The sequence below is a fragment of the Streptococcus mitis genome (genome assembly GCF_946188695.1).
Classification (GTDB): domain Bacteria; phylum Bacillota; class Bacilli; order Lactobacillales; family Streptococcaceae; genus Streptococcus; species Streptococcus mitis_DF.
Window position 1 is genome coordinate 1 of record NZ_CAMHWI010000015.1, and the last position, 57671, is coordinate 57671.

Genomic DNA, 57671 nt, shown 5'->3' on the forward strand with positions numbered 1-57671 from the left:
TTTCTACTGATTTCACGCGTTTTTCTCATACTGAAGGCTAGGTTGGGGGAAACTGGAAGTTAGTTTTAGAAGTTACCCGAATATGCTAACATCCCAATCCAAGAATTAGAATGATGTCTTTTTTCAGTCCTTATCTGATTTCAAGCAAATAAAAACAGCAAATCCTTTTGATTTACCGTTTAAAACATGATACAAATTCAATTTACCATAAATTTATGAAAAAACCCTCTGAACTTTTCTTCTATCCCTATAAATCAACTAGAATAAGCCTCTTCAATCCTATTGGCTATATCTGGACTTACTTGCCAAATCCCAACATAAGGTTGCTCAATATACTGTCTTTTCTTCTTAGTATATAGATAGACTACACTATCCTTTTCTTCATTCTGATGATAAAACTTGATAATGATATAATCTTTAACATTTGTCGGTTGATCATTTACACTCTCCAAAGAGGTAGATTTTGACTGTTTCTGTATCTCCTCAATCAATTTTGAAATTTCTTCTCTCTTGTTTATAGTTTTAACATCTTCAGAGAGTTTTTTCTGCAGAGAAATAACAGAGATCTTTTCAGATTCAGGAAGAATAAGTTTTTTCTTACTAACACAAGCAGATAAAACAAGAAAAGAGATTGAACAGACTATTATGGTGATCATCTTTTTCATACAGCTTCACATCCTTTCATTCTTCATACTTTTCTCTGAGATATAATTATAATATCAGACCTTAGAAATTTTTACAATATCTTAATCCCTTATAACATTCATTACTGAAAAAGTTCTAAATTCAACTATTTTTTCATTGTAAAATAAAGTGGCTGACAAATTTGCTTCTTACATTGTTTTTTAAAATATGGGTATCAAAACAAAAAAACAGGCTCTCCGAAATCTCGGAAAGCCTTATTTAATGCTACTTCTAGCTTCCTCGCCTTTACAGTTCAAGGCTCGGGATAAAAAGGTTCACTGGACCTTTTTATTTAGCGATTGGGTAAACAGAAACTTGTTTTTTATCGCGTCCTTTACGTTCAAAGCGTACTACGCCTTCAACTTTAGCGAACAAAGTATCGTCTCCACCACGTCCAACGTTTACACCTGGGTAGATGTGTGTACCACGTTGACGGTAAAGGATTGATCCACCTGTTACAGTTTGTCCGTCAGCTGCTTTAGCTCCAAGACGTTTCGCTTGTGAATCACGTCCGTTTGATGTAGAACCTCCACCTTTTTTGTGGGCGAAAAGTTGCAAGTTGTTAAGAGTCATTTTTAACATAATGTTTTCCTCCGTGTTAGTTTTCTGTGATAACTCTGGTTTGGACGAACTCGGAAGAGTTCTCCGATAAGTTTGCCATACCTAAGAAAAATGATTCAAAGAATAACTGGGTCATTTCTCTCTGGTGTGAAGGAAGATCTTTTGGAATTTCAACCATCAGATAGCCACCTTCATCTTCGTTTAATTCTAGGATTGGTTCATAGCCTGCAAATTTTTCAATAGAATTGATAAAGTTAATGGCAAGCGTAGAAACCGATGCACACACGACATCTAAGCCGTATTCGCCACTCTCGGCGTGTCCAGTAATTTCCGCACTCCTCAGCTCGCCATCTTCGGCTCTCTCAAAGACTGCTTGTATCATGTGTTCTCCTTAAAATTAAGCGTTGATTGCGTTGATGACAACTTTTGTATATGGTTGACGGTGACCTTGTTTACGGTGGCTACCTTTTTTAGGTTTGTACTTGTAAGTAACAACTTTCTTTTGTTTTCCTTGTTTTTCAACAGTTCCAACTACAGTAGCTCCAGCAACAAGTGGAGTTCCGACAACAGTGTTTTCACCACCAACAAGAACAACTTCGTTAAAAGTAACTTCTTGACCAGCTTCAACGTTCAATTTTTCAACGTAAACTACTTGACCAACTTCAACTTTAACTTGTTTTCCGCCAGTTTTGATAATTGCGTATGTGCTCATTATGCACCTCCTATGATTTTTATGGGTTTCCCCGAATTTTTTGTGAAGACTCGCCTAGCATCGTGGGACGAACCACTTAAAAGAAGAGCTCTAAGTATAAGAAAGAATAAACTAGGAATTGAGCCGAAGGCATAACTTATGTTAGGCAAGGCGACAATGACGAAGTTTAAATTTGTTATACGACGAGCGACGATGTTCGTGCGGTTGCACAGGAATGTGCATAGTCAACTCTTCAAGTATAGCATATCTCCTATTTTCTTACAAGTAATAACACCTAAAATCAAGCATTTTCTTTTACTTTTTCTGCCATGAAGCAAAAATCATACTGAGGTAAAAAATGCTCATCATAATAGGAACACCAAGAATGGTCTTTTCCTGATAAAAAATCGTCAAATAGGCTGAAAAGACAACGCCAAGGACAAAACTGCTAAGTAGGCTAACAAATATGAAACCTTCACGCAAAAAAGGAGTGTGCTTAGTTCTGAAATAATCTCCAAAAGCCAGCATAGTACGTTTGATATTTCCTGTCATAAATGCATTGTTATAAGCAATACCCGATACTTCTCCAAAAGCGGTTGTCACCAACCCCATACAAAAGGCCAAGGGCGGTACTAAATAGATATTCTCTACAGTTTGCGGTACAAAACCAATAATGATTGATAGGATTGCCAAAGGAATCAAGGACAGAATAGGTTTTTTCACAATTCTCAATTTTTCCTTATAAATAGTTAGTAAAAAGACTCCCATCATAAAAGCTAGTAAGGTCATTACTTTGGCACTAGCATCTGATACATTGTGTTGAATGAGTCCCACTGATAGAAAGACGACATTCCCCGTTTGTCCAGCTACAAGAGTATTCCCTCGGACAATAAAAGTATAGGCATCTACATATCCTGCACAAAAAGTCAAAAAAAGCGCTAGCCTCTTAGACTGACGTGATATTTTTCTTATAGGTAGTAACCTCATTTTTCCTCCTATTTCATTTATTCATGTCATTATTGTACCACTTTCTTTGGGAAAGTCCTAGTAGCTTATTTGAAATTTTTTACCCTCTGTTGGATAGTCTCTACCATCTATGTTATAATGAAAGAAGGATTTAAAATCGGAAAAGGAGTATCTATGCTAAAATTAGGTGTCATCGGAACAGGCGCTATCAGCCATCACTTCATAGAAGCAGCCCATACCAGTGGAGAATACCAGTTGGTCGCAGTCTATTCTAGAAGACTTGAAACCGCAGCAACCTTTGCTTCTCGCTATCAGGATATCCAACTCTTCGATCAATTAGAGGACTTCTTCAGGTCTTCCTTTGATGTAGTCTATATTGCTAGTCCAAACTCCTTACATTTTGCTCAGGCAAAAGCTGCCTTGACTGCTGGTAAACACGTCATTCTTGAAAAGCCAGCTGTCACTCAACCACAAGAATGGATGAATTTGATTCAAACAGCTGAGAAAAATAATTGTTTTATCTTTGAAGCAGCTCGTAATTATCACGAGAAAGCTTTCACTACTATCAAAAACTTTTTGGCAGACAAGCAAATCTTAGGAGCTGATTTAAATTATACCAAATACTCTTCCAAGATGCCTGACTTGTTGGCTGGTCAGACACCAAATGTCTTTTCAGACCGTTTTGCTGGTGGAGCCCTTATGGATTTGGGGATTTATCCCCTCTATGCTGCCGTTCGTCTTTTTGGAAAAGCTCAGGAAGCTACCTATCAGGCTCAACAGCTTGACAATAGCATTGACCTAAATGGAGACGGTATCCTCTTCTACCCTGAATTTCAAGTTCACATCAAAGCTGGGAAAAACATCACTTCCAATCTTCCTTGTGAGATTTACACAGCAGATGGAACCTTGACTCTCAACACGATTGAACATGTTCGCTCAGCTATTTTTACCGACCACCAAGGACATCAAGTCCAACTCCCTATCCAACAGGCTCCTCATACGATGACTGAGGAAGTCGCTGCATTTGCACAGATGATCCAGCAACCAGACCAGATGCTCTACCAGACTTGGCTGGACGATGCAGGCTCTGTTCATGAGCTACTATATACCATGCGCCAGACCGCTGGCATTAGATTTGAGGCAGAAAAATGAAAACTAAACTACCGACTGAATGGCAAGAACTGAGCGACCAACTCGGTTTCCAAGAATTTACCCCCATTCAGACTCAACTATTTGAGCCCATTCTTGCAGGAGAAAATCTTCTAGGAGTAAGCCCAACAGGAACAGGTAAGACCCTAGCTTATCTCCTACCAAGTCTTCTCAGACTACAAAAGAAAAAAGCGCAGCAACTATTGATTCTAGCACCAAATACGGAGCTTGCTGGACAGATTTTTGATGTATGTAAAACGTGGGCAGAGACTATCGATTTGACAGCCCAACTCTTCCTATCAGGTTCAAGTCAGAAACGCCAAATTGAACGACTCAAAAAAGGACCAGAAATTCTAATTGGAACCCCTGGTCGTATCTTTGAGTTAATTAAATTGAAAAAAATCAAGATGATGAATGTAGAAACCATCATCTTGGATGAATTTGACCAATTGCTTGATGATTCTCAGATTCACTTTGTTGAGAAAATCACTCACTACGCACCTCGTGACCACCAACTCATCTACATGAGTGCTACGACCAAGTTTGACCAAAAGAATATTGAGCCTAACACACGTACCATTGATCTCTCTGACCAAAAACTGGACAATATCCAGCACTTCTACATGCAGGTAGATCAACGTCACCGAGTGGATATGCTACGAAAATTGGCTCATGTAGAGGATTTCCGCGGTCTGGTCTTCTTTAACAGCCTATCAGACCTTGGAAGTGCAGAAGAAAAATTACAGTATCGTGATATATTGGCTGTCTCCCTCGCTAGCGATGTCAATGTTAAATTTAGAAAAGTCATCTTAGAAAGGTTTAAAGATAAGCAACTAACCCTGCTTCTTGCAACTGACCTTTTGGCTCGTGGAATTGATATCGATAGCCTAGAATGTGTCGTAAACTTTGACATCCCAAGAGATATCGAAACCTACACTCACCGCGCTGGACGTACAGGTCGTATGGGCAAGGAAGGTTATGTTATCACTCTCGTTACTCATCCCGAAGAAATCAAAAAACTTAAAAAGTTTACAAGTGTACGAGAAATTATCTTAAAAAATCAAGAACTCTATATCAAATAATCCCCCATTGCTCTATGCACATCTAGTGTATGGAGCTTTTTTATAAGCAATTCAATTTTATTCTCTTCGAAAATCTCTTCAAACCGCGTCAGCTTCGCCTTGCTGTATGTATGGTTGCTGACTTCGTCAGTCTTATCTACAACCTCAAAAACATGTTTTGAGCTGACTTCGTCAATTCTATCTACAACCTCAAAGCAGTGCTTTGAGCAACCTGCGGCTAGCTTCCTAGTTTGCTCTTTGATTTTCATTGAGTATTAGTTCAATATCTGAAAAAAAGAACCTTGCAAAGCAAGATTCTTTTAGTGTCTGACTTAAATAATTGTTCTTCTGGGAACTAAATCGAATTAAGCTTCGATTTCTGTAACCATACCTGAACCAACAGTACGTCCACCCTCACGGATAGAGAATGTAGTACCTTGTTCTACGGCGATTGGGTGGATCAACTCAACGTCGATTGTCACGTTATCACCAGGCATTACCATTTCAGTACCTGCTGGAAGTTCGATTGAACCTGTAACGTCAGTAGTACGGAAGTAGAATTGTGGACGGTAGTTGTTGAAGAATGGAGTGTGACGTCCACCTTCTTCTTTAGTAAGGATGTAAACTTCACCTTTGAATTTAGTGTGTGGGTTGATTGAACCTGGTTTAGCGATAACTTGTCCACGTTCGATTTCATCACGTTGAACACCACGAAGAAGGACACCTACGTTATCTCCGGCAAGACCTTCGTCAAGTTGTTTACGGAACATTTCAACACCAGTAACAACTGCTTTTTGAGTTTCTTCTTTGATACCAACGATTTCGATTTCGTCGTTGACTTTAACGATACCACGGTCGATACGTCCTGAAGCAACTGTACCACGTCCAGTGATTGAGAATACGTCTTCGACTGGAAGAAGCAATGGTTTGTCAGTGTCACGTTCTGGTTCTGGGATGTACTCATCAACTGTGTTCATCAATTCCATAACGATGTCTTCGTATTTAGTGTCACCTTCAAGAGCTTTAAGAGCTGAACCTTGGATAACTGGAAGATCGTCACCTGGGAAGTCGTATTCTGACAATAGGTCACGGATTTCCATTTCAACCAATTCAAGCAATTCTTCGTCGTCAACCAAGTCAACTTTGTTCATGAAGACGATAAGGTGTTTAACACCAACCTGACGTGAAAGAAGGATGTGCTCACGAGTTTGTGGCATTGGTCCGTCAGTTGAAGCTACTACAAGGATAGCTCCGTCCATTTGAGCGGCACCAGTGATCATGTTTTTAACGTAGTCCGCGTGTCCTGGAGCGTCGATGTGAGCGTAGTGACGTTTTTCAGTTTCGTACTCAACGTGCGCAGTGTTGATTGTGATACCGCGTTCGCGTTCTTCTGGAGCAGCATCGATAGACGCATAGTCTTTAGGTTGGTTAACTGATGAAGGCAAGCGACGTGCCAAAACAGTTGTGATAGCTGCAGTTAGGGTAGTTTTACCGTGGTCAACGTGTCCGATAGTACCAATGTTAACGTGTGGTTTACTACGATCGTATTTTTCTTTTGCCATTTGAGTAAAAGCCTCCAATAAAATATATTTTATAGATAGACAGTAGGCAATACAGTCTAACTTTCCTTACTATTTTATCAAATTTCAGCTAAATTGCAAGTGTTTTACAAAGTTTTTGTGAATTATTCTTAATCGGCTAATCTAAATGGCACTTCTACTCCTATAATTTACCTAAAGAAAAAGAAAAATCAGGAATTTCCTGACTTTTACTTAGCTAATTCTCTTTCTCGTTCTTTCATTGTTTTATGATTTTCATACAAACGTGATAAGAACTTAGAAATTTCTTTTAAGATAGAATAAGTTGGTACAGCGACAATCATACCAATAACCCCATAGATATTGCTTGATAACAAAAGTAATACTAAAATTGTTATTGGATGGACTTTCATTACCCCACCTACGATTCGAGGGTAAAGGATATTTCCATCCACTTGTTGAATGATTAGCATGTAAACAACTGCAATTAGCATTCTATGAGGATCCGTAAAGACATTGGCAATAATCATCGGAATCAAGCCAATGCTTGGTCCCACATAAGGAATGAGATTGGCCAATCCTGAAAAGATGGCAAAAACCAAAGCGTATTTCAAACCAATCACGCTATATCCGATAAAGGCCAAACAACCAATAATAATCGCATCAATTGCGACTCCACTAATATAGCGAGCAATTGTCGCATTCAAATTCTTTAAGAGACCTGCAATATGCAACTTATCTCTCTTTAAAACAGTGCGCTCAAGCATCGGTAAAAATTTGTTACCATCTAACAAAAAATAAACCAAAAATACAGGGGTCATGATAATAATCAAAACGGTACTAAAGAGAGCTGATATAACACTTCCAACACTATTGGTAACACTGTTTAGAATATTTTGTAGAATATCTACATAGGATAGGTTTAACTGTTGAATAGTCGCTTGAATATCCAAATTTTGAAAGGCTGGATAAGTAGATAAATCTACAATCAAATTTTGCAAACGACTATAGATAGTCTGGCTAGTCGCAATCAAGCTGGTCAACTGATTGACCAAAATCGGTAAGAGATAGACTACCCCAATGACAAGCCCCCAAAGCAAAGCACATAAGGTTAGTAGAATACCAATGATACGATTAATTTTGAAATACTTTTGTAAAAAATTTACAATAGGATTGGTCAAATAATATAAAAAGCCACCCAATAAAAACGGAATCATGATGGTGTTCGCGACGCTTACAAAAGGCGTGATAATCGCCCCCATCTCTCTCCATAAATAAAAAATGATTGTTACTAATAAAATCTCACTGGTCCAAAAAAATAATTTATTCTTACGAAACATGAGCTACCTCCATCTATCTATTTTACCATACTTTCAAAAAAGCTTCTTTCTTCTATCATGAAACTGGGAATATTTTTTTCTTTATGTTAGAATAAACTTACTATGAAAAAAATCATTTTAACTCTCTTAAGTCTATCCGTAATTGGGTCAGCTTCTACTGTTGCTGCACAAGATTTTACTATTGCTGCTAAACATGCGATTGCTGTTGAAGCAAATACTGGAAAAATACTTTATGAAAAAGATGCAACTCAACCTGTCGAAATTGCTTCTATTACAAAACTACTTACAGTTTATCTTGTCTATGAGGCTCTAGAAAATGGAAGTATCACACTATCCACCCCAGTGGATATTTCTGATTATCCTTATCAATTAACGACAAATTCCGAAGCCAGTAATGTTCCTATGGAAGCCCGTAATTATACCGTCGAAGAGTTGCTTGAAGCAACCCTGGTATCTAGTGCCAACAGTGCCGCTATCGCCCTAGCTGAGAAAATTGCTGGCTCAGAAAAAAACTTTGTTGATATGATGCGAGCCAAACTCCTGGAATGGGGAATCAAAGATGCCACGGTTGTCAATACAACTGGTCTGAACAACGAGACTCTAGGAGATAACATTTACCCAGGGTCTAATAAAGATGATGAAAATAAGCTCAGTGCTTATGATGTTGCTATCGTTGCTCGTAACCTCATCAAAAAATACCCACAAGTCTTGGAAATAACGAAAAAACCTTCTTCTACTTTTGCTGGGATGACAATCACTTCGACCAACTACATGTTAGAAGGTATGCCTGCTCATCGCGGTGGTTTTGATGGTCTTAAGACAGGAACAACAGACAAAGCTGGTGAATCTTTTGTTGGTACTACTGTCGAAAAAGGCATGAGGGTTATCACAGTTGTTTTGAATGCAGACCATCAAGACAATAATCCTTACGCTCGCTTCACAGCTACATCATCACTAATGGATTATATTTCTTCTACATTTACACTTCGTAAAATCGTGCAAAAAGGCGATGCCTATCAAGATAGCAAAGCCCCTGTACAAGATGGAAAAGAAGATACGGTCACTGCAGTGGCCCCAGAGGATATCTATCTAATTGAACGTGTTGGGAATGAATCTTCCCAATCTGTTCAATTCACTCCTGATTCCAAAGAAATCCCAGCACCACTTGTAGCTGGAACAGTGGTTGGCCATTTGACTTATGAAGACAAGGATTTGATTGGTCAAGGTTACATTACCACAGAACGTCCTAATTTCGAAATGGTAGCGGAAAAGAAAGTTGAAAAAGCCTTCTTCTTAAAAGTTTGGTGGAATCAGTTTATCCGATTTATCAACGAGAAATTATAAAACATACTGAGCAAAAGATTGCTCCAAAATAGAAACAGACCAAAAGGGCTTTTAAGTCAAAAACGCATAGTATCAGGTATTAAAAAACTTGATATTATGCGTTTTATTGTGGTAATATTTACTTCGTTTTCTCCTAAAATTGAATTTTATCCCAGTCTTTTTTGAGATATTTTATTCATTACTTTAGGAAGACAATTACTAATTTCCGTCGGCAAGACAACATAATGTTCTTGAGCTAGTTCTTGGGCTATGGCTGAATGAAGATGAGTCGCTACTGCCACACGTTCATAGAGATTAGCTTGTTTAAACTGGCCTGCAAATCCTGCAATCATTCCAGCCAGAGTGTCTCCCATTCCCCCAGTCGCCTGATATGGACCGCCAACCTGTAACTGGTAATAATCAGATTGGCCAGCTTGCCAAATACGAGTAGCTGGACCTTTCTCTACCAAAATTGTTCCTTGAGGGAAGGAAATCAAGGCACTAGCTGTTGTAGCTTCGTTTTGCTTTTCAATCGTAATTCCAGACAGTTTTTCCCACTCCTTTTGGTGGGGAGTTAGGATAAGCTGACTGGAAGGAAATGACAATCTTGTTCTGGCAAGAATAGTCAAAGCACCTCCGTCTACAATCAAAATATGATTCTGGCTTAAGCTAGCAAAGACCTGTTTGACTAGTTCTTCTCCAAAAGTATCGTCTCCTAAACCAGGCCCCACTAAGACTACTTCTGCCTTCTCCAACTGCTCTTTTAACAATTGCTGGTCTTGAAGAGAAAAGGCCATAGCCTCAGGTAAATGGCTGTGTAGAGCAGGGATATTTTCTCTATCTGTTCCAACAGTCACCAATCCTGCACCGCTTTTTACAGCTGCCAAAGCAGACATGATAATAGCACCACCATAAGGATAGGTACCACCTAACAGAAGTAAGCGACCGTAGTCTCCTTTATGACTTGTACGAGAACGTTCAATAATGACTTTTTCTAGTAAACCTTGATCAATCACTTTCATCGTTTTTTCCTCAACTATCATTTATCTGATTGTTTTAAAACAACTTGATATACTTTCTTAGTCCACTCTTCTAAGTCTTCTCCAGCATAGTCAAGATAATGCACCCTATCTTGTATTTTAGTTGGAATAATATTTTCAAATTGGCTCTTATTATGAGTTGGAATAATGCAAATATACAACTCACTAAATAAATTCAACATGTCCTTAATTTTTGCAACATGGTAGCCATCAAAAATATAACCAGTAAGTTTAATCAAATCTGTATAGATAAAATGAAAACTCACTCCAGGAATAAACTTGTCTTGTAATTCTTTCTCTGAAGGAGATCGACCTAATAAACGTTCCATCGCTAATCGATAACCAGAACTTGTATTTGACCACCCTAACATGACATAGTCAAAATAATCTATCGGATCCGATGCAGCATTTCGATTATCCAAAACTAATTCCTCAGCATCTCGCCCAAAGGCTTTCACAGCAGATAAGAGCTGACCTGTTTTAAAGATAGAAATCGCTGCATCTATAGTAGTAGTATGACTACAGTAGTCTGAAGTCACTAACCTCTTATGTAGATCATAAGTCGAGGCTACTATTTTATTTGTAGGGGTAAATGGTGGCAGAAAGAGATGCTGAAAGATGTAATCTAAAATCTCTTTTTTTAAACAAGAATCAGCACACTCAATACTTGTTTGACGTTTATGAAGTTTTTCGTAAGCTATAAATTTAGCAATTTTTTCTAATTCCCATTCTTGAATATTTGGATAATCAATTAGTGATAAGTAGTATATTCCATCCCATTGTAAACTATATTCCCCATTATAAATTTTTAAAATCATCTAATCACCTCACTCCATTATACAACAAAAAGGAGGCGCAGACCTCCTTTTGTAATCTTATATCTAAAATTTAATATTCATTTCTGCCGTTTTAGATATAGCTATTGAAAATACACTCTCTTCAGCGAATGTTTCTCTTATTTTCTATCCAATGTCCGAAGTGCTGCTTGATAAGTTTGCTCCATCAGCATAGTAATTGTCATAGGACCAACACCTCCAGGAACTGGCGTGATGTGGCTAGCAAGTGGGGCAACCGCCTCATAATCAACATCCCCACAGAGCTTACCATTTTCATCGCGGTTCATCCCAACGTCAATGACTACCGCACCTGGTTTCACAAAATCAGGAGTCACAAACTTAGCACGACCGATTGCGACCACAAGAATATCCGCTTTTGCAGCAATCTTAGCGAGATTATGGGTGCGTGAGTGAGTCAAGGTAACTGTAGCATTCTTTGCCAAAAGAAGCTGGGCCATGGGTTTTCCAACAATATTTGAACGACCGATGACAACCGCATTTTTACCTTCTAATTCAATCCCATATTCATGAAACATTTCCATAATTCCTGCAGGTGTAGATGGAATCATGACTGGATGACCAGACCAAAGGCGTCCCATATTTAGAGGATGGAAACCATCCACATCCTTTTCTGGGTCAATGGCTAATAAAACCGCCTCTTCATCGATATGTTTTGGTAATGGCAACTGGACCAAAATCCCATGCCAAGCTGGATCTTGATTGTATTTGGCAATCAAGTCTAATAATTCCGCTTGGGTAATGGTATCTGGAACTCGCACTACTTCACTACGGAATCCTGCCGCAAGGGCAGAACGTTCCTTGTTACGAACGTAGACTTGGCTGGCTGGATTGTCTCCAACCAAAATCACTACCAAACCAGGCACTAGACCTGTTTCTTCCTTTAATCTTGCAGTCTTTTCAGCCAGCTGTCCCTGTAATTTGGCCGCTAAAGCTTTCCCATCAATAATCTGTGTCATATCACTTCTCTTTTCTTACAAATATCTTTAATTATACCAAAAAATACAATGTAGCTCTAACACTTCTTGACTAGGTCATCCTATAGTTTCAAACTATAAGAAAAAGCTCGGGTCGAGCTTTCCATTAATCTTGTCTTGAAATTTTAAAATAGATTATAAAACCTTACTCAAGAAGTCTTTAGTCCGTTGTTCTTGAGTTTGTTCAAAAATCTGTTCTGGTGTTCCGTCTTCAACAACCACACCGTCTGCCATAAAGATGACACGATCTGCCACCTCACGGGCAAATCCCATCTCATGTGTTACGATAACCATGGTCATTCCTGACTTGGCAAGGGCTTGCATAACAGCTAGAACTTCTCCAACCATCTCAGGGTCCAGAGCTGAAGTCGGCTCGTCAAAGAGCAAAACATCAGGTTCCATGGCCAACCCACGCGCGATGGCAATCCGTTGTTGCTGGCCACCTGACAAACTCTGTGGATAAGCATCTGCCTTATCTGGCAAACCAACTTTTTCCAAAAGCTCTTGGGCTCTCTTCTCAGCAACAGCCTTGCTCTCACCTTTGGTCTTGATAGGTGACAAGGTGATATTTTCCATCACAGTCATATTAGGAAAGAGATTAAATTGTTGGAAAACCATGCCCATCTTCTCACGCATGGCAAACAGGTCATTCTTCTTGTCCGTAATATCGACTCCCTCAAAGATAACCTTCCCTTTAGTCGCTTCTTCCAACAAATTCATAGAGCGAAGCAAGGTAGATTTCCCGCTCCCCGAAGGACCGATGATAACGACAACTTCTCCTCTTTTAATCTCGAGGTTGATGCCCTTCAATACTTCATTTTTTCCAAATGATTTATGTAAATTTTCAATTTTTATCAAAGTTTCTGTCATTATTTCTTATCTCCTTGTCCCATACGTTTTTCAAAAGCTTTCAAGGCTACTGTCAAAATAGAAGTCATAATCAAGTAATAAAAGGCTGCAAATAAAAGTGGTGTTAAAGGTAGATAGGTTGTTGTAGAAACTGTTGTAGCCCCGTTCCATAACTCCATAACACCGATAGCTGATAAGAGGGAACTATCCTTGATAATAGTGATAAATTCGTTCCCCAATGCTGGCAAGATATTTTTTATAGCTTGTGGCAAAATCACATAGCGCATCGCATTTTTAGGACGAATCCCTAAAGAATAGGCAGCCTCTAGCTGACCTTTTGGAACCGCATTAATCCCAGCACGAACAGTCTCAGAAACATAAGCACCACTGTTCATAGAGATAATCAAAATCCCTGGAATTAGACGAGAAAGGTCAACACCTAAAATTCCAACCTGAATAGTCGGAGCATTGATGTGCATAAGGGCAAAGGCAATCATAATCTGAACCATCATCGGTGTCCCACGGAAAATCCAAACGTACAAGTTGGCGAACCAAACAAGCGGTTTAAACTTTGAACGTTGCCCAAAAGCCAAGACAACACCCAAAATAGTTCCCAAAAAGACAACACAGATAGAAATGAGAACCGTCACAACAGCCCCATAGTTAAAATAAGGTAAATACTTAGGTAAAAAAGAAAAATTCATAGTTACACTGCTTTCTAAAATAGAATACTGTATGATTATAACATGTATTGAATTAAAATTCAAACTTTTTATCCGATTTATTCAAAAAAACTTTAAGCTAGTAGAATTAGCGAGAAATCTTAGTTTTTTCTAGTCAAGTTGGCCTCCTTTATGGTAAAATAGTAACGATAAGAAATGAAGGAGAATCAAAATGGAATCACATTTGGTTAGAATCATCAACCGCCTTGAAGCAATGGCAAAAGACGGCGGAAATTTAAAACGTAATTTTGAACGCGAAGGAGTTGTTGTTGCAGAAGTTGCATACAGCCACGACGAAGAAAATGGATCAATCTTTACCCTTCGTGATGTAGAAGCTCGCGAAACTTATACTTTTGATAGCATTGACTTGATTGCAATGGAGATTTACGAACTCCTTTACTAATACAAAACAAGCTGGGATTACACCCTGCATGTCTAACCAAAATCCTTTTTGTCTCACAAATAGGATTTTTTTATTCCCTAAAATCTCAAAAATTTTCATTGTAACAACTTCTCAAAGCTTCAATCTTTTTACTTGCTTTACACCCCAATCCTGTTATAATGAGAGTATAGAAATTTGACTATTTTTGACCTTTGAACAGATCAGGATAAAGAAAGAAATGAGGTAGATGTATGCTTTGTCAAAACTGTAAAATTAACGACTCAACAATTCATCTTTACACCAATCTCAATGGAAAACAAAAACAAATTGACCTCTGTCAAAACTGCTATAAGATTATCAAGACAGATCCTAACAATAGCCTCTTTAAAGGTATGACGGATCTGAACAATCGTGACTTTGATCCCTTTGGTGATTTCTTCAATGACCTAAACAATTTCAGGCCTTCTAACAATACTCCTCCAATTCCCCCAACCCAATCAGGTGGAGGTTACGGTGGAAACGGCGGTTATGGTTCTCAAAATCGTGGACCTGCTCAAACTCCTCTACCAAGCCAAGAAAAAGGCCTACTGGAAGAATTTGGTATCAACGTAACTGAAATTGCCCGTCGTGGAGATATAGATCCCGTTATTGGGCGCGATGATGAGATTATCCGTGTCATTGAGATTCTCAATCGCAGAACCAAGAATAATCCTGTTCTTATTGGCGAACCAGGTGTCGGAAAAACGGCCGTTGTCGAAGGTCTAGCTCAGAAAATTGTTGATGGCGATGTTCCACATAAACTCCAAGGTAAACAAGTCATCCGTCTGGATGTGGTTAGCTTGGTTCAAGGAACGGGTATTCGTGGACAATTTGAAGAACGCATGCAAAAACTCATGGAAGAAATTCGCAAACGTGAAGATATCATCCTCTTTATCGATGAAATCCATGAAATTGTTGGTGCTGGTTCTGCGGGCGATGGCAATATGGATGCAGGAAATATCCTCAAGCCAGCCCTTGCTCGTGGGGAACTGCAACTGGTCGGTGCCACTACCCTCAATGAATACCGTATCATTGAAAAAGATGCTGCCCTAGAGCGTCGTATGCAGCCTGTCAAAGTTGATGAACCAACAGTGGAAGAAACAATCACTATCCTCAAAGGAATTCAAAAGAAATACGAAGACTACCACCACGTTCAGTATACCGATGCTGCAATTGAAGCAGCTGCAACTCTTTCCAATCGCTACATCCAAGATCGCTTCTTGCCTGACAAGGCCATTGACCTCCTAGATGAAGCTGGTTCTAAGATGAACTTGACCTTGAATTTTGTGGATCCTAAAGTAATTGATCAACGCTTGATTGAGGCTGAAAATCTTAAATCTCAAGCTACACGAGAGGAAGATTTTGAGAAGGCGGCTTATTTCCGCGACCAGATTGCCAAGTATAAGGAAATGCAAAAGAAAAAGGTCACAGACCAAGACACTCCTATCATCAGTGAGAAAACCATTGAGCACATTATCGAGCAGAAAACAAATATCCCTGTTGGTGATTTAAAAGAGAAAGAACAATCTCAACTCATCCATCTAGCCGAAGATCTCAAGTCTCATGTTATTGGCCAAGATGATGCAGTCGATAAGATTGCCAAGGCTATTCGCCGTAATCGTGTCGGTCTCGGTACGCCTAACCGTCCAATTGGAAGCTTCCTCTTTGTCGGGCCAACCGGTGTCGGTAAGACAGAACTTTCCAAACAACTAGCCATTGAACTTTTTGGTTCTGCTGACAGCATGATTCGCTTTGACATGAGTGAATACATGGAAAAACACAGCGTTGCTAAGTTGGTCGGTGCCCCTCCAGGTTATGTTGGTTACGATGAGGCTGGGCAATTAACTGAAAAAGTTCGCCGCAATCCATATTCTCTCATCCTTCTCGATGAAGTGGAAAAAGCCCATCCAGATGTTATGCACATGTTCCTCCAGGTCTTGGACGATGGTCGTTTGACAGATGGGCAAGGACGTACCGTTAGCTTCAAGGATGCCATCATCATCATGACTTCAAATGCAGGTACAGGTAAGGCAGAAGCCAGCGTTGGATTTGGTGCTGCTAGAGAAGGACGTACCAACTCTGTTCTCGGTGAACTCGGAAACTTCTTTAGCCCAGAGTTTATGAACCGTTTTGATGGCATTATCGAATTTAAGGCTCTCAGCAAGGACAACCTCCTTCAGATTGTCGAGCTCATGCTAGCAGATGTTAACAAACGTCTTTCTAGCAACAACATTCATTTAAATGTAACTGACAAGGTCAAGGAAAAGTTGGTTGACCTCGGTTATGATCCAAAAATGGGAGCACGCCCACTTCGCCGCACTATTCAAGACTATATTGAGGACGAAATCACTGACTACTACCTTGAAAATCCAAGTGAAAAAGACCTAAAGGCAGTTATGACCAGCAAGGGCAACATTCAAATCAAATCTGCCAAAAAAGCTGAAAAAATCAAAGAGAATACTTCTGAAATAGAAGATTAGAACTCATAAAAAGAACAGGAAACAAGATCTCCTGTTCTTTTTAATTCTCTTCTTGAACTTGATAGCGAAGAATTGTTTTCAATTTGCTTGGCTCCGTTCGATGAAGGTTATTGAGATAGATTTCTCGGTGGTACTCCGTAATTCTTTTGAGTTTATGAAGTTGACAAAAATCTTCCATATCTGCAAAAGTCTCATTTTCTGTATCAAAGGGTCCTACATGAAGCATAGCAAGACTTAGGCCTTCTTCTATTTTTTCAAAACGAATAGCCTCATAGAGAAGATTTGGCTTCTTGATCATCACCTCGTTCAGAGATTCCTCAAATAGTTCTCGCGTAATAAAATCGGGTTGCCCAATCATAATGCTATAAGAAAGCTCACTTTTTACCAGTTCTCCTTCCTTCTCCTTTTTCCATAAACCTTCTAAAGGAAAGACTGTAAAATCATGGTAAACCTCATCCAGAGGAGCTTTTTTATACTTCATCTTTATCGCATAAGCTAAGGCATACAAAATTCATACGCGTTCTGAAAAATCTTCTTGATTTGGATCGCCTTTACCATCTATCACGATATAGGATTGACCTGGTACTTCCAAGATGGTGGGCCTAGCCTTAATTTGATAAAGAGCTTTCGCTTCTTTTCTCCATTCGTATTTCATTTAATTCTTCTCCTTTCTATCTCTAGTATAGCACTAAAACCCTGACATCTTTTGTCAAGGTTTATAAAATTTTTGGATTTTTTCTACTCTAGAAAGCAGTTCCTTCTTCAGATAGTCAGGGTCGAGTATTTCCACTCCATCTAAATAAGACAGGAGGTAAGTATACATACTTTCATGCTCTGGTAGGACTGTCTTGACATAATAACATCCATCTTTGCCCAAGCTAATCTCATCTTCTAAAAAATCTTCATAAACCCGGAAAGCAAGCTTGGGACTAAACTTCAAGGAAACTTCGATTTGCCACTTGATCTGAACTATCAACGGAATCCATCACGTTTTTCTGCTTCACTATTTCATTTGTTAGGTGACAATTCCTAATTCTAGATAACTTGAAAAAACGCCATTCTTCCTTCAAACAACAGTAAGCATGAAAGTACCAATCTCTCTTTTTAAATACGAGTTTAAAAGGTTCAACTGTACGAATCGTTTTCTGACCACTCCCACCTAGATAAGTGATAACCAGTCGCCTCTTCTCTAGAATAGCATGTTTGATATTATCAAATAATTCTTTTTGACCTTCTCGCTTTCTCCAGTCAGTCAAATCTACTTCTATCCAAGGGCTGGTAGAAACTTGAAAAATAGATTCTAATTTTTCAAGTAACAGGTCTTGTCTGTCATCCGTCAGAGCTTGAATCCCTTGCAAAGCAGACAACAGTTCTATTTTTTCATTCTCCGACACAAGAGCGCGATCCAAGACAAAGTCCTTCATTAAAAAAATTCCACCTGAGTTTCCAGGAATCGAATAAAGGGGAATCCCCGCCATACTCAAGCGCTCAATATCACGATAAATTGTTCGTACAGACACTTCAAATAATCGGGCTAATTCAGGAGCTGTTGTACTACCTTTTTCTAAAAGTAGATATAGAATACGAAATAATCTTGATTCTGCCATAAAATCACCTCCCTTTTATTATACCAGTTAAAGAAGTCCATTTAGAGAATTTACCCCAACAAATATTGATAAAGTTAAAGTAGATTTTCTTCACAAGTTCGTTGGTTTCTTCTTGACAGCTTGCCCTTTGTCCATTAAGATAATAATAAAGATAATAGATAATGAGGAAAATTCAATGGCAAACCCAACTTTCGGAGAAAAAAAAGTGAATACAGACTATGTTGCACGCTATGGGGTGTATGCAGTTATCCCTGACGCTGAACAAAAACAAATAGTCTTAGTTCAAGCTCCTAATGGTGCTTGGTTCTTACCAGGTGGCGAAATTGAATCAGGTGAAAATCATCAGGAAGCCCTAAAGCGTGAATTGATTGAAGAGCTTGGATTCACAGCTGAAATTGGTGTCTATTACGGACAAGCTGACGAATATTTCTACTCTCGTCACCGTGACACCTACTACTACAATCCTGCTTACCTCTATGAAGCGACTTCTTTCAAAGAAGTGCAAAAGCCACTAGAAGACTTTAATCATATTGCCTGGTTCCCTATTGACGAGGCTATTGAGAACCTCAAACGTGGTAGCCATAAATGGGCCATTCAATCTTGGAAAAAACAGCATAAGATTGACTAAATCAAGCGACTTTATTCAAAAAGTGCTATAATAGTATTAGAAAATCGGAGGAAATATTATGAAGCTTATCAATACGACAAACTCACACTCGCAACTTGTAAAAAGCCAGCTAGAGAGTACAGATGCAACTCTTGTTGAGGTCTATTCTGCTGGAAATACAGATGTTATTTTTACCCAAGCTCCGCTTCACTATGAAATCCTCATCTCAAACAAACACCGTGCTATTCGAGAGACTGAAATCGAAGCCATCCAAGAGTTTTTCTTGAAACGTAAAATTGATAAGGACTCTATTGATGAGGGCAATATCAAAACACTCTACTCAGAAAAATTAATTGGGATTTCGATTCCAATCAAATAAAATTTTGGAGAGATTAGAAAGCTATTGAACCTTATAGACCAAACATAGGTTCTGACTTGCTTTTTAAATCGTCTCCAATTTTTTATCTTGAGATCTTATCATACAAGATTTTATAGACAAATAATAAAAAAGATTTGGTTCTGCTTCTCACAAAACCAAATCTTTTTTATTATTTTAGAAACGAATTGTTTCACGTGTTTTCTCATACGAGGTAACAAAGCGGTTGGTTACACCAGGCTCTGCCACTTCCAATGCTTGAGAAATCTTGTCAAATGAAGCGCGATAATCAAATTCTTTTTCAAAAATATCTAAAGCTTCGTTAAATGCTTCTTGAATACCTTCATCAAATGAGCGATAGCGGTTAGAATATTGCAATAGTTGTTCTGTCAAGGTTGCATACTGTACAATATTATAAGTTTCCGTCTCAAGCTCTTCCATATCCTTCGTTGCAATTTCAAGAATACGGTTAACTGATTCTATATTGACTAAGTTTTGCTCTAATTCAGCCATTAGATCTTCCGTATTATTACTTGCTGTAAAGAATAACTTCAAGAAAGTTTGTGGAATACCAGGTAGGTTCCGTTTTTCCATATATCTCTTGATTGTATGGAGACGATTAACATATACATTTGCCTTTTGACGTGCATTGATATCATCTTTCTCAATTCGTGCAAGACGCTCACTAACTGAAATCTGTTCATCTTCAATCTCTTTAAGATTTTCCTGTAAAGATTCAAGATTTTCTTCAAGAATTGAATATGCTTGAGTTGGTTCATCTTGATTTGAAGTTGCCTCAATAATAGCAGTCTCAAAGCTTTCTAATTCGGACTGTAAACGACGAACATGACTTGCATCCGATTCAGAAAGTAAATAACTTTTACTCAAACGCTCAATGTCTTCTATCAATAAAGCATTATTTTCCTTCATGTGTTGAAGATAAGTAGGAAGTGTTGCTACTAAACCTTCTACTACTTTCTGTGCCGCAATTTCTCTTGTAAAGATATCATAAAGTGCATTAATCTCTTCTTGGATTTGAGTATTTTCGTACTCTGCATTATCCAATTCTAGTTTCGCAATATTCTCATGATTTTTCTTGAGAGCTTCATACAGTAGTTGGAAACGCGCTTCAATATCTGTCTCAGAAAAATGATAATTAGCATCTAAAAGCTTACGGTAGCCATCTTCTAAATCTTCCAGCTGATCAGGTAGGTCTTTAGATAATGTTGCTACAATTGCTGGTATACGATCAACAATATGCGTTAAAGCCAAGATATGATTTTCAGCATTATCCAAAATCACAGCAGCTTCTACTGGGTCACCTGACGAATTTAAAGTTACAAACTGAGAAAACTCGGATTGGATATTTTCCAATTGTTTTTCAATTTCAGATAAACCTTGGCCATATTCTTCAGAATGATCAGCAACTCGGTGTTGCAACTCTTCAAACAAGTCCAAGGTATGAAGAACACGTCCACTATTTTTAGACTCTTGTTTCTCCAAATCTGCCAAGGCATTGCGAATTGCCGCAATATCTTCTTCAATCAAGGTAATTTGACTCTCGATTTGATCAATTTGATGACTCGCTTTGAAAAAACGGAATGAGTTATTGTAGCCTTCTGCCTCGAAAAGATTATTTTCGATATCGGCAAAAGAATTAAGAGATAAATCAACCCATTTTTGATTCCATTCACGGAAAGTCACCTGACTTTGTCCAATCAAGTGCATATTTTTTACAGCTTCAACTTCATCATTAACTGGAAGATTGTACAGTTCTTCTTTTTTCTCTTCTAAAATTGCTAGTTTACTTTCATTGCGTTTCCTTACATAGATTGCGATAGCATAAGCAATGACCAATAAAACTGCAACTGCAATTATCAAATAAATTACTAGGCTAGCAGACATATTAAACTCCTTTTTTACTTGAAACAATCGTAATGATTATATCATATTTTTTAGACCAAGGGAACTACTTCTCCCGATTTTTTAGACATCCAGTGTACTATAGACAGCATTTTCTTCGATAAACTCACGACGAGGCTCTACTCTATCCCCCATCAACATATCAAAGATTTTATCTGCTTCTGCAGCATCATCCACAGAAACTCTGGCCATCAAGCGATGTTCGGGATCCATGGTTGTTTCCCACAACTGATGATCGTCCATTTCACCCAGACCCTTATAACGCTGAATAGTTGGTTTGGCACGTCCTTCACTGTGGCGGGCTAAAGCTTCTTGGAGTTTGATTTCTTGATCTGCACCTGGCTGGATGTATTCTTTAATCTCGCTTCCAACCTTGACACCATAGATTGGTGGTTGGGCGATATAAACATAACCAGCTTCTAGGATTGGTTTCATATAACGATAAATCAAGGTCAAAAGAAGGGTACGAATGTGGGCTCCATCGACATCGGCATCGGTCATCAAAACAAGCTTTTGGTAACGAGCTTTTGAAACATCAAATTCTGCACCAAATCCTGTTCCCATGGCTGTGAAAAGACTACGAATTTCTTCGTTAGCTAGAATCTTATCCATACTTGCCTTTTCAACGTTCAAAATCTTACCGCGAATTGGAAGAATTGCCTGAAACTCACGGTTACGACCAGATTTGGCTGATCCACCAGCTGAGTCTCCTTCGACGATGAAGAGTTCTGTTTCAGCAGGATTGTTAGAAGAACAGTCTGCTAGTTTCCCTGGAAGGTTGGAAATTTCCAAACCAGATTTTTTACGAGTAACTTCACGCGCACGCTTGGCAGCCACACGAGCCTTGGCAGCCAAAATCCCTTTTTCCACGATACGCTTGGCAATCTGTGGATTTTCCATGAGGAAATCGGAGAAGGCTTCACTGAAGAGGCGATTGGTAATCTTGACCACTTCGCTATTTCCCAACTTAGTCTTAGTTTGTCCTTCAAACTGTGGATTTGGGTGTTTAACCGAGATAACTGCAGTTAATCCTTCGCGGACATCTTCCCCAGTTAAATTATCTTCATTGTCTTTCAGTAACTTATTCTTACGAGCATAATCGTTGATAACACGTGTCAAGGCTGTACGGAAACCTTGTTCATGCGTTCCACCTTCATGTGTATGAATATTATTGGCGAAACTCATGACATTTTCATGGTAACCCGTTGTGTACTGCATGGCTACCTCAACTGTGATATCATCCATCTCACCGTCAGTATAGATTGGTGTATCAAAGATAACATCCTTGTTCTCGTTGATATATTCAACGTAGCTAGCAATCCCACCTTCATAGTGGTAATGCTTAGTTTGTTCTAACCCCTCACGCTTATCTGTGATGGAGATTTGAAGACCGCGATTTAGAAAGGCTAACTCTTGAATTCGTTTATTTAATTTATCAAAATCAAAGGTTGTTGTTTCAGTGAAAATTTCTGGATCCGGTGTAAAGTGAACTGTTGTTCCAGTTTTATCCGTATCTCCAACCACTTCAAGGTCTGCAACAACATGACCACGACGGTATTCTTGGTAATGAATTTTACCATTTTTGTGGACATGAACGTCTAATTGAGTTGAAAGGGCGTTAACAACTGAGGAGCCCACTCCGTGAAGACCACCTGAGACCTTATATCCGCCACCGCCAAACTTTCCTCCAGCGTGAAGAACCGTAAAGACTGTCTCAACGGCAGGTCGACCTGTTTTTTCCTGAATATCGACTGGAATACCACGTCCATCATCAACAACAGTTATCGAATCATCTGGCTCAATAAAGACTTGAATATGGCTGGCAAATCCTGCCAAGGCCTCATCGATTGAGTTATCAACGATTTCCCAGACTAGATGGTGAAGACCTTCTTTTGAGGTTGACCCGATATACATCCCTGGACGCATACGAACAGCCTCTAGGCCCTCTAAAACTTGAATTTGACTGGCATCATAATCTTGTGCCTGCAGATTTTTGATTTCTTCTGTCATCTTATTCCTTTTTCTTACATGTCTAATACTTGTCTTAAATTCACGATACTGGCAAACAAGTAGGTATCCAATCCTGCAGCTTGACCTGCTTCGATATCAATCGGCCGATCACCAATGACAAGGCCTGAACTAATTTGATATTTTTCTCTTAAATAAATCATGGACTCAGGATTTGGCTTTCTCTTAAAACCTGAGCTAGAAGTCACTACTTCTGTAAAATAGGCTGCTATAGAGGTTTTTTCTAAAATTTCCAAGACCTGATCATTTCTGTGAGAAACTAAGAAATGACGCCCACCTTGATTTGAAATGTCTGCTAATAAGTCAGAAACTCCATCAAACAAAATCGGATGTTCAAGTTCTCTGGCTTCATTTTCCTTGTATTTTTCTAAAAAATTCTCTAAGTTGGGAGCGAATGTCTCAATCGCAAAATCAGTAGAAACCTTTAAAGCCTGATAGACACTGTCATGATCTTGTGTGATGCCATACAGTGCCAATGTTTCAACAAATGCAGCTGTTGAAGTTTCGTAATTATCCAGTAAAGTTCCACCTAAATCCCAGATATAATCGTGATATTTCATACCCTTCATTATAGCATTTTTTTATGAAAAAAGCGATGATTTCCCTGAGTTTTCCACATAAAAAACGAGAGTTTGACTCCCGTTTTACTGATTTTTACAAAAGACATCTCGATAGAGCATTCCTGTTCGTAAACCCTCTGCATCTCCGCCTAGTTGCTCCACCAACTCGTAGGCAAAGGCAAGGGCTGTTGAGGGGCCTCGACTGGTTGTCAAATGACCATCTACTACTACTGTTTCCTTGACGTAGTGACCATCAAGGATTTGCTCTTGAACGCCATCATAGCAAGTGTACTGCTTATTTTTCAATAGCCCTGCTTGATTAAGGGCAATTGGCGCCGCACAAATAGCTGCCAGTTTCTTCCCTTCTTGCTCGAAATTTTGCAATTCTTGAATTAAGGCCTGATTGTCACGCAAATGTGCAGAACCAGGCATCCCTCCAGGAAGGACAATCATGTCATAGTCTGATAAATCCCCTTCAAAGACACGATCTGCTCTTACTTGGATTGCGTGCGAACCTGTCACTTGCTCTTCAAATCCTACCATATCACAAGTAATATTAGCACGACGCAAAACATCCACAACTGTCAAAGCTTCAATTTCTTCAAAGCCCTGAGCTAACATAACTGCTACTTTTACCATGATTTTCTCCTTATTTGATTTGTTTTAACACAACCTTTTTCCGCTTGAATCGGACTTTTCCACTCTTTTCTTCAGCTAGATTGGTTTGGTAACTCATCGATAAAAGCAAGCCAACACCGATCAAATTACTGATAATAGCCGATCCTCCTTGCGAAATAAAAGGCAAGGGAATCCCAGTCAAAGGAAGCAAGCCCGTCACAGCGCCGATATTTTCAAAAATGTGGAAGAGCAACATCATAATCAAACCTGTAGAAATATAGGTGTAGAACTGGTTATTTGATTTAAGAGTAATCTTCAACATACGGTAAATCAGCATGAGATAAAGGGCAATAACAAGGACAGAACCAATAAAGCCAAAATCTTCTGCGATAACCGTGAAAATCATATCCGACTCTCGAACTGGAATAAGCAGATTCGAAGCATTAAACCCTTGACCAAATAAGCCACCACTCCCAATGGCAATCTGCCCTTGAGCCTGTTGGTAAGTGGTTGTTTGAGCAAAGTCGAATGGATTGAGCCAAGCCAAGATACGATTGATTTGGTAGGTCGGCATCCCCAATTGATGGAGAAAAGCCCGGCCACCCTTACTGATAAAAATGGCTAAGAATCCAGCAACTCCTGTTACAGCAGTCACAAATACTGGAATAATAATTTTCCAAGAAACTCCTGATAGTAAGACGATTCCTGAGAAAATAGCTACAAAAACCAAAGCCGTCCCCAAGTCACTTTGAAGTGCCAAAAGAACTAGGACTGGAATGGTAAAGACAATCATCCAAAAAATTAATAAAAAATCCAAAGGTACTGTACGTTGCCATTCCTTATGTTTCTTTGTAAATTGGACAATCACACGAGCCAACATAAGGATATAGGATATCTTCATAAATTCTGACGGCTGGAATAGGGTAATTCCATTTATTGATACCCAGTTTTTGGCACCCGTTGATGCAACTAGGCTTGGATTATAAAAGACGATCGGCAAGACCATGAGTCCCAAGCCTAAAATATACAGAAAGGGGGTCACTTTCCAAAGAAATTCTGTATTAAAGAGCATGACGATAAAACCAATCACAAGCCCTAAGGCAATCCATGCGACCTGCTGCCCTAAAATGGGCAGAATATTATTTGGATAATCATGACTAACGGCTATATAAATAGCCACCACTCCGATAACCAGTAGAAAAAATACTGGCAGGAGCAAACTATAATCGACTCTAGAGTCGAGAGAACGTTTCATATATACTAACCTTATACTTTCATACAATACTATTTATCAAAGTTCATTTAAAAATTTATCAACAGCCTCATCAACTTCGGATCGAGAGACGGTTTTAACAGTCGCTTCTTTTGCTAGAGATGCTACTATCTGTTTGCCATATCGCTTTCCGACAATTCTCCTATCCAAAACAAGGGTTAAGGAACGTTGGTATTCACGTCTCATACTTCTTCCCAAAGCCTGTTTTAAACGAATAATGGCCATTGGCAATTGATAATCATAAAAGGCATTTTTCCCTTCTTGATTCAGTTCCTGATTAATCTTTTTCGTCAAGGGCTCTTGAGGGTTTTGGAAAGGAAGTCTTGGTACAACTTGAATCACAAAAGGATGACTTGAAAAATCAACTCCCTCCCAGAAACTTGCTGCACCAAGCAAGATTTGTTGTTCTCCTTTTTCAAAGCGTTTCTTAAGCTGATGAACATCGCCATTTTTATACTGGGCCAGATGGCTAACTGGAAGTAAATCCGATACTGCTAGAAGCATGTCTTTAGCAGTAAAGAGAACTAAAATCGGTTGCTGGAAAGCTTGAACTCCCATCAGCAAATCAGCCACCTCTTGGGCATAAACTTCTAAGGAGGTTTCTGTTACCAGGGGAAAATCTTTGACTAAGACCACTTCTTGTTCCTGTTTTTTACAAGCTTCAATCTTAACAAATTTGGCTTCGGGATAGCCTAAAAGGTCTGCCAAAGAAACCCTCTGACTAATCTCAAGAGTAGCCGACACTCCCAGGACTTGGCATGAATCAGGCACTAAGGAAGATAGAAGAATACGACCTGATTTTGTAGAAGAAATCTGAATTTTCTTCTGACTCGTTTCAGTTGCTTCAAGCCAGTAATCACCTTCAGCCGTAAAATAGCGGACCAGTTCCTCAAAGCCTTCTACTTCTAATTCTGAAAAATACTGGTGGAGATTAGCAAGAGAATCTAAGATATTTTTCCTAGATTTTCCAGACTGAAATTGTTCTATCAAGTAAAGACACTCGAAGCGAATACTTTCTAATATTCGTTGTTGAATCCTATTTTCTTCTCCTACCAAAGCCTTATCAACTAAATCAATAATAGACTGGATATCGTAGGTATGTTGAAGCAGATTTTCTAGGGCCAACAAAATTTTTTGGACTTCATCAATAATCAGTAAACGGTCGCTGACAAATTCAGGATTATCTTCAAGTCTGGTTACAAGATAGGCATGATTGGTCACTAAAAGCTTGCAAGTCTCTGCTCTTTCTTGACTACGTTTCCAAAAATCTTCCGTCATAAATAAGCTCTTGGATGATAAATTCCCATCATGACGAAGGTCTCTTAGAAAATGTTGGTAACGGTAGAGTTGACCAATCTCATCCAAATCCCCGGTTTCTGTCTCTGTCAGCCAAACCAAGAGTTGCATTTTAAAGCGTCTAAATAAACGATTTTCATCATTTTCCTGCAAGGAACGATAAAAGGCATCCAACTTCAGGTAATTTTGTGGTCCCTTTAAAGAATGAATATCTGTATGGAATACTTCCTTGAGACGTTTACCTTCTTCTTCCATGACTTGATTTTGAAGAATCTTTGTCGGAACACTAAGGACAATCTGACGATTTTCCATTTGGGACAAAGCGGGTAAGACATAACCATAAGTTTTCCCAATTCCTGTCGGCGCTTGAATTAATGATACAGGCTCATCTTTCAATAGCAAACCGACCTCTTTAGCAAAACGTTCTTGCTCCTCCCTCACTTCAAGGTTCAACAAAGAAATATTTTTAGAAAAATCTTGAGATAATTTTCGTGGCTCATTGGGAGCTGCAGGTTTCTTGAAATATAGCCCTTGAACTTCGACCAAGTCAAAAGAAGTCAGAATAGATTGGTTTCGATAAATTTCTTCAATAACCAAGTAGGACTCATATAAGAGAGCGTCAGCCATTTCCAGCAAGCGTTCCAAGAGTCCTTTAGGAATTTGGGCCATCTTTTCTCGTAAAAAAAGAAGTAATTCCGCAGTAGCTTGGGCATCTGAAAGGGCTGTGTGGGCGTGTTTTAGAGGAATTCCTAATTCTCGACACAAAATCGGCAAACTATATTTTTCCAGTTCTGGGAAAAAGACTTGGGCCAATTCGACCGTGTCAACACGAGGATTTCTTAGTTCATAGCCTTCAAAAAATAAATTTTCCGCCAAGAGATTGGCATCAAACTGAACATTATGGGCTACAAAAATCCCATCCTCCACCAAGTCAAAGATTTTTCTGGCAACTTGCGAAAAATCAGGTGCTTGCGCCAGACGTTGGTCAGTCAGTCCTGTCAGTTCTTTGATATGAGCATCCAAAGGTTCATGTGGATTGACATCCGTCGTATAGTGATCGACGATTTTTCCATCCTCAATCACAACAATTCCCACTTGGATAATTTTAGCCTTACTACCTGTGCTAGTTGCCTCTAAATCCACCACAACATAGCGATTACCAATCGTTTTCATTATAAAAAATTATACCAAAAAAAGGGCCATTTGGCACCTGCAAACATAGGATAATTTTCAAACTCAAGAAGGTTACCTTTCTTAAAAATCCCAGCAAACAGATCATCCTAGCCTACTTATTTTTTTGAAAATATTGGAGAATAAGAAAAATTGAGAGAAGAAATATTTGCATCTTACTTCTCTCAACTATCCATTTACTTTATTTAACCATATCAGGATCGTAATCATAAAATCCTGTATCAAGGAAACGGTTTTTAGGGTGTAACTTGCGAACTTCTTCATCCAGCAAGAAGGCTTGGTCATGGCTAAAGTTGCCCTCTTGAATCAAGCTACGCGCTTGGATAAAGAGTTTGGCAATCTCAACAAAGTTCTGACCAGGTGTATAGAGACCTTCTAATTTCCAGTGAGTAAAACCATGCTCTACCAATTCTGTCAATTTGGTCATCAAATCAAGGTCATTGTTGGCAAAAATATGGGTACCATGATTGTCTTCAAAGATGGAATAGTGGCTTTCAGGGTCACTTGGCTCAGCCAAGAAGAGGTCACGTTTACGCGTTTTTTCATCATCGATATGCGTAAAGTTATAGTAGTTTTGCAAGAGTGGACGTTTAGAATGGTGAATAACACTAGCACCGTAAACCAAAACTTCAGCAGGAATTTCCAAAATCTCTGGCATTTTGAAAAGTTCAGCTGATGGAATTTCACGCGCCAACACAGCCTCAGAGGCACCAGCCTTTTGTCCCCAGAAGTTAATCTGACGACTGCTAGTCACCATTGTAGAAGCATCGTAGATAGTCTTAAATGAATAACCATCGCGATTGACTACGTAAAAAACGCCTGCATCCCCAATTGTAATGTAATCTGTCTTGATTTCTTCCAAGAAATCGAGGAAAGGCTTGATACGGTCCATCATATCTTGGTGCATGAGGGCATTGACTGCAACAATCAATTCCTTATCAGCATCATGAACCAGCTTAGCGATTTCACGCAATTGGTCATAACTAAAGGTTGTTGGCAGACGAAGGCCAAAATCTTTCTCGCCAACATAGATACGGTCCACGCCAGCTTCGAGCAGTTGTTTAACTTGTTCAATACTTTCAGCGGTTGCTGTAATAATAATCTTTTCCATAAGAAAAATTATACCACATTTCTAGCAAATCAGCCAAGACTTATCAGAGTTTTACAAATAGGGACAATTTCCGTAACTTCTCAAAGTGACTTCCACTTGACTTACCAAAGTGGGAATTAGTCTAATACTCTTTGAAAATCTCTTCAAACCACATCAGCTTTATTTGCAACGCGGTACTTTGAGCAACCTGAGGCTAGCTTCCTAGTTTGCTCTTTGTTTTTCATTTAGTATAAAAACGGATTTTTATAAGAATAACTAGATGAAAGGCAGCCCCAGAAGCATGAGAGAGCTCGCCAGTAACAATTTACTTTGTACACTATCCATAATAGCAAACATCTCAAGCTCCATTAATCTTCAAAATATCATAGATAAAATCTAGTCCAAAATTTAAGCAATTGGTGCTGTAGGATTTATACATTGTTATAAATTTCTAGTCGTTTTGTTCTTATGATAAGAAAAATGGCATAGAAAAACGAGTATCTCCATCTACGGAAATACTCGCTTTTTGATAGTTAGAAGTGGTTTTTTGCTCAGCCTCATTTCTTTTTATAAAATTTATCAAGCAAGTAACCATCTATCTCATCTTTTTTCTATCTCTACCAATATGCGTGATAGGTAGTAATGATAACCAAAAATAGCAAGAGCAAACAAGAGGATAAGAGCTCCTACTCCCAAGCTAATGGCAAGGATAGGGGAGAGAGACCGAACCAAGAATAAACTTGCTATGACTAAAATCATTAAGATAGCACTATAAATTAAGAGTAAAACTATTGCTATTATACGATTTGAACGGTTCACCAGGTCCGTAATGTTACTCCAATTGGTTGACAGATTTTTAACGTCCTTAAGGTAATGGTGGCAAGAAAGGATGATACTTGCAAAGATCCAGGCCACAATAAGGTAAATCATCGAAAGGATGGGCAAGCCTAAATATAGAGAAAGACCAAGTAAAGTCAGAACTGGTAAAAAGGACTGGACAGCAAATATAATCCAAAATTTCACTTTCACATAGCGAGCAAAGTCAAAGGGTAAACTCTTCAGAAAATCAACATTTTCCCTCTCCAAGGATAAGGCAATTGAATGCAGGCTGGTGATATTGTTATTGACAACAGCTAGAAAGAGACCTATAAAAAACAAGGGTAACCAGTATGGAGGATGAATGTCTGGAACTATCTGAGAATCTCGGATGTTGGAAATCAGACCGATCATCATGAGATAAGGAAGGAAAGCACTTGTAAAAAGCACTGTAATCACGCCAGTCCCCTGTCCCAAAAGGGTGAGGTGGTAGCGTAAAACCATACGGAAAAAGCCCTTTTTAGTAGTTGAAAGCCCCTCCTTACTGCGACGTTCTTTCTTGACCTTCTCCTCACTATTAAGTAGGATCACATCATAAAAACGAGGCAAAACCTTCTTTTTGGTCAGGTAAAGCAGGAAGAGTGTTAGTCCTATCCAAGCGAGCAGACCCAGGATGGCTTCTGTCGAAAAAGGCTCCACTGCTATTTTGTAAAAGATATGAATAGGATAAAGAAGAGGTGGAATTTCTTTAGTCTGATCACCTATACCTCTAGAAGTCGACTGTAGAAAGAAGACAAATATTAAAGGTGTGAGAACTCCTATCCCAATCATCACATTCGAAAAAATAGACTGATACTTTCTAAAAAGCGCAGTTTGAGCCAAGAAATGCACTGCCACTACCATCACTAGAGCCACAGAAACAAATAATAGAGCCAAGGACAGTAGCATCAAAGGCAAACCCAGCCAAAGAGAAGGTGCTAGCCTAATGTAGAGGACTAGAAAATAAGCTAGGATTGGTATAATTCCAGGCAGAGCTGGCAAGAGGACAGACAGTCCTTTAGCAATTATAATCTCTGATTCTTTAAAGGCATAAGGCCTATACGATACCAAGTCCTTACTCTCATAAAAGACATTGTAAAAGGCAGTTAAAGAAGTTGAAAAGGCAATCACTAGTAAAATAGCAACCATAAAACTAAAATAAACGGGCATTTCCTCAAAAGGAAAACGAAAGGCTATATTTATAAACATGATGAGCATCAAGAGACTGGAAAAAATGTAAGAACCTAGGACTCTAGCGGAAACATTTACTTTTTTCCCAGGATTTTTAGCTTGCTTCTTTCGTAGATTAGCCAGATTAGCTTCTTGAGATGAATAGAGGATATTGATATCAACTAATTTTTTAATGACCTTGAGACGCATCTGAAACCTCCTCTTTTCTACCAGCAAGGCTAAGGTAGATACTTTCCAAAGACTGGTCTGGGTGGTCTTTTCTCAAGTCCTCTACGCTACCACAATAAATCAAATGCCCCTTTTTCAAAATGGCAATCCGATCACAGACTTGCTCGGCCACCTCTAGGACATGGGTTGAAAACAAGACTGTCTTGCCTTTTTGCACATGCTCCTTCATCATCTGCTTCAAATCAAAGGCAGCCTGGGGATCCAAACCAGTCAAGGGTTCGTCCAAGACCCAAATATCAGGATCAGACAAGAGTGCTCCGATGACAAAGACTTTCTGACGCATTCCGTGAGAAAGAGTTTCAATGACCTGATAACGATTTTCAGCAAAATCAAAAACATTCAATAGCCTAGCTAGACTATCTTCCAAGTCAGAGCTAGTCAGATCATAGGATGAAGCAATCAATTCCCAAAATTCATTGGCTGTTAAGCGTAAAAATAAGTCAGGCGAGTCTGCTACATAGCCAATCTTTCGTTTAATAGCCAAGCGATTTTCCGATAAATCCTGACCGTCTACCAAAATACGACCGCTGCTGGGCGAAATGATACTGACTAGAGATTTTATTGTAGTCGATTTTCCAGCCCCATTATGGCCAATCAAGCCCATAATCTCCCCATTTTCAATCTGCAAATTGAGATTGCTCAAGGCCTCTTTATCACCATACAACTTACTAACATTTTGAAATTCAATCATGGGACAACTCCTATCTTTATCTGTGTTACATACTATTATACTAGCACTTTGATACAAAAAAATCAACACTTTATCTTAAATCGTTAAAATAGTTTTCTTCTATTTTACGCAAACGTTTGCGTTAAGAGATACTTTATGATAGAATAAAGAACAAGATTGACAAGTAAGAGGAAAAACAATGAAAAATCAAACACTCATGCAGTACTTTGAATGGTATCTGCCCCACGACGGTCAGCACTGGACGCGTCTTGCTGAAGATGCTCCACACCTAGCTGATCTGGGGATTAGTCACGTCTGGATGCCACCAGCCTTCAAGGCCACCAATGAAAAAGATGTAGGCTATGGGGTCTATGACTTATTTGACCTTGGAGAGTTTAACCAAAAAGGGACTGTCCGCACCAAGTATGGTTTCAAAGAAGACTATCTTCAAGCCATTCAAGCTCTAAAAGCACAGGGAATTCAGCCTATGGCCGATGTAGTTCTCAACCACAAGGCTGCGGCCGATCACATGGAAGCCTTTCAGGTTATCGAAGTGGACCCTGTAGACCGTACAGTGGAACTTGGAGAACCCTTCACCATCAATGGATGGACTAGCTTTACCTTCGATGGTCGCCAAGATACCTACAATGACTTCCACTGGCACTGGTACCACTTCACAGGTACAGACTACGATGCCAAACGCCGTAAGTCTGGGATTTACCTCATTCAAGGAGACAACAAGGGCTGGGCCAACGAGGAATTGGTCGATAACGAAAACGGTAACTACGACTACCTCATGTATGCCGACCTAGACTTTAAACACCCTGAAGTCATCAAAAATATCTATGACTGGGCCGACTGGTTCATGGAAACAACTGGTATTGCTGGTTTCCGTTTGGATGCCGTCAAACATATCGACTCTTTCTTTATGCGCAATTTCATCCGTGATATGAAGGAAAAATACGGTGACGATCTCTACGTTTTTGGTGAATTTTGGAACCCAGACAAGGAAGCCAATCTAGATTATCTTGAAAAAACAGAAGAACGCTTTGACCTTGTCGATGTTCGACTCCACCAGAATCTCTTTGATGCTAGCCGAGCTGGTTCCAACTATGACCTTCGTGGTATTTTTACAGATAGCTTGGTTGAACTCAAGCCCGACAAGGCTGTAACCTTTGTCGACAACCATGATACCCAACGAGGACAAGCCCTTGAGTCGACTGTTGAAGAATGGTTCAAGCCAGCAGCCTATGCCCTTATTCTATTACGCCAAAATGGACTTCCATGTGTCTTTTACGGAGACTACTATGGTATTTCAGGGCAGTATGCTCAACAAGATTTCAAAGAAGTCCTTGACCGCCTCCTAGCCATCCGAAAAGATTTGGCCTATGGAGAACAAACAGACTACTTTGATGACGCAAACTGTATCGGTTGGGTACGTTCAGGTGCTGAAAATCAATCCCCAATCGTAGTCTTGATCTCAAATGACCAAGAAAACAGCAGGTCAATGTTTGTCGGCCAAGAATGGGTTAACCAAACCTTTGTAGACTTACTTGGCAACCACCAAGGTCAAGTTACAATTAATGAAGAAGGTTATGGACAATTCCCTGTCTCAGAAAGATCTGTAAGTGTCTGGGCAGCCAATACAATCTAACAGACAATGATAATCAAGTCAGATCCAATCGGATTTGGCTTTTTTTGTATGAAAAAGACCTACCCAAATGGATAGATCTTTGTTTGATTACAATTTACCTGATACGGCATCCAAGAGTTCTTGGATTTTAGCTTGGTTGCTTCCTCCTGCCATTGCCATGTCTGGTTTACCACCACCACGTCCATCGACGATTGGTGCCAATTCTTTGACAAGGTTTCCTGCATGAAGGTCTTTTGTCTTGCTTGCTACAAGAACATTGACTTTGTCACCAATTGCTGCAACTAGGACAAGTAAGTCAGAGTAGTCTTTTTGTTTCCAATTATCTGCAAAGGTACGAAGGGCACCGGCATCTGATACAGACACTTGGCTAGCAATGTAACGGTGACCGTTGACTTCCTTAACATCCTTGAAGATATCGCCTGCGGCTGCAGCTGCGGCTTTTTCTTTCAACTCAGCATTTTCTTTTTGAAGTTGACGGAGTTGTTCTTGAAGTCCTTCTACCTTGTGAGGTACTTCTTTAAGTTGAGGTGCTTTCAAGGTTGTTGCAACAGCTTTAAGAGCGTCTTCTTGTTCACGGTAGGCTTCAAAGGCTTCCTTACCAGTTACCGCCAAGATACGGCGAGTTCCTGATCCAATCCCTTCTTCTTTGACAATCTTGAAGAGACCAATTTCAGAGGTATTACCAACGTGGGTACCACCACAAAGCTCGATAGAGTAGTCACCGATAGTGACAACACGAACTTCCTTGCCGTATTTCTCACCAAAGAGAGCCATAGCTCCCATTTCCTTGGCAGTATCAATATCTGTTTCAACTGTCTTAACTTCAAGAGCTTCCCAGATTTTCTCATTAACTTGCTGTTCAATCGCACGCAATTCTTCTGCAGTTACTGCTTGGAAATGAGTAAAGTCAAAGCGAAGGAATTCAACTTCGTTAAGAGATCCTGCTTGTGTTGCGTGATTTCCAAGGATATTGTGAAGGGCAGCGTGAAGCAAGTGAGTCGCAGTGTGGTTTTTCATAACACGGTGACGACGATTTGTATCGATTGCCAGCGTATATTCTTGGTTCAAGGCAAGCGGTGCAAGAACTTCAACTGTGTGAAGAGCTTGTCCGTTTGGTGCTTTCTGAACATTTGTCACAGCAGCCACGACCTTACCTGACTCATCCAAGATTTGTCCGTGGTCAGCGACTTGTCCACCCATTTCAGCGTAGAATGGAGTTTCCGCAAAGATAAGTGAGGCAGTTCCTTCTGACACAGCTTCTACTTCTGCATTGTCAGCCACGATAGCTACCAATTTAGAAGACAATTGGCTAGCATTGTAGTTGAAGACACTTTCTACAGTGATGTTTTGAAGGGTTTCATTTTGCATCCCCATTGAGCCACCCTTAACAGCTGAGGCACGCGCGCGCTCTTGCTGTTCTTTCATGGCTTCTTCAAAACCTTCACGGTCTACAGTCATACCAGCTTCTTCAGCGATTTCTTCAGTCAGTTCAACTGGGAATCCATAAGTGTCATAAAGTTTGAATACATCTTGACCAGCAATGACAGATTGTCCTTTTTCTTTCAAGTCTGCTACGATGCCTTGGGCAAAGTGTTGACCTGAGTGAAGGGTACGGGCAAATGACTCTTCCTCGCTCTTAACGATTTTTTCGATAAAGTCACGTTTTTCAAGCACTTCTGGGTAGTAGCTTTCCATGATTTTTCCAACAGTTGGAACGAGTTTGTAAAGGAAAGGCTCGTTGATACCCAATTTTTGACCATGCATAGACGCACGACGAAGGAGACGACGAAGGACATAACCACGACCTTCATTTCCTGGAAGGGCACCATCACCGATGGCAAATGAAAGTGAACGGATGTGGTCTGCGATGACCTTGAAGCTCATGTTGTCGCCATCTTGGTCATAGACCTTACCAGACAATTTCTCTACTTCACGAATAATTGGCATGAAGAGGTCTGTTTCAAAGTTGGTCTTAGCCCCTTGGATAACCGCCACCAAACGCTCCAAACCAGCGCCCGTATCAATGTTCTTGTGTGGCAATTCCTTGTATTCGCTACGAGGAACAGCAGGGTCAGCGTTAAATTGTGACAAAACGATGTTCCAGATTTCGATATAACGGTCGTTTTCGATATCTTCTGCAAGAAGGCGAAGACCGATATTTTCTGGGTCAAAGGCTTCCCCACGGTCAAAGAAGATTTCTGTATCTGGTCCAGAAGGTCCTGCACCGATTTCCCAGAAGTTGTCCTCGATCGGAATCAAGTGACTTGGGTCCACTCCCACTTCAATCCAACGGTTGTAAGAATCTTTATCATCTGGATAGTAGGTCATGTAAAGTTTTTCAGCTGGGAAGTCAAACCACTCAGGGCTTGTCAAAAGCTCATAAGCCCAAGTGATGGCTTCGTCACGGAAGTAATCTCCGATAGAGAAGTTCCCCAACATTTCAAACATAGTATGGTGACGCGCAGTCTTCCCTACGTTTTCGATATCGTTGGTACGGATGGCTTTTTGGGCATTGGTAATACGTGGATTTTCAGGGATAATAGTCCCGTCAAAGTATTTCTTAAGGGTTGCTACCCCAGAGTTGATCCACAAAAGAGTTGGGTCATTTACAGGAACCAAGCTCACTGATGGTTCTACTGAGTGACCTTTGGTCGCCCAGAAATCAAGCCACATTTGGCGTACTTGTGCACTAGATAGTTGTTTCATATTGTCTCCTTATTTACTTGTTTAATGTGATTGGCTTTCCAGCATTTCCACATAGTCAATCGCGACACAGAGGGAAATGACTAGGTCTGCATAAGCGTCCTCAAGAACCGTTACGGTATAGGTAGAGGTCAGATGGAAGAGTTCCTTCTTAATTTCCGCAATCAGCTGATCGCGATCATTCAGTAGTTTGAAATTCAAATCCCAGATATTTCCCTCGATACGAAGCCCCAGATTATCAAACTCATACTTATCTCGCCAGAAGGTCAACTTCTTACGAATGACAAAACTCGAGCCATCCCGAAGCTGAATTTCAAAACGAGGAAGCAAGGTCAAGATTTCTTTACTGATCTGACTGACTTGTTCACCAGCCGCATCATAAATGGTAAAGGTTTTGGGAATCTTAAAAAATGATCCCTCTACCTGATAGGCGATTTCTCCCCTGTCATCCTTGATAGCGAAACGTTCGCCTCCAAGACGAAACTTTTGTTTGACAAGAAATGTTTTCATCAACACCTCCAAAAACCAAAAGACAAGCTCATATCACGAAGGGCGAAAAACCGCGGTACCACCTTCATTCAATGAACTTGTCATTCTCTTGTTCTTATGCAATTGTTAAATTGAGTAGCATGACTTTCTAGCTTAGATGGCTCGCAGCACCGCCATTTCTCTGGACTAAGACTACTGAAAATCAATTCTCAACTTTCCTATTATAACGTTTTTTTAAGCTTGCGTCAACTGGAAATCATCTCCGTTGAATCAGAGCAATTCTCTACATCTCAGATTACTTTTTAAGGATATATTTTTTCTTACTGCCATTTTTCTTTTTATCCCAACTTTTATCCCACATTTTCGAATTGCTAAAAATAGCTACGAAAATATTCCAAAATATAAAGTTTCCTATCACCAAATATATAGACTCAGTTGTTAGGTATTGTCGATCCAAACCATCCTTTAGATAGAATAGTATAACAGTTTGCTGAACAGTCAAAAAGGTTGGCCAGAAACTTTTTTGAAAAAAGTAGACAGTTTCATTATTTGTTACCGCTTTCTCTAAGGTTAAACTTAGTATACTACTAGGCAAGCAAATAAGCAACTATCATAGAAAAACATACAGTTATAAAAATTTCCTTTTACATAAAAAAACGAACCAGCTTGACTGATTCGTTTCATAACTGCTAACTCCTACTTCCGATACATTTTAAACTGTAGGAAAAGGTCGCTGTATTTACCTGTCCATTTATGGTCAAATTTCTCATAAACTTCTAGGTGTTTCATGGTTTCAGCATCAGGATAGAAAGCCTTGTCTTCTTTTTTCTCCTCTGGGAGCAATTCCTTAGCTGGCAGGTTTGGTGTTGAATAGCCGACATACTCTGCATTTTTGAGAGCATTTTCAGGTTTCAACATAAAGTTGATAAAGGCATAGGCTGCGTCTTGGTTTTTGACTGTTTTGGGAATGACCATATTGTCAAACCAAAGGTTGCTGGCCTCTGTCGGTACCACATAGCGTAGATTTTCATTTTTTTCTAGCATTTGGCTGGCTTCACCAGAGAAGGTTACACCGATTGCAGCGTTGTTCTGAATCATGTAACCCTTCATCTCGTCGGCAACGATGGCCTTGATATTTGGAGTCAATTTGTAGAGTTTGTCTACTGTCTCTTCCAACTGCTGTGGATCCTTTGAGTTGAGACTGTAACCAAGCGAGTTAAGCCCGAGTCCCAATACCTCACGCGCCCCGTCAAAGAGCATGATAGAGTTCTTATACTCTGGTTTCCAGAGGTCATCCCAATGCTCAGGCGCTTCATCTACCATAGTTTCATTGTAAACAATTCCCAATGTTCCCCAGAAGTAAGGGATGGAGAATTTATTGCCTGGGTCAAAGGACTGGTTGAGAAACTCTGGTCCGATATTTTCAAGACCTTCAAGTTTTGAATAGTCAAGCGGTACCAAGAGGTCTTCGTCCTTCATCTTGTTAATCATGTATTCACTAGGAATGGCGATATCGTAGGTCGTTCCACCCTGCTTGATCTTGGTATACATGGCTTCGTTGGAGTCAAAGGTCTCATACTGGACTTGGATACCTGTTTCTTCTGTGAATTGCTCCAATAGTTCTGGATCGATATAGTCACCCCAGTTGTAGATAACCAGTTTTTGACTATCTCGGCTATTGATTTTGCTATCTAGATGCGTCGCAATTCCCCACAAGACCAGGATAATCGCAGCAATTCCTGCTAAAAATGAATAGAGTTTTTTCATGCTTGCTCCTCCTTCTCACGTGAGATAAAGTAATATCCAACCACTAGGATAATACTAAAGAGAAAAACAAGGGCAGAAAGGGCATTGATTTCTAGGGAAATCCCCTTACGAGCACGAGAGTAAATCTCGACTGACAAGGTTGAAAAGCCATTTCCCGTTACAAAGAAGGTCACGGCAAAGTCATCTAACGAATAGGTGAAGGCCATGAAATAACCTGCAATGATAGACGGAGTCAGATAAGGAAGCATGATTTCCTTAAACATCTGAAATTGACTGGCACCAAGGTCATAGGCCGCATGAATCATGTCGCCGTTCATTTCCTTGAGACGAGGCAAGACCATCAAGACCACGATAGGAATGGAGAAGGCCACGTGACTAGATAGAACCGTCAAAAAGCCAAGTGAAAACTTGAGTTGAGTAAAGAGAATCAAGAAGCTGGCACCAATCATAACGTCAGGCGCAACCATGAGGATATTATTGAGTGATAGAAAGGCTTCTTGGTATTTCTTACGAGACTGGTAGATGTAAATAGCACCGAAAGTCCCGATAATGGTCGCAATCAAGGCTGACAGAAAGGCCAAGAAAAATGTCTGAGTCACAATCAACATGAGGCGACCATCGCCAAACATGGTTTTAAAATGGCTCAAGCTAAAGCCTGTAAAGCTGTTCATGTCGTTGCCTGCATTAAAGGCATAGCCAATCAAGTAAAAAATCGGCAGGTAGAGGACAAGAAAGACCAGTCCTAGATAAAGGTTGGCAAATTTTTTCATCGTTCTCTCCTTTCCTTGGTCACCCACATGGTGATGAACATGGTCAGGATGAGAATCACACCGATGGTTGAACCCATACCGTAGTTGTCATTGGTCAGGAAGTTCTGCTCAATGGCTGTCCCCAGCGTGATAACGCGGTTCCCACCAATCAAACGGGTCAGCATGAAGAGACTCAAACTGGGGATAAAGACGGATTGAACCCCACTTCGCACGCCGTTCATAGACAGAGGAAAGATGACATGACGGAAGGTCTCCCACTTGGTCGCACCGAGGTCATAGCTGGCATTGATGAGGTTGTTATCCATATCGTCCAAGACATTGAAAATCGGCAAAATCATAAAGGGAAGCTCAATGTAGCTTGCAACAAAGATAAAGGAGAAATCGGTAAAGAGCAACTGCTGTGAACCGATTCCGATGAATTCCAAAAATTGGTTAATAGAGCCATTTTGACCAAAAATCCCAATAAAGGCATAGGCCTTAAGGAGCAAATTGATCCAGGTAGGCAGGATAATCAGCATGAGCCAGAGTTGACGGTGCTTGAGACGGGTCAAAAAGAGAGCTGTTGGATAGCTGATGAGAAGGGTTACAAAGGTTACAATTCCTGCATAAATCACTGAGTTGAAACTCATCTTTAGATAGGTCAAGTTTTGTGACGCAAAGTAAGATTTATAGTTTTCTAAACTAAACTGGCCTTCAATGTTGAAAAAGGATTGACCGAAAATCAAGACCAAGGGTGCCAACACAAAGAGGGCAATCCAGAGCATGTAGGGCACTACAAAGAGTTTAGAGCTTGTTTTCTTCATCTCTTTCCTCCTCGATTGCATTGATCAGACCTGCTTCTTGCTCTTCAATTTCCACGTATTCTTCGATACGCGCATCGAACTCTTCTTCGGTTTCGTTGAGACGCATGATGTGGATGTCTTCTGGCTCAAAGTCCAGACCGATTTCCTCACCAACGATGGCCTTACGAGTCGAGTGGATCATCCATTCATTTCCAAGTTCGTCATAGGCGATGATTTCATAGTGAACTCCACGGAAGAGCTGGGTATCGACCTTAACTTGGAGCTTGCCTTCTTCAGGAAGGGTAATGCGCAAGTCCTCTGGACGAATGACAACCTCAACAGGCTCATTTGGCTTCATCCCCCCATCAACTGCTTCAAAGCGTTTGCCGTTAAACTCAACCAAGTAGTCCTCAATCATGGTACCTGGCAAGATGTTTGACTCGCCGATAAAGGTGGCAACAAAATGGTTAATCGGCTCATCGTAGATGTCCACAGGTGTTCCTGATTGGACAATTTCGCCATCATTCATAACGAAAATCCAGTCACTCATGGCAAGAGCTTCTTCCTGATCATGAGTGACAAAGACAAAGGTAATCCCCAATCGTTGTTGCAGTTCACGCAGTTCGTACTGCATGTCTGTTCGCAATTTCAAGTCCAGCGCAGATAAAGGCTCGTCCAACAAGACCACACGAGGTTGATTGATGATCGCGCGGGCAATGGCCACACGCTGGCGTTGTCCTCCAGAGAGTTTTCGGATGGAACGCTTCTCATAACCTTCCAACTGAACCATCTTGAGAACTTCCGCTACGCGTTTCTCGATTTCTTTCTTGTCAATCTTACGCAAACGAAGTGGAAAGGCAACATTTTCAAACACATTCATATGTGGGAACAAGGCATAAGATTGGAAGACCGTATGGACGTCTCGCTTGTTGGTTGGGATGTCATTGATACGGACACCGTCTAGCATGATATCTCCTGTCGTCGCATCCAGTAAACCTGCAATAATATTTAGGATAGTTGATTTCCCTGAACCAGATGCGCCTAGAAGGGTGTAAAATTTCCCTTCCTCCAACTCAAAGTTGATGTCTTTGAGAACCTTGGTGTTGCTGTCTTCAAAAACTTTAGAGACGTTTTTGAATTCGATAATTGGTTTTTTCAATTGGCATAAATTCCTTCTTTTTCATAGATTAACAGATCAGGGCTCTGTCAGGCCGCTACTACCTCTTGCAGGGAGTAAAACCACCTGCATACATCTTCGCTACCGATAGGCTTTCACCCCCTTTCCATGACATAGCAGCAGCTTTTCAACTACAGCTTCCTACTTGCTTTCACCTAAGATACGAACTTCTCTCTCAAGTGTAATACCTGAGTGCTCCTTGACTTTTTCGATTACAGACTCAATCAAGTCCTCGTAATCTTTAGCCGTTCCATCTGCGACATTGATCATAAATCCTGCGTGCTTTTCTGACACTTCTACGCCACCGATACGATAGCCTTTCAAGCCAGCTTCTGAAATCAACTGACCTGCAAAATGCCCTACTGGACGTTTAAAGACCGAACCACAAGATGGGTATTCTAAAGGTTGTTTGAGCTCACGTAGGTGCGTCAAGCGGTCCATTTCTTGCTTGATAACCTGATGGGTTCCTGGAGCAAGGGCAAATTTAGCTGACAAGACAACTGCACCAGACTCCTGAATAGCTGAATGGCGGTAACCAAAAGCCAAGTCTTTGGCAGACAGGGTTTCGATTTCTCCATCCTTGGTCAAGACCTTACAAGACTGCAAGATGTGGGCAATCTCACCACCATAGGCACCCGCATTCATAAAGACAGCACCACCGACACTCCCAGGAATGCCACAAGCAAACTCAAAACCAGTCAAGCTATGACGAAGGGCAATGCGGGTCGTTTCAATCAAGTTGGCACCAGCTTCAGCTTCGATGGTATAGCCATCAACGGAAACGTTATTGAGCTTGTCGCACAAGATGACAAATCCACGAATTCCGCCATCACGAACAATGATATTGCTGGCATTTCCAAGAACCATCCAAGGGATATTTTCTTGGTTGGCAAATTTCACAACGCGCGCCAACTCAAAACGATTTCGTGGAAAGACCAGATAATCAGCCTCTCCACCTACTTTTGTATAACTATAGCTATGCAAGGGTTCCTTAAAACGGATATCAATTCCTTCTAAGATTTCAAGCATTTTTTCTCTTACAGACATGTCACTCTTCCTTTTACAAAATTCATCCCATTATACCATTTTTAGAGACATTTGACGACCATAAAAAGACCTTGTTTGGATTTTGCATAAGAAAAAGAGGTTTCCCCCTTTTTCTTATGATTTTTTGCAAAAGATTGCCTTGGTTCCATAGGCAACTAGGATCAGTTCAACTAGTAGAATAACTTCAACCAAGACTGGATTTGTCAACCAGCCAACTTGGGCTAAAGATGGTGCCAAATCAAAGAAGGCATGTAGTCCATAGGCCGCTAGGAGATAAGTCCATTTTTTCTGGCGAACAGCTTGGTAAACCCAAACTGTCAACAGCAATTGTAATCCTAGAGCCAAAACCCGTTCAAAACCAAGTAAATAGATCTGCCAGACAGAAAGCGACTGGATGGTTTTCAACATATTTTCAGACAGCAATTTCATAACCTGTGGATCCTGCGTTTGAACCGCTGAAAGCACGATGTAGAGATTGATCAAACTGGTGATACCGAGGAAAATCAATTCCAAACCACCATGACCTAACCCATAAGCCAAGGCGTCTGCCTTGTCCAAACTTCTCTTTTTCTCCAACCATTTGAAGAAAACAAGACGAGCAGTTTCCTCAAAAAGGGCTGCCATGGCTAGTCCATAGAGGATGTAGAGAAGCGGGTGGTCTTGCAAGAGGGCAATACTGCCGTCTTTTTGAGGATGCAAAACTAAGATATGCACCAGTTTTTCCAAAATCTGTGACGAGACAAAGAAGGCAACAGCCCCCAAACCCAAAACAGCTAGATTGATCTGGTATTTCTTTTTGGCATACCAAATGCTTCCGATCAAGAAAGCCAGCAACAGCAACATGGTAATAATGATATGAATAGTCATTTTCTTCTCCTATTCCGCCTTTTCAATATCTTTTTTCATCTCGTCAACATTGAACTTAGCAAACAAGTATTGACGGTCTTGGACTGGGAAACGTTGATCCAACTGGTCAACCGCTCCCACCTCGATAATCCCTTCCTTGATGACAAAGTCCATGACATGTCCACCGAAGGTCAAATCATCTGAGATGAAGTGCAGATGGTAGCCTGCCACACTGACTCCATGGAAAATCTCTGGTGTCCAGAAACCAACGATGGTTCCTGCCACATTGTCTCGACTATACTCAGGCTGATGGGTTGCGACCTCAGCAAACTTGGTATCTGGTGTCGACTTGGGAATCATGCGCACATGCATATGTGAAAATTCCCCACGAATCTTGATAGAGCGGAAAAGATTTTCCCCGTCATAATATGACTCGATTCGTTCTTCCAATTCCTTGTCTGTCATCTCAAAGCGCTGGCGGAAAATGACTTCTGCCTGATGCGGTACTACTGCAGCGTAAGGAATAAGGGCATCTGGTGACACTTCTACAATTTCTGGTTGCTCTCCTGAACCTTTGGCCTGATAAGCCTTGCCATCCAAGACAATCAATTCCCCATCAATAGAATCCAAGGTTCCCAAACCAAGGTCACCATGCTCTAGCAATTCTCCTACTGTCATGGTACCACCATAAAGGCCAGCCATCAAGGCTCCAAGGGTATTGTATTGAAATAATTTCACTGGTTCCTGCACGTTCTTATCCATTCTCTTTCTTGTCTGATATTCTATAAATGTTACTCCTAAGTATACCACATTTGGCCTTAGATGTGAACGAGAGAAACACTCTAGACATTGCCAAGAAGGAAAAAAAAGGGTACAATGTAACAAAATCAAGGGAGGTCTGGAATGAAGAAACAAAGTAAGTACCAAGAGGTCGTTTCCTATCTGAAAAATGGCATCGAGTCTGGACGATTTCCGACGGGAAGCCGCCTGCCTTCTATCCGTCAACTGAGCCTTGACTTTCACTGTAGCAAGGACACCATTCAACGCGCCCTACTGGAATTACGGCACGAACAATACCTCTATGCCAAGCCCCAGAGCGGCTACTATGTCTTAGAACAAGGGCAACACCAGGACCTAGAAATTGAGGTTACAGACGAACATGCCAGCGCCTATGACGATTTTCGACTCTGTGTCAATGAAACCTTGATTGGCCGAGAAAACTACCTCTTCAACTACTATGACAATCAAGAAGGATTAGAAGACCTAAGACAGTCCATTCACAAACTTCTCTTTGACCAAGCCCTTTACTGCAAGGCTGACCAACTTGTACTGACTTCTGGAACCCAACAAGCCTTGTTTATTCTCTCTCAAATATCCTTTCCTAGCCAAGCCAAGGAAATCTTGGTGGAACAGCCCACCTACCATCGAATGAATCGCCTCTTGATTGCTCAGGGTCTGGACTATCAAACGATTGAACGAGGCATTGATGGGATTGACTTGGAGGAGCTGGAGCGCCATTTCAAGACAGGAAAGATTAAGTTTTTCTATACCATTCCTCGCTTTCACTACCCTCTAGGCCATTCCTATTCAGAGCAGGACAAACGGGCTATTCTAGAATTAGCTGCCAAGTATGGAGTCTATATCGTAGAGGACGACTATCTGGGGGATTTGGACTCTAAAAAGGGCCAGACCTTCCACTACCTAGATACAGAGGAGCGGGTCATTTACATCAAGTCCTTCTCAACCAGCCTCTTTCCAGCCCTGCGGATTACGGCACTCATTCTGCCAAATGCTATCAAAGAAGCCTTTGTAGCCTACAAAAATATCCTAGACTACGACAGCAATCTCATCATGCAAAAGGCTTTATCACTCTATATCGACAGTCAACTGTTTGAGAAAAACCGTCTGGCTCGCTTGGCCAATCAGGAAGCTTACCAGAAGCAAATCGAGGAAAGGTTAGCTAAATTGACTTGTCCCCTTCCTCATTTTCCTCTTCACGATGGTATATTGCTAGACCTCAGACAGTATCCTAAAATTGCCAGCCTCAAACACAGTCAACTAGGCTTAGATTTCTTTGAAGAGGCTTACTTGGGTGGCTGCCCTTATCAATTTGCCAAGGTGTCCTTAGACAATCTGGAAAATGTTTTAAACTATTTAAAAGCAGAATTGGAATAACTTCCAACTCTGCTTTTTCTTATTCTTCAACTTCTGTTAGGCTTGCTGCTTTTTCAAGATAGCTTTGGTAAGTTCCTTCATCCTTGAGTTTTTGGATGACCTTGTCCACCACTTCTTTCAAATCTGCACTATTTTTTCTAAGGGCAACTGCATTGGCTTCGCCGTCCTTCATCTTCAAGCTGACAGTTGCAACAGCTAGGTCTGCATTTTTAGCAGCATAGCTAAGGGCAACTGGTTCATCCATGTGAACAGCATCTACTTTTCCAGCCTGTAATTCATTGACAGCTTCACCCATATTGGTTAGGGAAGTCAATTGAGCTTTTGGCAATTGTTCCTTGACCATAGACTCTGGAACAGTTCCTTTTTGGGCTGCAATATTGGCACTTTCTAGGCTAGTTAAATCCTTGTATTTTTCTACATCAGACTTACGAACCAAGAAACTAATCTTGTTTTCATAGTAAGGGATTGAAAAGTCAAAGACTTCTTTTCTCTCGTCAGTAGCGCTAATTCCTGCAACCGCTAGGTCGGCCTTCCCAGTTTGAAGACTAGTCAAAACATTATCAAAACTCATGCTTGAGATTTCCAACTTAACCCCAAGTTCATCTGCAATAGCCTGAGCCATGTCAATATCCGCACCGACTACCTGATTTTTCCCATCAACTAAAGATTGAAATTCAAAAGGTGCATAGTCAGGACTGGTCGCTACTACCAATTTCCCCTTTTGCTTAATGGCATCAACAGCTGACTGAGAACCATTCGAACCTGACTGGCAAGCTACTAAGAAGAAACTTGCAAGAAGACTACATAAAACAAATATCCATTTTTTTGATTTCATAAATAAACAACCTCTCTGTTAATTTTGTATAATTATAACGCTATCCAAGTTACTTGTCAAGTGTTTTTTGAATTTTTATCTTAAAAATATTTTTTTCATTCAAGAAAAGGAGCTATCAGTTGATTTCAAGCTCCTTTTTATACAGAATGAACCTATTTTATAGTTCGACAATCTTACCTGTTTCAAAGTAAACAACCCATTCACAGATATTTTTGGCATAGTCTCCAATGCGTTCCAAGAAGGCAATCACTTGGAAATAATCACGACCTGTAACGATAGCATCAGGATTTTTCTTGATTTCTTCTGTAGCCAAGTCACGAATGCTATCAAAATAATGATTGATTTTTTCATCCATGGCTGCTACTTCATAGGCCTGGTCCACTGACGCATTGAGATAGAGGTCAAGAGCCGCTTCGACGAAGTTCTTGACATCGCGCCCCATTCTCTTGATTTCTTCTTCAACAGCTGGGATACGTTGCTCCCCCTTCATACGGATTGCTGCCTTGGCAATTGAAACAGCATGGTCCCCCATACGTTCCAAGTCAGATACAGCCTTCAAGACTGTCAAAACAGTACGCAAGTCCTGAGAAACAGGTTGTTGGAGAGCAATCATTTCAAATGATTTCTTCTCCAACTTCACTTCGTATTCGTTTACTTCTGCATCGTCTTCGATGACTTCTTTGGCCAAATCACGATCATGTGTAACAAAGGCACGCACTGTACGATTGATTTGGGATAGCACTTCTTGTCCCATGGCATAGAACTGGTTGTGCAATTTCTCCAAATCTTCTTCAAATTGAGAACGTAACATCATTTATCTCCTTATCCAAATTTTCCTGAAATGTAATCTTCTGTTTCCTTGTGTTGCGGGTTGAGGAACATCTTCTTGGTATCGTTAAACTCAATCAAATCTCCATCAAGGAAAAATCCTGTCTTGTCAGAGATACGAGAGGCTTGTTGCATAGAACGCGTAACCAAGAGCATGGTGTATTTATCTTTTAGACCATACAAGGTCTCCTCAATCTTACCAGCAGAGATAGGATCCAAGGCAGAAGTCGGTTCATCCAAGAGAATGATTTTAGGACTGGTTGCCAAGACACGGGCAACACAGACACGTTGCTGTTGTCCACCTGAAAGCCCGATAGCTGAATCATGCAGGCGATCCTTGACCTCATCCCAAATGGAAGCTCGTTGCAAGGCTTTTTCCACTGCTTCATCTAGAACTTGCTTGTCCTTCACTCCATTGATACGAAGTCCATAGACAACATTTTCGTAGATGGACATAGGGAAAGGGTTTGGCTGTTGGAAAACCATACCGATTTCCTTCCGCAATTCAACTGTATCTGTACGTGGGCTGTAAATATTATGGCCGTTATAAACTACTGAACCAGTTGTGGTCACCTCTGGATTGAGATCCCCCATGCGGTTGATAGCCTTAAGAAGGGTTGATTTTCCTGATCCAGATGGACCAATCAAGGCTGTAATCTCCTTAGGTTGGAAAGAGAGGGAAACACTATTCAAGGCCTTCTTTTGATTGTAGTAAACGGACAGGTCTGACACCTGTAAAATCGCTTCTGTCATACTGTTTCCTTTCTATCCAAAGTGTCCTGTTACGTAGTCATTGGTTGACTGTAGTTTGGCATTTTGGAAAATATTAGACGTCTTATCATACTCAATCAAGTCACCCAAGTAGAAAAATCCTGTGTAGTCACTAGCACGCGCAGCCTGTTGCATACTGTGGGTCACGATGATGATGGTAAAGTCCTTCTTTAATTCCAGCATAGTTTCTTCCAGCTGGGCTGTCGCAATCGGATCCAAGGCTGACGCCGGCTCATCCATCAAGAGAATATCTGGTTTAACCGAAATAGCACGAGCTATACAGAGACGTTGCTGCTGACCACCTGATAAAGTCAAGGCCGACTTGTGCAAATCGTCTTTGACCTGATCCCAAAGGGCAGCCTGACGAAGAGAAGTTTCCACAATTTCATCCAAAACTTGCTTGTCCTTAACTCCTGCACGTTCATGGGCAAAAGTGATATTGCGGTAGATAGACTTGGCAAAGGGATTTGGTCGTTGGAAGACCATTCCGATGTGTTTACGCATCTCATAAACATTGATTTCTGGACGGTTAACATCAATTCCTTGATAGAGGATTTGACCTGTTACCTTGGCAATATCAATGGTATCATTCATACGATTGAGACTGCGGAGGTAGGTTGATTTTCCTGATCCAGATGGGCCAATTAAGGCTGTGATTTTATTTTTTTCAAATTGCATATCGATGCCCTTGATAGATTCTTTTTTACCGTAGTAAACATGTAAATCCTTAGTAGAGAGGGCCACTTTCTCTTCAGGAAAGGTGATGATATGCTTTTCATCCCAATTATATTTTGACATGGCTTCTCCTTTAGGCAGCGGTTAATTTCTTATGTAGGTAGCTTCCGAGTTTGCGGGCTCCAAAGTTAAAGATGAGGATAAAGATGAGGAGCACGGCGGCAGAACCTGCTGACACGATGGTTCCATCTGGAATGGTTCCTTCGCTATTGACCTTCCAGATGTGGACAGCCAAGGTTTCTGCTTGACGGAAGATAGAGATTGGGCTAGTCACACTGAGAATATTCCAGTTAGACCAATCTAGGGCTGGAGCGGATTGTCCTGCTGTATAGATAAGAGCTGCTGCCTCACCAAAAATACGACCAGAAGCTAAGACGACCCCAGTCACAATACCTGGAAGGGCTTCTGGAATGACCACATGGACCACAGTCTCCCAACGAGAAATCCCAAGAGCCAGACCAGCCTCACGTTGCGTATGGTGAACGTGTTTCAAACTGTCCTCAACATTTCGAGTCATCTGAGGCAAGTTAAAGACTGTCAAGGCCAAGGCACCTGAAATGATTGAAAATCCATACTCAAACTGAACTACAAAGATCAAATAACCAAAGAGACCAACAACCACAGATGGCAGTGAAGACAAGATTTCAATACAGGTTCTGACAAAATTGGTTACAGGACCTTTTTTAGCATATTCGGCTAGGAAAATCCCAGCCCCCATAGACAAGGGAACAGAAATAATCAAGGTAATGACCAAAAGGAAGAAGGAATTATAGAGCTGAATTCCAATCCCTCCACCTGCTTGGTAAGAAGATGATTTGCCAGTCAAGAAAGACCAAGAGATGTGAGGCAAACCACGAACCAAGATATAAAGAATCAAGGATGCCAAGATAGCAACGATAATTCCTGCAATCGAGTAGAGGACAGCTGTTGCAATTTTATCTAATTTCTTAGCGTGCATAGTTTTTCTTTCCTCTTTCTTTCGTAATCAATTTAATCACACTGTTAAATGCCAAACTCATCAAGAGCAAGACTAAAGCCAGTGACCAGAGAACGTTATTGTCAACTGTTCCCATAACGGTATTTCCGATACCCATGGTCAAAACAGAGGTCAAGGTCGCAGCAGGTGTTGTTAGTGAAGTTGGTACAACGGCTGAGTTTCCGACCACCATCTGAATGGCCAAGGCCTCACCAAAGGCACGCGCCATCCCAAAGACCACTGCAGTGAAAATCCCTGAACGCGCCGCCTTCAAGGTCACGCGCCATATAGTTTGCCAACGAGTGGCTCCCATGGCCAAACTAGCTTCGCGGTAGTGACGAGGCACCGCACGCAAGCTATCCGTTGTCATAAAGGTTACCGTCGGTAAAATCATGACAAAAAGAACGAAAATCCCTGATAAAATCCCAAAACCAGTTCCACCAAAGACACTGCGGACAAAGGGAACTACGACCTGCAAACCAATAAATCCATAGACGACTGAAGGAATCCCAACTAGCAATTCAATGGCTGGTTGCAAGATTCTCGCACCTTTTGGTGAGACTTCGGTCATAAAGACAGCTGCTCCAATGGCAAAAGGAGTTGCGATAAGAGCTGAAAGGATTGTGACAATAAAGGAACCCAAAATCATGGGAAGGGCACCAAATTGTTTACCTGAAGGATTCCAAGTTTGTCCAAAGAGGAAATCAAAGATATTGACTCCATTGACAAAGAAGGTCGACAAACCCTTTTGGGCTACAAAAATCAAAATCATAGCAACGATGATAACAATCAAAGACAGACAGGCAAAGGTCAAGCCTTTCCCTAGTTTCTCTAGACGAGAGTTCTTTGAGGAAGAAAGTAATTTTTTAGCTAATTCTTCTTGATTCATTAGTGACTCCCTTCTAGTGCTGTCACCGTTCCGACAGCATCTTTTTCAACCTTCATTTCCTTGACAGAAATATAGCCCATTCCCTTAACGATTCCGCTTTGCGCTTCATCTGAGAGGACAAAGTTGAGAAATTCTGCCACCAATTCGTTTGGCTGACCTAGGGTGTACATGTGTTCATAAGACCACAAAGGCCAGTTATTGGTTGTAACATTTTCTGCAATCGGCTCATAGCCGTTCAACTTCATACGTTTAACTGAGTCATCCACATAGGCAAAGGCTAGGTAAGAAATGGCTCCTGGTGTCTGGGAAACAATGTTTTTGACCATCCCATTTGAATCCTGTTCTTGACTCTGCACGGCAGATTGGCCATCCATGACAACACTATCAAAGGTTGCACGCGAACCAGAACTTGCCGCGCGGTTGATAATAGAAATGGCTAGGTCTTTCCCTCCAACCTCTTTCCAGTTGGTTACTTGGCCTGTGAAGATGCTACGGAGTTGTTCAGTTGTCAGATTTTCAACATCAACTTCCTTATTCACAATCACCGCCAAGCCCGCTACCGCAACCTTGTGGTCCACTAGGGCTGAGGCGTTAATACCGTCTTTTTCTTCGGCAAATACGTCTGAATTTCCTACATCAACAGCTCCAGACTGAACCTGAGACAGACCTGTACCAGACCCGCCACCTTGGACGTTGACTGTTTTCCCAACGTGCAAAGAGCCGAATTCATCTGCTGCTGCTTCGACCAAGGGCTGAAGAGCCGTTGAACCAACAGCTGTCATGGATTCTCCACGATCAATCCAGCTAGCACATCCCGCCAAAGAACCTGCCAGCAAAAGAGCCGCAAGGGATAGAGCGAGTTTTTTCCTTTTTTTCACTGTTTTTCTCCTTGAAAATAATGGTGAATGGTTTGAATTTTTTCAACTATTTATTTATGTTTTCCTTTTGAAAATTGGGAGCCAACTAAAGTTCTTATACTCAATGAAAATCAAAGAGCAAACTAGGAAACTAGCCGCAGGCTGCTCAAAACACTGTTTTGAGGTTGTGGATAGAACTGACGAAGTCAGTAACCATACATACGGCAAGGCGACGTTGACGCGGTTTGAAGAGATTTTCGAAGAGTATTAGCTTGGTTTAACTAGAAATTTGCTTAGTTGCCTTTCCCACCAATTTTGACTTAAAATGAAAGACAATTTGAAAAAAATCCATACTTCCACTATAACATAGACAAGCTACTTTGACTAGCATTTTCACTTGAATCTGAGGCCTTTTGGAAAATAATTTTTCAAAACATTTCCAGTCACCTTAGCAAAGCCCAAACCATTGCCTTGAACCAAAACTTGGTACCAACCATTTGGCAGACTTTCCGCCAGATGAACGGTTTCTCCAGCCACATACTTTACAAACGCTTCTTGGTCAATTTCAACCGACTGCTTGACCTGACTTGGTTTCAAGGCTAGGCCAAGAGCGAAACTGGGTTCAAAGCGTTTCTTCTTAAAGGTACCCAGATGCAGACCATTGCGGGCAATCTTGAGCTTCCCTAGATCTGGCAAGAGTTCTGGCAATAGATAAAGCTGATCTCCAAAAGTCTGCAAGATACCCGGTAAATTAACCTTCAAGTGATTTTGGGCAAATTCCTGCCACAAGGCAACTTGTTCTCGGCTGAGGTTGCTCTTACTTGCCTTAAATTTAGGGGCTGGATTTTCACCTTTAAACTGTAGATGGGCTACAAACTGCCCCTCTCCCTTAAAATGATGAGGATACATCCGAGCCGTTTCTGGCAGGTCAATTCCCGCTACCATTCCATTGATATGTTCAACTGGCAACAAGTCAAGATCATACTCATCCAACAACCAATTGACAATCTCTTCGTTTTCCTCAGGTGCCCAGGTACAGGTCGAATAAACCAGACGGCCACCTTCAGCTAGCATGGTCACTGCATCTGCCAGAATTTCTCTTTGCAAACTAGCACATTGACTCGGATAATCAAGACTCCAATAGTCCATAGCATCTGGCTGCTTACGGAACATTCCTTCCCCCGAGCAAGGGGCATCAAGAACAATGAGATCAAAATAACCTTTAAAGACCTTGGCCAAGCGGTCAGCAGATTCATTGGTCACTACGGCATTTGTCGCTCCAAAGCGCTCCATGTTTTCGACTAAAATCTTAGCCCGCTTGCTTGAAATTTCGTTGGAGACAAGAAGGCCCTCTCCTGCTAGATAGGCTGCCAGTTGGGTTGATTTACCACCAGGCGCAGCGGCCAAGTCCAAGACCTTCATCCCAGGACTGGGCTGTGCTACCTGAGCTACCATCTGAGCAGCGGGTTCTTGCGAATAAACCAAACCAGTAGCATGTTCAGGCGATTTCCCTGAAACCTTCCCATAATGTCCCCAAGGGGTTTGAGGAATGGGATCAGAAAAGGAAACTGGCGCTTCTTTTAAAGGATTGACCCGAAAGGCCGAAACCGCTTCCTCCTCAAAAGAGGCAAGAAAATTTCTTGCCTCATCTCCTAGTATCTCTTCATATTTTTCAACAAATCCTTCTGGAAATTGCATTTAAGTTTTTTCCTTTCGTAAATATATGACTGAATTTCCTCCTGCATCTCAAGAGGCACCATCATAACAGGCTGTCTAGTTTCAAAATCAAGAGCTTCACCAGAAAGAGTCATAACCCGATAGCCCAGACTTTCCCCTAAAATACTAGCCGCAGCATAATCCCATGGTTGCAGATAGGTGACATAGGTCAACAAACGCCCTGACAAAATCTTTGCAAAACTAATGGCCGCACTCCCATAGACACGAACACCAAGAACCGCTTGGCTCAAATCAGCCAGCCCCCATTCATTGGTTTCCAGCATACCACTATTTCCTGCAATAAGGAAATCTCCAAGTGGTTTTGCTTTAAAGGGAGCTAGGGGTTTATGATTGCGACAAACCTTAAACTTACCACCACCGTGATAACAATCCCCTTTGACCACATCATAAATCAGGCCAAACTGCCCCTGACCATTTTCAAAATAAGCCATCATGACTGCAAAATCTTCCTGCTGGGCTACAAAATTATTGGTACCATCAATGGGATCAATGACCCAAACCTTGCCCTCTTGAACTGAAGCTCGCAAACAGCCTTCCTCAGCACAAATCTTATCCTCAGGATAACGGGACAAAATCTCACTAACCAAGAATTCCTGAACTTCCTTGTCCAGTCTGGTCACCAAGTCTGTCGGAGAGGTTTTTGTCTCAACCTGCAAGTCTTCCTGCATGTGGTCAAGGATATACTGGCCCGCTTTCTTAATGAGCTCTTTAGCAAATTCAAACTTACTTTCCAAGAGAAATCTTTCCTTCCCCTTTTTCCTTAGCCACCTGAACTGCTCGGTAAAGCGAATAGCCACTGACTGTTTCAAATTCTCGTCCCAAACGTTTCTCTTCACTCTTGCTTGGCACAACCAATTTGAATCCCTTATAGGAGTTTAGTAACTTTTTAGCCTCTACCTTGCTTTCATAGGCAGCTTCAACATCATTAAAAAAAGAAAGCACTGAAGCAAGTTCTTCAGTGCTCCACGACAAATCTAGTGGGTAACTATACTGTTTGTTCATTAACTGATACCAGCTCTCATTCTTGCTTCTTTTAGTTCTTGCTTACGGTAACTACGAGGGAGAAAAGCACGAATCTCATCTTCATTAAAACCGATCTGCATGCGTTTGGCATCGATAATAATTGGGCGACGCAAAAGACTAGGATACTGCTCAATCAAATGAAGCAATTCCGATACCGAAATACTCTCTACATCAATATCTAATTTTTGAAAAATTTTTGAACGAGTTGAAATGATGTCATCAGTACCATTTTCGGTCAAGGAAAGAATATGTTGCAATTCTTTTCTCGTTAAGGGACTGGTCATAATATTGTGTTCCTCAAAGGGAACCTTATGTTTTTCTAACCAGGCCTTTGCCTTACGACATGAAGTACAGCTCGGTGATAGAAATAGTGTAATCATGCTTTTCTCTTCTTATCTATACTTTGCTACTTCTATTATACAAAAAAATAAAGCGCTTGACTAGAGATTTTTAGAAAAAAAGCCTATTTTTCAAGAAAAATAGACTGTTTGCGAACGATGGACGCAATTGTAATTTAATTAATTCACTCTTATACTCTTCGAAAATCTCTTCAAACCGCGTCAACGTCGCCTTGCCGTACTCAAGTACAGCCTGCGGCTAGTTTCCTAGTTTGCTCTTTAATTTTCATTGAGTATTAACGATAGTTTCGAATCACATACTTAATTTATTTATGCAAACCAAAAACATCCTTAGTATTACTACTTACGGCTTTTCAGGTATAGAAAACCAAAGAAGCTTTCATAGAGGGCGAAAAAGAGGAGGAAGGCATGCAGGAAGAAGGTCTCTGGCAAAATCAGAATAACTGGATCCTTGGCTGGATCAAAAAGCCAGGTATCATCTCCCACAAAGAGAATTTGATGGAAAAGGGTAAAGAATTGGTCAAAACCAATCAAAACTCCCCCAAGTCCAATCAGTAAAGGCAAAACCACTAGAGTCAGAAGCCCTTTACTAAATAGAGATAAAAAGCCCTTTTTCACAATCTTATTGACAAAGAAATAGAAGCTTGGTAGTGTCACAAGGGCAACTAATTGAACTAAGTGAAAGAGATTCTTGACAACCGCAAAATGGTGCAGACCAGCTGCTGACGAACGAAAATCTGGCATCTCTAGAACCTGACTAAAAGGATTGGTCAGGTAATTCATCAAGATATGAAAGTTGTACTGAATGGTTTCTGGTTTTAGATAAACCCGATTTGTTAAATTCAGCCACTGAATTTCCAATGGATAAACAATCCAAGCCAGATAAATAGTCAGAAGGATTGAGAGGGAGAGGAGAAAGAACATAGAGCCCCAAAAAGTCAGTTTAGTTTTCATCAAAGTTCCACTCCACAAGGCTAGAAACCACATGAGTCGGTGCGATTGGCAGGTCTGCTACTTCTTCTGCCTTAGTGAAACCTGTCGTCACCAAGAGCGTTGGAATGCCATTGTCAATCCCTGCTCGGATATCAGTTAAATAGTTATCTCCAACCATAATCAACTCTTCACGTTTCAAGCCTAAGTGCTCAACTGCCTTGTCCATAATGATGGCATTTGGTTTTCCGATATAAACCGGCTTCACTCGTGTTGCTACTTCAAGCAGCGTAATCAGTGAACCAGCACCTGGCAAAAGACCCCGTTCTGTCGGGATGTTGAGGTCAGGATTGGTTCCAATAAAATGGGCACCCTTTTGGATCGCCAGAGTTGCTGTCGCAAATTTTTCATAGTCGACTTGCCAGTCCAGTCCTACTACTACATAGGCTGGATTTTCCTTGTCTTCGACATAACCAGCCGCCTTGATGGCTTCCTTGAGCCCTGCTTCTCCGATGACGTAGACCGTCTTTTCCAGTCCCAAGTCATTCATATAGTCGATAGTTGCCAAAGTCGCTGTGTAGACAGTCGATAGGGGCGTATCGATATTAAAATTCTGAGCCAGCATCTCCTGAACACTCTCTGGAGTGCGGGTTGTATTGTTGGTTACAAAGAGATAGGGAATGTCCCGCTTTTGCAATTCATGGACAAAAGCCTCTCCTGCCGGAATTCTGTCTTTCCCCTTATAAATGGTTCCGTCTAAATCAATTAAATAGCCTTTATATTTCATACTTTCTCCCTAATCCTTTTTTATTTCTTGCCAAGTGATAATAGCTTGGGCATTGGTAGCCCCGTCGCTTGTAATTTCATGCTTGCTTTCCAGTCCAATCCATTCAACAGACGATGTAATCACCCCACCTGGTCGAACTTCCTTGACATACTTGAGGTTGATTTTCTTGGGAATATACTGGGTCAAAAAATCCGCTCCCATGACCTCAAAAATCCAGTCCAAGTATTTACTGTTATTGACATGACCATTCATATCCAAGTCGTAAAAACGAACATGGTAATCCTTGCTGACAGGCTCTTCCAAGGACTCATACTTTGGTCCGCGGATAAGTTTTTTATCAAAATCAGACTGGTAAGGAGCCACAATCTCAGGTTCGACAGCATGAACTTTTCGACTGTCTCTATCCATGAGAACAAAGGTCGCCATCATGTGGATAAGCTCCTGCCCCGTTTCATCATAAATGGTAAAGCGACGATAGCAAAAGAGTCGATTGTAGCTCAAAGCTTCCGTTTCAATGGTAATTTCTTCCGCAAAACGAGGCAAACGAACCACCTCAATATCATAGTCTGTGATAATCCAGACCAGATTATAGTCCTCCAAAATGGTCTTATCACTAACTCCCAGTTCAATCGACTGCATCCCTGAAACTTGCAGAGACAGCAAAATCACATCTGGAAGTTTGATATGACCGTTCATATCCGCCATATCAAAAGGAATTTTCATTTTCATTTGATAAGTTAAGCCCATGATCCTACTCCAAAATAAATCGTTCTGCTACAGTGTCTCCCAAAAAGAGACCTCTCTTTGTCATGCGCACGCGGTCACCCTCAATCTGCATGAGACCTTGTTGAACCAAGTCTCTGACAATTTCGCCATAAAGTCCCTCAAAAGACCGACCAAATTTTTCCTCAAATCGCACCATGGAAACCCCTGATTTCTTGCGGAGTCCCAAGAACATTTCTTCTTCCATTTGCTCTTTTTGACTCAGGTGCTCTTCTGTGATACGAGCATTGCCTTCCTCAACCGCACTGAGATAATGACGAATGGGACCATGGTTTTTATATCGAACACCATTGACATAGCCAGACGCCCCAGCACCGATGCCATAGTATTCAGCATTGTCCCAGTACATGAGATTGTGGCGACTTTCAAAACCAGACTTTGAGAAATTGGAAATCTCATAATGCTCAAAACAAGCTCGCTCTAGCTCTGCAATGATGTACTCAAACATCTCCGCTTCCAGTTCCTCTTTAGGCAGAGGCAATTTCCCTCGTCGCATACGGTTCATAAAGACCGTATGATTTTCCAAAATCAAGCTATACAAACTCATATGAGGAATATCAAGTCCAATGGCCTTAGCCACAT

The 57671-nt window shown here is 40.8% G+C and carries 55 protein-coding genes and 3 pseudogenes (1 of these 58 running past the window's edge); 9 read left to right on the forward strand and 49 right to left on the reverse strand.

Annotated features, from left to right (window positions below; genetic code table 11):
- Window positions 1-254: 254 nt before the first annotated feature.
- The 5 genes from N8L33_RS06990 to N8L33_RS07010 form a co-directional block, all read right to left on the reverse strand.
- Window positions 255-665, reverse strand: coding sequence for a DUF5301 domain-containing protein (locus N8L33_RS06990; protein WP_261059411.1), 411 nt, complete (start codon window positions 663-665; stop codon window positions 255-257).
- Between the two features lie 307 nt (window positions 666-972).
- Complete coding sequence (rpmA, locus tag N8L33_RS06995; RefSeq protein WP_000916509.1) at window positions 973-1266, reverse strand: 50S ribosomal protein L27; 294 nt, start codon at window positions 1264-1266, stop codon at window positions 973-975.
- A 16-nt stretch (window positions 1267-1282) separates the two neighbouring features.
- Entirely contained in the window at window positions 1283-1627 is a 345-nt protein-coding gene (locus N8L33_RS07000; RefSeq protein WP_000613699.1) for a ribosomal-processing cysteine protease Prp, read from the reverse strand.
- A 15-nt stretch (window positions 1628-1642) separates the two neighbouring features.
- Entirely contained in the window at window positions 1643-1957 is a 315-nt protein-coding gene (rplU, locus tag N8L33_RS07005; protein ID WP_261059412.1) for a 50S ribosomal protein L21, read from the reverse strand.
- A 294-nt stretch (window positions 1958-2251) separates the two neighbouring features.
- A complete protein-coding gene (locus N8L33_RS07010) occupies window positions 2252-2923 on the reverse strand; it encodes a YoaK family protein (protein WP_261059413.1) in 672 nt (223 codons plus the stop codon).
- Between the two features lie 153 nt (window positions 2924-3076).
- On the opposite strand from N8L33_RS07010, the gene N8L33_RS07015 reads away from it, so the two are divergent.
- Together N8L33_RS07015 and N8L33_RS07020 are read left to right on the forward strand one after the other, a co-directional pair.
- Window positions 3077-4054, forward strand: coding sequence for a Gfo/Idh/MocA family protein (locus N8L33_RS07015; RefSeq protein WP_261059414.1), 978 nt, complete (start codon window positions 3077-3079; stop codon window positions 4052-4054).
- Entirely contained in the window at window positions 4051-5133 is a 1083-nt protein-coding gene (locus tag N8L33_RS07020; RefSeq protein WP_261059415.1) for a DEAD/DEAH box helicase, read from the forward strand. The genes N8L33_RS07015 and N8L33_RS07020 overlap by 4 nt, the downstream gene beginning before the upstream one ends.
- Here the strand turns inward: N8L33_RS07020 and N8L33_RS07025 are convergent.
- From N8L33_RS07025 to N8L33_RS07035, 3 genes are all read right to left on the reverse strand, one after another.
- The gene (locus tag N8L33_RS07025) at window positions 5121-5381 is read right to left on the reverse strand and encodes a hypothetical protein (protein ID WP_261059416.1); all 261 of its coding nucleotides are present in this window, start codon (window positions 5379-5381) and stop codon (window positions 5121-5123) included. The two genes, N8L33_RS07020 and N8L33_RS07025, sit on opposite strands and share 13 nt — an antisense overlap.
- A gap of 96 nt (window positions 5382-5477) precedes the next feature.
- Entirely contained in the window at window positions 5478-6674 is a 1197-nt protein-coding gene (gene tuf / locus N8L33_RS07030) for an elongation factor Tu (RefSeq protein WP_001040726.1), read from the reverse strand.
- A 206-nt stretch (window positions 6675-6880) separates the two neighbouring features.
- Window positions 6881-7990, reverse strand: coding sequence for an AI-2E family transporter (locus N8L33_RS07035; RefSeq protein ID WP_261059417.1), 1110 nt, complete (start codon window positions 7988-7990; stop codon window positions 6881-6883).
- A gap of 102 nt (window positions 7991-8092) precedes the next feature.
- Here N8L33_RS07035 and pbp3 point away from each other — a divergent pair, with 102 nt between their 5' ends.
- A complete protein-coding gene (gene pbp3 / locus N8L33_RS07040; RefSeq protein ID WP_261059418.1) occupies window positions 8093-9334 on the forward strand; it encodes a D-alanyl-D-alanine carboxypeptidase PBP3 in 1242 nt (413 codons plus the stop codon).
- A 146-nt stretch (window positions 9335-9480) separates the two neighbouring features.
- Here pbp3 and N8L33_RS07045 read toward each other — a convergent pair whose 3' ends face one another.
- From N8L33_RS07045 to N8L33_RS07065, 5 genes are all read right to left on the reverse strand, one after another.
- Window positions 9481-10335 carry an NAD(P)H-hydrate dehydratase gene (locus tag N8L33_RS07045; protein WP_261059419.1) on the reverse strand — a complete coding sequence of 285 codons (855 nt, stop codon included), beginning with the start codon at window positions 10333-10335 and terminating at the stop codon, window positions 9481-9483.
- Window positions 10336-10352: 17 nt separating this feature from the next.
- Window positions 10353-11171: a phosphate ABC transporter ATPase gene (locus N8L33_RS07050; protein WP_261059420.1), complete on the reverse strand. Its 819-nt coding sequence runs from the start codon at window positions 11169-11171 to the stop codon at window positions 10353-10355.
- Window positions 11172-11308: 137 nt separating this feature from the next.
- Window positions 11309-12166 (reverse strand): bifunctional methylenetetrahydrofolate dehydrogenase/methenyltetrahydrofolate cyclohydrolase, encoded by an 858-nt coding sequence (locus N8L33_RS07055; protein ID WP_261029401.1) that lies wholly within the window; start codon window positions 12164-12166, stop codon window positions 11309-11311.
- A 153-nt stretch (window positions 12167-12319) separates the two neighbouring features.
- Window positions 12320-13054 (reverse strand): amino acid ABC transporter ATP-binding protein, encoded by a 735-nt coding sequence (locus N8L33_RS07060; protein WP_173228687.1) that lies wholly within the window; start codon window positions 13052-13054, stop codon window positions 12320-12322.
- The gene (locus tag N8L33_RS07065) at window positions 13054-13737 is read right to left on the reverse strand and encodes an amino acid ABC transporter permease (protein ID WP_173304346.1); all 684 of its coding nucleotides are present in this window, start codon (window positions 13735-13737) and stop codon (window positions 13054-13056) included. The genes N8L33_RS07060 and N8L33_RS07065 overlap by 1 nt, the downstream gene beginning before the upstream one ends.
- A gap of 190 nt (window positions 13738-13927) precedes the next feature.
- Here N8L33_RS07065 and N8L33_RS07070 point away from each other — a divergent pair, with 190 nt between their 5' ends.
- Together N8L33_RS07070 and N8L33_RS07075 are read left to right on the forward strand one after the other, a co-directional pair.
- Window positions 13928-14158: a DUF1797 family protein gene (locus tag N8L33_RS07070; protein ID WP_000443570.1), complete on the forward strand. Its 231-nt coding sequence runs from the start codon at window positions 13928-13930 to the stop codon at window positions 14156-14158.
- 230 nt (window positions 14159-14388) lie between these two features.
- Window positions 14389-16656 carry an ATP-dependent Clp protease ATP-binding subunit gene (locus N8L33_RS07075; RefSeq protein WP_261059421.1) on the forward strand — a complete coding sequence of 756 codons (2268 nt, stop codon included), beginning with the start codon at window positions 14389-14391 and terminating at the stop codon, window positions 16654-16656.
- A 40-nt stretch (window positions 16657-16696) separates the two neighbouring features.
- Here N8L33_RS07075 and N8L33_RS07080 read toward each other — a convergent pair.
- Window positions 16697-17311, reverse strand: a pseudogene (locus tag N8L33_RS07080) (GyrI-like domain-containing protein).
- Window positions 17312-17365: 54 nt separating this feature from the next.
- A pseudogene (locus N8L33_RS07090) lies at window positions 17366-18263 on the reverse strand (helix-turn-helix transcriptional regulator).
- Between the two features lie 175 nt (window positions 18264-18438).
- Between N8L33_RS07090 and N8L33_RS07095 the strand changes: the two are divergent.
- Entirely contained in the window at window positions 18439-18891 is a 453-nt protein-coding gene (locus N8L33_RS07095) for an NUDIX hydrolase (RefSeq protein WP_261059424.1), read from the forward strand.
- Window positions 18892-18949: 58 nt separating this feature from the next.
- Window positions 18950-19249 carry a DUF1827 family protein gene (locus N8L33_RS07100; protein WP_000767199.1) on the forward strand — a complete coding sequence of 100 codons (300 nt, stop codon included), beginning with the start codon at window positions 18950-18952 and terminating at the stop codon, window positions 19247-19249.
- A 174-nt stretch (window positions 19250-19423) separates the two neighbouring features.
- Here N8L33_RS07100 and ezrA read toward each other — a convergent pair whose 3' ends face one another.
- From ezrA to N8L33_RS07145, 9 genes are all read right to left on the reverse strand, one after another.
- Window positions 19424-21151 carry a septation ring formation regulator EzrA gene (gene ezrA, locus N8L33_RS07105; RefSeq protein WP_261059425.1) on the reverse strand — a complete coding sequence of 576 codons (1728 nt, stop codon included), beginning with the start codon at window positions 21149-21151 and terminating at the stop codon, window positions 19424-19426.
- Between the two features lie 81 nt (window positions 21152-21232).
- On the reverse strand, window positions 21233-23179 hold the full coding sequence (gene gyrB, locus N8L33_RS07110) for a DNA topoisomerase (ATP-hydrolyzing) subunit B (protein ID WP_049521726.1): 1947 nt from the start codon (window positions 23177-23179) through the stop codon (window positions 21233-21235).
- 14 nt (window positions 23180-23193) lie between these two features.
- Window positions 23194-23757, reverse strand: a complete 564-nt coding sequence (locus N8L33_RS07115; RefSeq protein WP_194250516.1) for an HAD family hydrolase — start codon at window positions 23755-23757, stop codon at window positions 23194-23196.
- A gap of 84 nt (window positions 23758-23841) precedes the next feature.
- Window positions 23842-24396, reverse strand: coding sequence for a DJ-1 family glyoxalase III (locus tag N8L33_RS07120; protein WP_153193895.1), 555 nt, complete (start codon window positions 24394-24396; stop codon window positions 23842-23844).
- A gap of 10 nt (window positions 24397-24406) precedes the next feature.
- Window positions 24407-25630 carry an FtsW/RodA/SpoVE family cell cycle protein gene (locus N8L33_RS07125; protein WP_261059426.1) on the reverse strand — a complete coding sequence of 408 codons (1224 nt, stop codon included), beginning with the start codon at window positions 25628-25630 and terminating at the stop codon, window positions 24407-24409.
- 36 nt (window positions 25631-25666) lie between these two features.
- Window positions 25667-28117: a bifunctional DnaQ family exonuclease/ATP-dependent helicase gene (locus tag N8L33_RS07130; protein ID WP_261059427.1), complete on the reverse strand. Its 2451-nt coding sequence runs from the start codon at window positions 28115-28117 to the stop codon at window positions 25667-25669.
- Between the two features lie 199 nt (window positions 28118-28316).
- Entirely contained in the window at window positions 28317-29246 is a 930-nt protein-coding gene (locus N8L33_RS07135) for a peptidase U32 family protein (RefSeq protein ID WP_261059428.1), read from the reverse strand.
- A 579-nt stretch (window positions 29247-29825) separates the two neighbouring features.
- A complete protein-coding gene (locus tag N8L33_RS07140; RefSeq protein ID WP_261059429.1) occupies window positions 29826-31460 on the reverse strand; it encodes a hypothetical protein in 1635 nt (544 codons plus the stop codon).
- Window positions 31441-32190 (reverse strand): ABC transporter ATP-binding protein, encoded by a 750-nt coding sequence (locus N8L33_RS07145; RefSeq protein WP_261059430.1) that lies wholly within the window; start codon window positions 32188-32190, stop codon window positions 31441-31443. Before N8L33_RS07145 ends, N8L33_RS07140 begins: the two co-directional genes overlap by 20 nt.
- Window positions 32191-32368: 178 nt before the next feature.
- Here N8L33_RS07145 and N8L33_RS07150 point away from each other — a divergent pair, with 178 nt between their 5' ends.
- The gene (locus N8L33_RS07150) at window positions 32369-33823 is read left to right on the forward strand and encodes an alpha-amylase (RefSeq protein ID WP_261059431.1); all 1455 of its coding nucleotides are present in this window, start codon (window positions 32369-32371) and stop codon (window positions 33821-33823) included.
- Window positions 33824-33910: 87 nt separating this feature from the next.
- Here N8L33_RS07150 and alaS read toward each other — a convergent pair whose 3' ends face one another.
- The 10 genes and pseudogenes from alaS to budA all read right to left on the reverse strand — a co-directional run bounded on the left by alaS (window position 33911) and on the right by budA (window position 44166).
- On the reverse strand, window positions 33911-36529 hold the full coding sequence (alaS, locus tag N8L33_RS07155; protein ID WP_261059432.1) for an alanine--tRNA ligase: 2619 nt from the start codon (window positions 36527-36529) through the stop codon (window positions 33911-33913).
- 21 nt (window positions 36530-36550) lie between these two features.
- Complete coding sequence (locus N8L33_RS07160; protein WP_261059433.1) at window positions 36551-37036, reverse strand: LURP-one-related/scramblase family protein; 486 nt, start codon at window positions 37034-37036, stop codon at window positions 36551-36553.
- A gap of 274 nt (window positions 37037-37310) precedes the next feature.
- A pseudogene (locus tag N8L33_RS07165) lies at window positions 37311-37561 on the reverse strand (hypothetical protein).
- Between the two features lie 150 nt (window positions 37562-37711).
- On the reverse strand, window positions 37712-38782 hold the full coding sequence (locus tag N8L33_RS07170) for an ABC transporter substrate-binding protein (RefSeq protein WP_261059434.1): 1071 nt from the start codon (window positions 38780-38782) through the stop codon (window positions 37712-37714).
- Window positions 38779-39552: an ABC transporter permease gene (locus tag N8L33_RS07175; protein WP_000712740.1), complete on the reverse strand. Its 774-nt coding sequence runs from the start codon at window positions 39550-39552 to the stop codon at window positions 38779-38781. The genes N8L33_RS07170 and N8L33_RS07175 overlap by 4 nt, the downstream gene beginning before the upstream one ends.
- Window positions 39549-40355: an ABC transporter permease gene (locus tag N8L33_RS07180; protein WP_261059435.1), complete on the reverse strand. Its 807-nt coding sequence runs from the start codon at window positions 40353-40355 to the stop codon at window positions 39549-39551. The genes N8L33_RS07175 and N8L33_RS07180 overlap by 4 nt, the downstream gene beginning before the upstream one ends.
- Complete coding sequence (locus N8L33_RS07185) at window positions 40336-41493, reverse strand: ABC transporter ATP-binding protein (protein WP_125451210.1); 1158 nt, start codon at window positions 41491-41493, stop codon at window positions 40336-40338. Before N8L33_RS07185 ends, N8L33_RS07180 begins: the two co-directional genes overlap by 20 nt.
- 159 nt (window positions 41494-41652) lie before the next feature.
- Window positions 41653-42558, reverse strand: coding sequence for a UDP-N-acetylmuramate dehydrogenase (gene murB, locus N8L33_RS07190; RefSeq protein ID WP_000116175.1), 906 nt, complete (start codon window positions 42556-42558; stop codon window positions 41653-41655).
- 114 nt (window positions 42559-42672) lie between these two features.
- On the reverse strand, window positions 42673-43425 hold the full coding sequence (locus tag N8L33_RS07195; RefSeq protein ID WP_261059436.1) for a YhfC family intramembrane metalloprotease: 753 nt from the start codon (window positions 43423-43425) through the stop codon (window positions 42673-42675).
- A gap of 9 nt (window positions 43426-43434) precedes the next feature.
- Window positions 43435-44166: an acetolactate decarboxylase gene (gene budA / locus N8L33_RS07200; protein ID WP_000360314.1), complete on the reverse strand. Its 732-nt coding sequence runs from the start codon at window positions 44164-44166 to the stop codon at window positions 43435-43437.
- Between the two features lie 141 nt (window positions 44167-44307).
- On the opposite strand from budA, the gene N8L33_RS07205 reads away from it, so the two are divergent.
- A complete protein-coding gene (locus tag N8L33_RS07205) occupies window positions 44308-45579 on the forward strand; it encodes an aminotransferase-like domain-containing protein (protein ID WP_261059437.1) in 1272 nt (423 codons plus the stop codon).
- 19 nt (window positions 45580-45598) lie between these two features.
- On the opposite strand, the gene N8L33_RS07210 is transcribed toward N8L33_RS07205, so the two are convergent.
- From N8L33_RS07210 to hemW, 15 genes are all read right to left on the reverse strand, one after another.
- The gene (locus tag N8L33_RS07210) at window positions 45599-46414 is read right to left on the reverse strand and encodes an ABC transporter substrate-binding protein (protein ID WP_261059438.1); all 816 of its coding nucleotides are present in this window, start codon (window positions 46412-46414) and stop codon (window positions 45599-45601) included.
- A gap of 157 nt (window positions 46415-46571) precedes the next feature.
- A complete protein-coding gene (phoU, locus tag N8L33_RS07215) occupies window positions 46572-47225 on the reverse strand; it encodes a phosphate signaling complex protein PhoU (protein ID WP_049511562.1) in 654 nt (217 codons plus the stop codon).
- Between the two features lie 11 nt (window positions 47226-47236).
- Window positions 47237-47995 (reverse strand): phosphate ABC transporter ATP-binding protein PstB, encoded by a 759-nt coding sequence (gene pstB / locus N8L33_RS07220; protein WP_000133484.1) that lies wholly within the window; start codon window positions 47993-47995, stop codon window positions 47237-47239.
- 12 nt (window positions 47996-48007) lie between these two features.
- Complete coding sequence (gene pstB, locus N8L33_RS07225; protein ID WP_020900241.1) at window positions 48008-48811, reverse strand: phosphate ABC transporter ATP-binding protein PstB; 804 nt, start codon at window positions 48809-48811, stop codon at window positions 48008-48010.
- Between the two features lie 10 nt (window positions 48812-48821).
- Window positions 48822-49706 (reverse strand): phosphate ABC transporter permease PstA, encoded by an 885-nt coding sequence (gene pstA, locus N8L33_RS07230; RefSeq protein ID WP_000543046.1) that lies wholly within the window; start codon window positions 49704-49706, stop codon window positions 48822-48824.
- Window positions 49696-50613: a phosphate ABC transporter permease subunit PstC gene (gene pstC / locus N8L33_RS07235; protein ID WP_261059439.1), complete on the reverse strand. Its 918-nt coding sequence runs from the start codon at window positions 50611-50613 to the stop codon at window positions 49696-49698. The genes pstA and pstC overlap by 11 nt, the downstream gene beginning before the upstream one ends.
- Entirely contained in the window at window positions 50613-51491 is an 879-nt protein-coding gene (locus N8L33_RS07240; RefSeq protein WP_049524928.1) for a phosphate ABC transporter substrate-binding protein PstS family protein, read from the reverse strand. Before N8L33_RS07240 ends, pstC begins: the two co-directional genes overlap by 1 nt.
- Window positions 51492-51863: 372 nt before the next feature.
- A complete protein-coding gene (locus N8L33_RS07245) occupies window positions 51864-53168 on the reverse strand; it encodes an RsmF rRNA methyltransferase first C-terminal domain-containing protein (protein ID WP_261059440.1) in 1305 nt (434 codons plus the stop codon).
- A complete protein-coding gene (locus N8L33_RS07250; protein ID WP_261059441.1) occupies window positions 53123-53941 on the reverse strand; it encodes an inositol monophosphatase family protein in 819 nt (272 codons plus the stop codon). Before N8L33_RS07250 ends, N8L33_RS07245 begins: the two co-directional genes overlap by 46 nt.
- The gene (locus N8L33_RS07255) at window positions 53931-54209 is read right to left on the reverse strand and encodes a UPF0223 family protein (RefSeq protein WP_261059442.1); all 279 of its coding nucleotides are present in this window, start codon (window positions 54207-54209) and stop codon (window positions 53931-53933) included. The genes N8L33_RS07250 and N8L33_RS07255 overlap by 11 nt, the downstream gene beginning before the upstream one ends.
- Window positions 54209-54610, reverse strand: coding sequence for a Spx/MgsR family RNA polymerase-binding regulatory protein (locus tag N8L33_RS07260; protein WP_000631254.1), 402 nt, complete (start codon window positions 54608-54610; stop codon window positions 54209-54211). The genes N8L33_RS07255 and N8L33_RS07260 overlap by 1 nt, the downstream gene beginning before the upstream one ends.
- Before the next feature lie 318 nt (window positions 54611-54928).
- A complete protein-coding gene (locus tag N8L33_RS07265) occupies window positions 54929-55543 on the reverse strand; it encodes a TIGR01906 family membrane protein (protein ID WP_261059443.1) in 615 nt (204 codons plus the stop codon).
- Complete coding sequence (locus N8L33_RS07270) at window positions 55533-56306, reverse strand: TIGR01457 family HAD-type hydrolase (protein WP_261059444.1); 774 nt, start codon at window positions 56304-56306, stop codon at window positions 55533-55535. Before N8L33_RS07270 ends, N8L33_RS07265 begins: the two co-directional genes overlap by 11 nt.
- 9 nt (window positions 56307-56315) lie before the next feature.
- Window positions 56316-57053, reverse strand: coding sequence for an acyl-[acyl-carrier-protein] thioesterase (locus N8L33_RS07275; protein ID WP_261059445.1), 738 nt, complete (start codon window positions 57051-57053; stop codon window positions 56316-56318).
- A gap of 4 nt (window positions 57054-57057) precedes the next feature.
- Window positions 57058-57671, reverse strand: partial view of a radical SAM family heme chaperone HemW gene (hemW, locus tag N8L33_RS07280; RefSeq protein WP_261059446.1) — the 3' portion only. Its footprint extends 517 nt past the window's final position; 614 of the gene's 1131 nt are visible here — the last part of the coding sequence; its start codon lies off the right edge, out of view — the gene reads right to left on this strand; its stop codon occupies window positions 57058-57060.

Excerpts from the sequence above, each read along its gene's own strand:
- N8L33_RS06990 (WP_261059411.1), bottom strand. The coding sequence starts at position 665 with ATGAAAAAGATGATCACCATAATAGTCTGTTCAATCTCTTTTCTTGTT.
- rpmA (WP_000916509.1), bottom strand. The coding sequence starts at position 1,266 with ATGTTAAAAATGACTCTTAACAACTTGCAACTTTTCGCCCACAAAAAA.
- N8L33_RS07000 (WP_000613699.1), bottom strand. The coding sequence starts at position 1,627 with ATGATACAAGCAGTCTTTGAGAGAGCCGAAGATGGCGAGCTGAGGAGT.
- rplU (WP_261059412.1), bottom strand. The coding sequence starts at position 1,957 with ATGAGCACATACGCAATTATCAAAACTGGCGGAAAACAAGTTAAAGTT.
- N8L33_RS07010 (WP_261059413.1), bottom strand. The coding sequence starts at position 2,923 with ATGAGGTTACTACCTATAAGAAAAATATCACGTCAGTCTAAGAGGCTA.
- N8L33_RS07015 (WP_261059414.1), top strand. The coding sequence starts at position 3,077 with ATGCTAAAATTAGGTGTCATCGGAACAGGCGCTATCAGCCATCACTTC.
- N8L33_RS07020 (WP_261059415.1), top strand. The coding sequence starts at position 4,051 with ATGAAAACTAAACTACCGACTGAATGGCAAGAACTGAGCGACCAACTC.
- N8L33_RS07025 (WP_261059416.1), bottom strand. The coding sequence starts at position 5,381 with ATGAAAATCAAAGAGCAAACTAGGAAGCTAGCCGCAGGTTGCTCAAAG.
- tuf (WP_001040726.1), bottom strand. The coding sequence starts at position 6,674 with ATGGCAAAAGAAAAATACGATCGTAGTAAACCACACGTTAACATTGGT.
- N8L33_RS07035 (WP_261059417.1), bottom strand. The coding sequence starts at position 7,990 with ATGTTTCGTAAGAATAAATTATTTTTTTGGACCAGTGAGATTTTATTA.
- pbp3 (WP_261059418.1), top strand. The coding sequence starts at position 8,093 with ATGAAAAAAATCATTTTAACTCTCTTAAGTCTATCCGTAATTGGGTCA.
- N8L33_RS07045 (WP_261059419.1), bottom strand. The coding sequence starts at position 10,335 with ATGAAAGTGATTGATCAAGGTTTACTAGAAAAAGTCATTATTGAACGT.
- N8L33_RS07050 (WP_261059420.1), bottom strand. The coding sequence starts at position 11,171 with ATGATTTTAAAAATTTATAATGGGGAATATAGTTTACAATGGGATGGA.
- N8L33_RS07055 (WP_261029401.1), bottom strand. The coding sequence starts at position 12,166 with ATGACACAGATTATTGATGGGAAAGCTTTAGCGGCCAAATTACAGGGA.
- N8L33_RS07060 (WP_173228687.1), bottom strand. The coding sequence starts at position 13,054 with ATGACAGAAACTTTGATAAAAATTGAAAATTTACATAAATCATTTGGA.
- N8L33_RS07065 (WP_173304346.1), bottom strand. The coding sequence starts at position 13,737 with ATGAATTTTTCTTTTTTACCTAAGTATTTACCTTATTTTAACTATGGG.
- N8L33_RS07070 (WP_000443570.1), top strand. The coding sequence starts at position 13,928 with ATGGAATCACATTTGGTTAGAATCATCAACCGCCTTGAAGCAATGGCA.
- N8L33_RS07075 (WP_261059421.1), top strand. The coding sequence starts at position 14,389 with ATGCTTTGTCAAAACTGTAAAATTAACGACTCAACAATTCATCTTTAC.
- N8L33_RS07095 (WP_261059424.1), top strand. The coding sequence starts at position 18,439 with ATGGCAAACCCAACTTTCGGAGAAAAAAAAGTGAATACAGACTATGTT.
- N8L33_RS07100 (WP_000767199.1), top strand. The coding sequence starts at position 18,950 with ATGAAGCTTATCAATACGACAAACTCACACTCGCAACTTGTAAAAAGC.
- ezrA (WP_261059425.1), bottom strand. The coding sequence starts at position 21,151 with ATGTCTGCTAGCCTAGTAATTTATTTGATAATTGCAGTTGCAGTTTTA.
- gyrB (WP_049521726.1), bottom strand. The coding sequence starts at position 23,179 with ATGACAGAAGAAATCAAAAATCTGCAGGCACAAGATTATGATGCCAGT.
- N8L33_RS07115 (WP_194250516.1), bottom strand. The coding sequence starts at position 23,757 with ATGAAATATCACGATTATATCTGGGATTTAGGTGGAACTTTACTGGAT.
- N8L33_RS07120 (WP_153193895.1), bottom strand. The coding sequence starts at position 24,396 with ATGGTAAAAGTAGCAGTTATGTTAGCTCAGGGCTTTGAAGAAATTGAA.
- N8L33_RS07125 (WP_261059426.1), bottom strand. The coding sequence starts at position 25,630 with ATGAAACGTTCTCTCGACTCTAGAGTCGATTATAGTTTGCTCCTGCCA.
- N8L33_RS07130 (WP_261059427.1), bottom strand. The coding sequence starts at position 28,117 with ATGAAAACGATTGGTAATCGCTATGTTGTGGTGGATTTAGAGGCAACT.
- N8L33_RS07135 (WP_261059428.1), bottom strand. The coding sequence starts at position 29,246 with ATGGAAAAGATTATTATTACAGCAACCGCTGAAAGTATTGAACAAGTT.
- N8L33_RS07140 (WP_261059429.1), bottom strand. The coding sequence starts at position 31,460 with ATGCGTCTCAAGGTCATTAAAAAATTAGTTGATATCAATATCCTCTAT.
- N8L33_RS07145 (WP_261059430.1), bottom strand. The coding sequence starts at position 32,190 with ATGATTGAATTTCAAAATGTTAGTAAGTTGTATGGTGATAAAGAGGCC.
- N8L33_RS07150 (WP_261059431.1), top strand. The coding sequence starts at position 32,369 with ATGAAAAATCAAACACTCATGCAGTACTTTGAATGGTATCTGCCCCAC.
- alaS (WP_261059432.1), bottom strand. The coding sequence starts at position 36,529 with ATGAAACAACTATCTAGTGCACAAGTACGCCAAATGTGGCTTGATTTC.
- N8L33_RS07160 (WP_261059433.1), bottom strand. The coding sequence starts at position 37,036 with ATGAAAACATTTCTTGTCAAACAAAAGTTTCGTCTTGGAGGCGAACGT.
- N8L33_RS07170 (WP_261059434.1), bottom strand. The coding sequence starts at position 38,782 with ATGAAAAAACTCTATTCATTTTTAGCAGGAATTGCTGCGATTATCCTG.
- N8L33_RS07175 (WP_000712740.1), bottom strand. The coding sequence starts at position 39,552 with ATGAAAAAATTTGCCAACCTTTATCTAGGACTGGTCTTTCTTGTCCTC.
- N8L33_RS07180 (WP_261059435.1), bottom strand. The coding sequence starts at position 40,355 with ATGAAGAAAACAAGCTCTAAACTCTTTGTAGTGCCCTACATGCTCTGG.
- murB (WP_000116175.1), bottom strand. The coding sequence starts at position 42,558 with ATGTCTGTAAGAGAAAAAATGCTTGAAATCTTAGAAGGAATTGATATC.
- N8L33_RS07195 (WP_261059436.1), bottom strand. The coding sequence starts at position 43,425 with ATGACTATTCATATCATTATTACCATGTTGCTGTTGCTGGCTTTCTTG.
- budA (WP_000360314.1), bottom strand. The coding sequence starts at position 44,166 with ATGGATAAGAACGTGCAGGAACCAGTGAAATTATTTCAATACAATACC.
- N8L33_RS07205 (WP_261059437.1), top strand. The coding sequence starts at position 44,308 with ATGAAGAAACAAAGTAAGTACCAAGAGGTCGTTTCCTATCTGAAAAAT.
- N8L33_RS07210 (WP_261059438.1), bottom strand. The coding sequence starts at position 46,414 with ATGAAATCAAAAAAATGGATATTTGTTTTATGTAGTCTTCTTGCAAGT.
- phoU (WP_049511562.1), bottom strand. The coding sequence starts at position 47,225 with ATGTTACGTTCTCAATTTGAAGAAGATTTGGAGAAATTGCACAACCAG.
- pstB (WP_000133484.1), bottom strand. The coding sequence starts at position 47,995 with ATGACAGAAGCGATTTTACAGGTGTCAGACCTGTCCGTTTACTACAAT.
- pstB (WP_020900241.1), bottom strand. The coding sequence starts at position 48,811 with ATGTCAAAATATAATTGGGATGAAAAGCATATCATCACCTTTCCTGAA.
- pstA (WP_000543046.1), bottom strand. The coding sequence starts at position 49,706 with ATGCACGCTAAGAAATTAGATAAAATTGCAACAGCTGTCCTCTACTCG.
- pstC (WP_261059439.1), bottom strand. The coding sequence starts at position 50,613 with ATGAATCAAGAAGAATTAGCTAAAAAATTACTTTCTTCCTCAAAGAAC.
- N8L33_RS07245 (WP_261059440.1), bottom strand. The coding sequence starts at position 53,168 with ATGCAATTTCCAGAAGGATTTGTTGAAAAATATGAAGAGATACTAGGA.
- N8L33_RS07255 (WP_261059442.1), bottom strand. The coding sequence starts at position 54,209 with ATGAACAAACAGTATAGTTACCCACTAGATTTGTCGTGGAGCACTGAA.
- N8L33_RS07260 (WP_000631254.1), bottom strand. The coding sequence starts at position 54,610 with ATGATTACACTATTTCTATCACCGAGCTGTACTTCATGTCGTAAGGCA.
- N8L33_RS07265 (WP_261059443.1), bottom strand. The coding sequence starts at position 55,543 with ATGAAAACTAAACTGACTTTTTGGGGCTCTATGTTCTTTCTCCTCTCC.
- N8L33_RS07270 (WP_261059444.1), bottom strand. The coding sequence starts at position 56,306 with ATGAAATATAAAGGCTATTTAATTGATTTAGACGGAACCATTTATAAG.
- N8L33_RS07275 (WP_261059445.1), bottom strand. The coding sequence starts at position 57,053 with ATGGGCTTAACTTATCAAATGAAAATGAAAATTCCTTTTGATATGGCG.